The 57,349-nt window shown below is 37.4% G+C and carries 60 protein-coding genes and 2 pseudogenes (1 of these 62 only partly in view); 12 read left to right on the forward strand and 50 right to left on the reverse strand.

Features of this window, described 5'->3' with window-relative positions; genetic code table 11:
• Positions 1 to 102 precede the first annotated feature (102 nt).
• Positions 103 to 792: a 50S ribosomal protein L1 gene (rplA, locus tag HMPREF0819_RS04545; RefSeq protein ID WP_004232886.1), complete on the reverse strand. Its 690-nt coding sequence runs from the start codon at positions 790 to 792 to the stop codon at positions 103 to 105.
• Positions 793 to 947: 155 nt separating this feature from the next.
• Positions 948 to 1,373 (reverse strand): 50S ribosomal protein L11, encoded by a 426-nt coding sequence (rplK, locus tag HMPREF0819_RS04550; protein ID WP_004232887.1) that lies wholly within the window; start codon positions 1,371 to 1,373, stop codon positions 948 to 950.
• A 278-nt stretch (positions 1,374 to 1,651) separates the two neighbouring features.
• Between rplK and HMPREF0819_RS04555 the strand changes: the two genes are divergently transcribed.
• Positions 1,652 to 2,005, forward strand: coding sequence for a DUF3397 domain-containing protein (locus tag HMPREF0819_RS04555; protein WP_044023335.1), 354 nt, complete (start codon positions 1,652 to 1,654; stop codon positions 2,003 to 2,005).
• 33 nt (positions 2,006 to 2,038) lie between these two features.
• On the opposite strand, the gene HMPREF0819_RS04560 is transcribed toward HMPREF0819_RS04555, so the two are convergent.
• A complete protein-coding gene (locus HMPREF0819_RS04560) occupies positions 2,039 to 4,441 on the reverse strand; it encodes a DNA translocase FtsK (protein WP_004232891.1) in 2,403 nt (800 codons plus the stop codon).
• A 102-nt stretch (positions 4,442 to 4,543) separates the two neighbouring features.
• Between HMPREF0819_RS04560 and HMPREF0819_RS04565 the strand changes: the two genes are divergently transcribed.
• Positions 4,544 to 5,347, forward strand: coding sequence for a peptidylprolyl isomerase (locus tag HMPREF0819_RS04565; protein ID WP_004232892.1), 804 nt, complete (start codon positions 4,544 to 4,546; stop codon positions 5,345 to 5,347).
• A gap of 126 nt (positions 5,348 to 5,473) precedes the next feature.
• A complete protein-coding gene (locus HMPREF0819_RS04570) occupies positions 5,474 to 6,127 on the forward strand; it encodes a metal-dependent transcriptional regulator (RefSeq protein WP_004232893.1) in 654 nt (217 codons plus the stop codon).
• 37 nt (positions 6,128 to 6,164) lie between these two features.
• Here the strand turns inward: HMPREF0819_RS04570 and HMPREF0819_RS04575 are convergent, their stop codons facing one another.
• From HMPREF0819_RS04575 to HMPREF0819_RS04635, 13 genes are all read right to left on the reverse strand, one after another.
• The gene (locus tag HMPREF0819_RS04575) at positions 6,165 to 6,857 is read right to left on the reverse strand and encodes a 5'-methylthioadenosine/adenosylhomocysteine nucleosidase (protein ID WP_004232895.1); all 693 of its coding nucleotides are present in this window, start codon (positions 6,855 to 6,857) and stop codon (positions 6,165 to 6,167) included.
• Between the two features lie 63 nt (positions 6,858 to 6,920).
• Entirely contained in the window at positions 6,921 to 7,247 is a 327-nt protein-coding gene (gene macP / locus HMPREF0819_RS04580) for a cell wall synthase accessory phosphoprotein MacP (protein ID WP_044023336.1), read from the reverse strand.
• 1 nt (position 7,248) lies between these two features.
• Complete coding sequence (locus HMPREF0819_RS04585) at positions 7,249 to 7,797, reverse strand: NUDIX domain-containing protein (protein ID WP_004232899.1); 549 nt, start codon at positions 7,795 to 7,797, stop codon at positions 7,249 to 7,251.
• Between the two features lie 150 nt (positions 7,798 to 7,947).
• The gene (gene glmU, locus HMPREF0819_RS04590) at positions 7,948 to 9,333 is read right to left on the reverse strand and encodes a bifunctional UDP-N-acetylglucosamine diphosphorylase/glucosamine-1-phosphate N-acetyltransferase GlmU (RefSeq protein WP_004232900.1); all 1,386 of its coding nucleotides are present in this window, start codon (positions 9,331 to 9,333) and stop codon (positions 7,948 to 7,950) included.
• Positions 9,334 to 9,462: 129 nt separating this feature from the next.
• A complete protein-coding gene (locus tag HMPREF0819_RS04595; protein ID WP_004232901.1) occupies positions 9,463 to 10,425 on the reverse strand; it encodes a Gfo/Idh/MocA family protein in 963 nt (320 codons plus the stop codon).
• Positions 10,426 to 10,507: 82 nt separating this feature from the next.
• On the reverse strand, positions 10,508 to 10,951 hold the full coding sequence (locus HMPREF0819_RS04600; protein WP_004232902.1) for an ASCH domain-containing protein: 444 nt from the start codon (positions 10,949 to 10,951) through the stop codon (positions 10,508 to 10,510).
• Between the two features lie 100 nt (positions 10,952 to 11,051).
• Entirely contained in the window at positions 11,052 to 11,750 is a 699-nt protein-coding gene (locus tag HMPREF0819_RS04605; protein WP_004232905.1) for a 3-oxoacyl-ACP reductase, read from the reverse strand.
• Entirely contained in the window at positions 11,743 to 11,979 is a 237-nt protein-coding gene (locus tag HMPREF0819_RS04610; RefSeq protein WP_004232906.1) for a DUF2829 domain-containing protein, read from the reverse strand. The genes HMPREF0819_RS04605 and HMPREF0819_RS04610 overlap by 8 nt, the downstream gene beginning before the upstream one ends.
• A gap of 65 nt (positions 11,980 to 12,044) precedes the next feature.
• Positions 12,045 to 13,277 carry an aminoacyltransferase gene (locus HMPREF0819_RS04615; RefSeq protein ID WP_004232908.1) on the reverse strand — a complete coding sequence of 411 codons (1,233 nt, stop codon included), beginning with the start codon at positions 13,275 to 13,277 and terminating at the stop codon, positions 12,045 to 12,047.
• Positions 13,278 to 13,479: 202 nt separating this feature from the next.
• A complete protein-coding gene (gene metG, locus HMPREF0819_RS04620; RefSeq protein WP_004232912.1) occupies positions 13,480 to 15,480 on the reverse strand; it encodes a methionine--tRNA ligase in 2,001 nt (666 codons plus the stop codon).
• A gap of 148 nt (positions 15,481 to 15,628) precedes the next feature.
• Complete coding sequence (locus HMPREF0819_RS04625; protein WP_004232914.1) at positions 15,629 to 17,290, reverse strand: hypothetical protein; 1,662 nt, start codon at positions 17,288 to 17,290, stop codon at positions 15,629 to 15,631.
• A 78-nt stretch (positions 17,291 to 17,368) separates the two neighbouring features.
• Positions 17,369 to 18,007 (reverse strand): SdpI family protein, encoded by a 639-nt coding sequence (locus HMPREF0819_RS04630; protein WP_004232917.1) that lies wholly within the window; start codon positions 18,005 to 18,007, stop codon positions 17,369 to 17,371.
• Positions 17,994 to 18,275, reverse strand: a complete 282-nt coding sequence (locus tag HMPREF0819_RS04635; protein ID WP_004232918.1) for an autorepressor SdpR family transcription factor — start codon at positions 18,273 to 18,275, stop codon at positions 17,994 to 17,996. Before HMPREF0819_RS04635 ends, HMPREF0819_RS04630 begins: the two co-directional genes overlap by 14 nt.
• Positions 18,276 to 18,455: 180 nt before the next feature.
• Here HMPREF0819_RS04635 and HMPREF0819_RS04640 point away from each other — a divergent pair, with 180 nt between their 5' ends.
• Entirely contained in the window at positions 18,456 to 19,283 is an 828-nt protein-coding gene (locus HMPREF0819_RS04640) for an exodeoxyribonuclease III (RefSeq protein WP_004232919.1), read from the forward strand.
• A gap of 40 nt (positions 19,284 to 19,323) precedes the next feature.
• Here HMPREF0819_RS04640 and HMPREF0819_RS04645 read toward each other — a convergent pair whose 3' ends face one another.
• The 3 genes from HMPREF0819_RS04645 to serC form a co-directional block, all read right to left on the reverse strand.
• Positions 19,324 to 19,680, reverse strand: coding sequence for an arsenate reductase family protein (locus HMPREF0819_RS04645; RefSeq protein ID WP_044023337.1), 357 nt, complete (start codon positions 19,678 to 19,680; stop codon positions 19,324 to 19,326).
• A gap of 87 nt (positions 19,681 to 19,767) precedes the next feature.
• Positions 19,768 to 20,946, reverse strand: coding sequence for a 3-phosphoglycerate dehydrogenase family protein (locus HMPREF0819_RS04650; RefSeq protein WP_004232921.1), 1,179 nt, complete (start codon positions 20,944 to 20,946; stop codon positions 19,768 to 19,770).
• Between the two features lie 95 nt (positions 20,947 to 21,041).
• The gene (serC, locus tag HMPREF0819_RS04655; protein ID WP_004232922.1) at positions 21,042 to 22,133 is read right to left on the reverse strand and encodes a 3-phosphoserine/phosphohydroxythreonine transaminase; all 1,092 of its coding nucleotides are present in this window, start codon (positions 22,131 to 22,133) and stop codon (positions 21,042 to 21,044) included.
• A gap of 135 nt (positions 22,134 to 22,268) precedes the next feature.
• Between serC and HMPREF0819_RS04660 the strand changes: the two genes are divergently transcribed.
• Positions 22,269 to 22,898, forward strand: coding sequence for a copper homeostasis protein CutC (locus tag HMPREF0819_RS04660; protein ID WP_004232924.1), 630 nt, complete (start codon positions 22,269 to 22,271; stop codon positions 22,896 to 22,898).
• A 113-nt stretch (positions 22,899 to 23,011) separates the two neighbouring features.
• Here the strand turns inward: HMPREF0819_RS04660 and HMPREF0819_RS04665 are convergent, their stop codons facing one another.
• The 18 genes and pseudogenes from HMPREF0819_RS04665 to HMPREF0819_RS09355 form a co-directional block, all read right to left on the reverse strand.
• Complete coding sequence (locus tag HMPREF0819_RS04665; RefSeq protein WP_004232925.1) at positions 23,012 to 23,353, reverse strand: P-II family nitrogen regulator; 342 nt, start codon at positions 23,351 to 23,353, stop codon at positions 23,012 to 23,014.
• Positions 23,354 to 23,384: 31 nt separating this feature from the next.
• Complete coding sequence (locus tag HMPREF0819_RS04670) at positions 23,385 to 24,620, reverse strand: ammonium transporter (protein ID WP_044023338.1); 1,236 nt, start codon at positions 24,618 to 24,620, stop codon at positions 23,385 to 23,387.
• A gap of 321 nt (positions 24,621 to 24,941) precedes the next feature.
• On the reverse strand, positions 24,942 to 25,805 hold the full coding sequence (gene rsmI / locus HMPREF0819_RS04675) for a 16S rRNA (cytidine(1402)-2'-O)-methyltransferase (protein ID WP_044023422.1): 864 nt from the start codon (positions 25,803 to 25,805) through the stop codon (positions 24,942 to 24,944).
• Positions 25,806 to 25,817: 12 nt separating this feature from the next.
• Positions 25,818 to 26,138: a DNA replication initiation control protein YabA gene (gene yabA / locus HMPREF0819_RS04680; RefSeq protein ID WP_004232930.1), complete on the reverse strand. Its 321-nt coding sequence runs from the start codon at positions 26,136 to 26,138 to the stop codon at positions 25,818 to 25,820.
• Positions 26,131 to 26,931, reverse strand: a complete 801-nt coding sequence (locus tag HMPREF0819_RS04685; protein ID WP_004232931.1) for a PSP1 domain-containing protein — start codon at positions 26,929 to 26,931, stop codon at positions 26,131 to 26,133. Before HMPREF0819_RS04685 ends, yabA begins: the two co-directional genes overlap by 8 nt.
• Complete coding sequence (locus HMPREF0819_RS04690) at positions 26,928 to 27,803, reverse strand: DNA polymerase III subunit delta' (RefSeq protein ID WP_044023339.1); 876 nt, start codon at positions 27,801 to 27,803, stop codon at positions 26,928 to 26,930. The genes HMPREF0819_RS04685 and HMPREF0819_RS04690 overlap by 4 nt, the downstream gene beginning before the upstream one ends.
• Before the next feature lie 13 nt (positions 27,804 to 27,816).
• The gene (gene tmk / locus HMPREF0819_RS04695) at positions 27,817 to 28,449 is read right to left on the reverse strand and encodes a dTMP kinase (protein WP_004232936.1); all 633 of its coding nucleotides are present in this window, start codon (positions 28,447 to 28,449) and stop codon (positions 27,817 to 27,819) included.
• A gap of 89 nt (positions 28,450 to 28,538) precedes the next feature.
• Complete coding sequence (locus tag HMPREF0819_RS04700; protein WP_044023340.1) at positions 28,539 to 29,198, reverse strand: CBS domain-containing protein; 660 nt, start codon at positions 29,196 to 29,198, stop codon at positions 28,539 to 28,541.
• A 107-nt stretch (positions 29,199 to 29,305) separates the two neighbouring features.
• Entirely contained in the window at positions 29,306 to 30,016 is a 711-nt protein-coding gene (locus HMPREF0819_RS04705; protein WP_004232940.1) for an ABC transporter ATP-binding protein, read from the reverse strand.
• On the reverse strand, positions 30,016 to 30,780 hold the full coding sequence (locus HMPREF0819_RS04710) for an ABC transporter ATP-binding protein (RefSeq protein WP_004232941.1): 765 nt from the start codon (positions 30,778 to 30,780) through the stop codon (positions 30,016 to 30,018). Before HMPREF0819_RS04710 ends, HMPREF0819_RS04705 begins: the two co-directional genes overlap by 1 nt.
• Complete coding sequence (locus HMPREF0819_RS04715; protein ID WP_004232943.1) at positions 30,780 to 31,733, reverse strand: branched-chain amino acid ABC transporter permease; 954 nt, start codon at positions 31,731 to 31,733, stop codon at positions 30,780 to 30,782. The genes HMPREF0819_RS04710 and HMPREF0819_RS04715 overlap by 1 nt, the downstream gene beginning before the upstream one ends.
• Before the next feature lie 3 nt (positions 31,734 to 31,736).
• Positions 31,737 to 32,621, reverse strand: coding sequence for a branched-chain amino acid ABC transporter permease (locus HMPREF0819_RS04720; protein ID WP_004232944.1), 885 nt, complete (start codon positions 32,619 to 32,621; stop codon positions 31,737 to 31,739).
• A gap of 56 nt (positions 32,622 to 32,677) precedes the next feature.
• Positions 32,678 to 33,856, reverse strand: coding sequence for an ABC transporter substrate-binding protein (locus HMPREF0819_RS04725; RefSeq protein ID WP_004232945.1), 1,179 nt, complete (start codon positions 33,854 to 33,856; stop codon positions 32,678 to 32,680).
• Positions 33,857 to 33,952: 96 nt separating this feature from the next.
• The gene (locus tag HMPREF0819_RS04730) at positions 33,953 to 34,204 is read right to left on the reverse strand and encodes a DUF2129 domain-containing protein (protein ID WP_004232946.1); all 252 of its coding nucleotides are present in this window, start codon (positions 34,202 to 34,204) and stop codon (positions 33,953 to 33,955) included.
• Positions 34,197 to 34,634 (reverse strand): YlbF/YmcA family competence regulator, encoded by a 438-nt coding sequence (locus HMPREF0819_RS04735; RefSeq protein ID WP_004232950.1) that lies wholly within the window; start codon positions 34,632 to 34,634, stop codon positions 34,197 to 34,199. The genes HMPREF0819_RS04730 and HMPREF0819_RS04735 overlap by 8 nt, the downstream gene beginning before the upstream one ends.
• 104 nt (positions 34,635 to 34,738) lie before the next feature.
• Positions 34,739 to 35,332, reverse strand: a pseudogene (locus HMPREF0819_RS04740) (ATP-dependent Clp protease proteolytic subunit); the annotation flags it as partial.
• 73 nt (positions 35,333 to 35,405) lie between these two features.
• Entirely contained in the window at positions 35,406 to 36,110 is a 705-nt protein-coding gene (locus tag HMPREF0819_RS04745) for a DMT family transporter (RefSeq protein ID WP_237393044.1), read from the reverse strand.
• Between the two features lie 58 nt (positions 36,111 to 36,168).
• Positions 36,169 to 36,306: a hypothetical protein gene (locus HMPREF0819_RS09355; protein WP_004232953.1), complete on the reverse strand. Its 138-nt coding sequence runs from the start codon at positions 36,304 to 36,306 to the stop codon at positions 36,169 to 36,171.
• Positions 36,307 to 36,436: 130 nt separating this feature from the next.
• Here HMPREF0819_RS09355 and HMPREF0819_RS04750 point away from each other — a divergent pair, with 130 nt between their 5' ends.
• Positions 36,437 to 37,273 (forward strand): LysR family transcriptional regulator, encoded by an 837-nt coding sequence (locus HMPREF0819_RS04750; protein WP_004232954.1) that lies wholly within the window; start codon positions 36,437 to 36,439, stop codon positions 37,271 to 37,273.
• Between the two features lie 69 nt (positions 37,274 to 37,342).
• Here the strand turns inward: HMPREF0819_RS04750 and upp are convergent, their stop codons facing one another.
• From upp to HMPREF0819_RS04770, 4 genes are all read right to left on the reverse strand, one after another.
• Entirely contained in the window at positions 37,343 to 37,972 is a 630-nt protein-coding gene (gene upp, locus HMPREF0819_RS04755; RefSeq protein WP_004232955.1) for a uracil phosphoribosyltransferase, read from the reverse strand.
• A 158-nt stretch (positions 37,973 to 38,130) separates the two neighbouring features.
• Positions 38,131 to 39,297: a MalY/PatB family protein gene (locus tag HMPREF0819_RS04760; protein WP_044023342.1), complete on the reverse strand. Its 1,167-nt coding sequence runs from the start codon at positions 39,295 to 39,297 to the stop codon at positions 38,131 to 38,133.
• 1 nt (position 39,298) lies between these two features.
• A complete protein-coding gene (locus HMPREF0819_RS04765; RefSeq protein ID WP_004232957.1) occupies positions 39,299 to 40,393 on the reverse strand; it encodes a cystathionine gamma-synthase in 1,095 nt (364 codons plus the stop codon).
• A gap of 311 nt (positions 40,394 to 40,704) precedes the next feature.
• Positions 40,705 to 42,339 carry a putative polysaccharide biosynthesis protein gene (locus HMPREF0819_RS04770; protein WP_004232958.1) on the reverse strand — a complete coding sequence of 545 codons (1,635 nt, stop codon included), beginning with the start codon at positions 42,337 to 42,339 and terminating at the stop codon, positions 40,705 to 40,707.
• A 95-nt stretch (positions 42,340 to 42,434) separates the two neighbouring features.
• On the opposite strand from HMPREF0819_RS04770, the gene HMPREF0819_RS04775 reads away from it, so the two are divergent.
• The 5 genes from HMPREF0819_RS04775 to HMPREF0819_RS04795 all read left to right on the forward strand — a co-directional run bounded on the left by HMPREF0819_RS04775 (position 42,435) and on the right by HMPREF0819_RS04795 (position 47,847).
• A complete protein-coding gene (locus HMPREF0819_RS04775; RefSeq protein ID WP_004232960.1) occupies positions 42,435 to 43,886 on the forward strand; it encodes a UDP-N-acetylmuramoyl-L-alanyl-D-glutamate--L-lysine ligase in 1,452 nt (483 codons plus the stop codon).
• Between the two features lie 174 nt (positions 43,887 to 44,060).
• Positions 44,061 to 44,843 (forward strand): ABC transporter ATP-binding protein, encoded by a 783-nt coding sequence (locus tag HMPREF0819_RS04780; protein ID WP_004232961.1) that lies wholly within the window; start codon positions 44,061 to 44,063, stop codon positions 44,841 to 44,843.
• A gap of 24 nt (positions 44,844 to 44,867) precedes the next feature.
• Complete coding sequence (locus tag HMPREF0819_RS04785) at positions 44,868 to 45,800, forward strand: ABC transporter substrate-binding protein (protein WP_004232962.1); 933 nt, start codon at positions 44,868 to 44,870, stop codon at positions 45,798 to 45,800.
• A 29-nt stretch (positions 45,801 to 45,829) separates the two neighbouring features.
• Positions 45,830 to 46,849 (forward strand): FecCD family ABC transporter permease, encoded by a 1,020-nt coding sequence (locus HMPREF0819_RS04790; RefSeq protein WP_004232964.1) that lies wholly within the window; start codon positions 45,830 to 45,832, stop codon positions 46,847 to 46,849.
• Positions 46,846 to 47,847 (forward strand): FecCD family ABC transporter permease, encoded by a 1,002-nt coding sequence (locus HMPREF0819_RS04795; protein WP_044023343.1) that lies wholly within the window; start codon positions 46,846 to 46,848, stop codon positions 47,845 to 47,847. Before HMPREF0819_RS04790 ends, HMPREF0819_RS04795 begins: the two co-directional genes overlap by 4 nt.
• 177 nt (positions 47,848 to 48,024) lie before the next feature.
• On the opposite strand, the gene HMPREF0819_RS04800 is transcribed toward HMPREF0819_RS04795, so the two are convergent.
• Positions 48,025 to 48,681: a DUF1803 domain-containing protein gene (locus tag HMPREF0819_RS04800; protein ID WP_004232967.1), complete on the reverse strand. Its 657-nt coding sequence runs from the start codon at positions 48,679 to 48,681 to the stop codon at positions 48,025 to 48,027.
• Positions 48,674 to 49,189, reverse strand: coding sequence for a YiiX/YebB-like N1pC/P60 family cysteine hydrolase (locus HMPREF0819_RS04805; protein WP_004232968.1), 516 nt, complete (start codon positions 49,187 to 49,189; stop codon positions 48,674 to 48,676). The genes HMPREF0819_RS04800 and HMPREF0819_RS04805 overlap by 8 nt, the downstream gene beginning before the upstream one ends.
• Positions 49,190 to 49,289: 100 nt before the next feature.
• Here HMPREF0819_RS04805 and yaaA point away from each other — a divergent pair, with 100 nt between their 5' ends.
• Positions 49,290 to 50,021 carry a peroxide stress protein YaaA gene (gene yaaA / locus HMPREF0819_RS04810; RefSeq protein WP_004232970.1) on the forward strand — a complete coding sequence of 244 codons (732 nt, stop codon included), beginning with the start codon at positions 49,290 to 49,292 and terminating at the stop codon, positions 50,019 to 50,021.
• 37 nt (positions 50,022 to 50,058) lie between these two features.
• Here yaaA and HMPREF0819_RS04815 read toward each other — a convergent pair whose 3' ends face one another.
• From HMPREF0819_RS04815 to HMPREF0819_RS04845, 7 genes and pseudogenes are all read right to left on the reverse strand, one after another.
• Positions 50,059 to 51,012: a DUF6287 domain-containing protein gene (locus tag HMPREF0819_RS04815; RefSeq protein WP_004232972.1), complete on the reverse strand. Its 954-nt coding sequence runs from the start codon at positions 51,010 to 51,012 to the stop codon at positions 50,059 to 50,061.
• 18 nt (positions 51,013 to 51,030) lie between these two features.
• A complete protein-coding gene (locus HMPREF0819_RS04820) occupies positions 51,031 to 52,209 on the reverse strand; it encodes a DUF6287 domain-containing protein (RefSeq protein ID WP_004232973.1) in 1,179 nt (392 codons plus the stop codon).
• 89 nt (positions 52,210 to 52,298) lie between these two features.
• Complete coding sequence (locus HMPREF0819_RS04825) at positions 52,299 to 53,231, reverse strand: manganese-dependent inorganic pyrophosphatase (protein ID WP_004232975.1); 933 nt, start codon at positions 53,229 to 53,231, stop codon at positions 52,299 to 52,301.
• Positions 53,232 to 53,383: 152 nt separating this feature from the next.
• Positions 53,384 to 54,001 (reverse strand): hypothetical protein, encoded by a 618-nt coding sequence (locus tag HMPREF0819_RS04830; protein ID WP_004232976.1) that lies wholly within the window; start codon positions 53,999 to 54,001, stop codon positions 53,384 to 53,386.
• Between the two features lie 60 nt (positions 54,002 to 54,061).
• Complete coding sequence (pflA, locus tag HMPREF0819_RS04835) at positions 54,062 to 54,850, reverse strand: pyruvate formate-lyase-activating protein (protein WP_004232977.1); 789 nt, start codon at positions 54,848 to 54,850, stop codon at positions 54,062 to 54,064.
• Positions 54,851 to 54,924: 74 nt separating this feature from the next.
• Entirely contained in the window at positions 54,925 to 56,256 is a 1,332-nt protein-coding gene (locus HMPREF0819_RS04840; RefSeq protein ID WP_004232978.1) for a hemolysin family protein, read from the reverse strand.
• Between the two features lie 171 nt (positions 56,257 to 56,427).
• Positions 56,428 to 57,349 (reverse strand): annotated as a pseudogene (locus HMPREF0819_RS04845) (glycoside-pentoside-hexuronide (GPH):cation symporter); it runs 995 nt beyond the window's last position.

The following is a 57,349-nucleotide window of genomic DNA, read 5'->3' on the forward strand; positions in this document are numbered from 1 at the left end:
GACTTTAAAACTGATAAATAATTTCCCTTTTTTTCCTATAATATTAATCACACAGCCCACAAAAAAATCCGCTTCAAAGAAACGGATTCTTTAATGTATCAATTAGAATGAGCTTGGATCTACTTTGATACCTACACCTTGTGTAGTAGTGATTGACAAGTTAGTCATGTAAGTACCTTTAGCAGTAGCTGGTTTAGATTTAACCATAACTTCGTGGATAGCTTTGAAGTTTTCAACCAATTTGTCTGCGTCGAATGATACTTTACCGATGATAGCTTGTACGTTACCTGCTTTATCAGCACGGTAAGTAATTTTACCACCTTTAGATTCTTCAACTGCTTTAGCAACGTCCATAGTTACTGTACCAGTTTTAGGGTTTGGCATAAGGTTACGAGGTCCAAGGACACGTCCAAGACGTCCAACGATAGCCATCATGTCCGGTGTAGCGATAACTACGTCAAAGTCAAGCCAACCGTCATTGATTTTAGCAACAAGATCGTCTTCACCAACGAAGTCTGCACCAGCAGCTTTAGCTTCTTCAGCTTTAGCACCACGTGCGAATACAAGAACACGTTGTGTTTTACCAGTACCGTTTGGCAATACCATTGCACCACGGATTTGTTGGTCTGCTTTACGAACGTCAATGTTAAGTTTGTATGCAACTTCTACAGATGCATCAAATTTTGCGAAGTTTGTTTCTTTTGCAAGAGCTACAGCTTCTTCTACGCTGTAAGCTTTAGTGCTGTCGATTTTTTCAAGTGCAGCACGCATTTGTTTGCTTTTTTTAGCCATTTAAAATTCTCCTTGTAATGTGGTCATATCGATTTGATTTAAAATCTCCCACGTCACTCATCAAATTACGATGAAGTCTTGCGGGTCTAGCGTGAATTAATCTCAATGGTACAGTGTGTTTACCTCAATTAATCCACTAATTGGGTTGCTATTGATTAGTCAACAACAGTGAATCCCATAGAACGAGCAGTACCTTCAATCATACGCATTGCAGATTCAACATTTGCAGCGTTTAAGTCTGGCATTTTAGTTTCAGCAATTTCTTGTACTTGTGCACGAGTAACTGTTGCAACTTTAGTTGTGTTAGGTGTACCTGAACCTTTTTCAACACCTGCAGCTTTTTTCAAAAGAATTGAAGCTGGTGGAGTTTTAGTTACAAAATCAAATGATTTATCTTCGTATACTGAGATAACAACTGGGATGATCATACCAGCTTGATCAGCTGTACGAGCGTTGAATTCTTTAGTGAATCCCATGATGTTGATACCTGCTTGACCAAGAGCTGGTCCAACTGGTGGAGCTGGTGTAGCTTTACCAGCAGGAATTTGAAGTTTAACAACTTTTTCGACTTTTTTAGCCATTTATAAAATCCTCCTGTTGTGGTTTTGGCGGTAATTAAGATTTTTACCTCCCACAGATATGCTCAATAGCATACCCACTCATTATACATTAATTCTAGGAAAAAGCAAGGAATTTGCATCAAATATTTCCTAAAAAATGCTTTATTTTCAAGTTTTATTTCACTTTTTAAAAGCAAGCACTTTCAACATTTTTGATTTCATAATTTTTAAAAAGTATTTTATTAAGAATAAGCTTCTAATTATTTACTTCTTCAAACTTTCAGTATAAAATATAAGACATGATGATGTACAAATTATTTTCCTTTTCTTTTATTTTTTTGACACCGATTTTTGCGTATATTCTAGTTAATTTTTTCAATTTAAAACGCTTTGGTATTCTCTTTACCGACCTTTCTTTTCCACTTTTTGCGCTTGAGATTGCTTTGGTCGTTAATAAATTTTTAGATAGCAGTGTCTTTTTTTACTACTTAATCTGTCTATCTCTTTTGGCACTTAGTTTAACCGCATTTTTCTTAAAGAAAAACCACTCATTTTCTTACCGACGCTTTGGTAAATTTTTCTGGCGTTCTGGTTTTATCGTTACATTTATTTTTTATATTGTTGTAGTCATATTGATTTTTACGATGGCATAGAAAAAACGTTAGTCTTCTGACTAACGTTTTTTATTATGCTTCTGGATTTGGATTGGTCATTAGGACTTTACGTGGTTTTGTTCCTTCGGCTGGTCCGATAACTCCTGCTGCTTCTAGTTCATCCATCAAGCGGGTTGCGCGATTAAAGCCGACTGACAAACGACGTTGGAGCATTGAGGCACTTGCCTTTTGAGTTTCAAGAACCAAAGCTTTAGCATCTTCAAAGAGCGGGTCACCTTCTTGCGAAGCACCGCCTCCACCTGATTTCAAATCAGATTCAGAAACTTCACCTGGATCAAAACTATCATCGTAATCTGCGTCAGCTTGATTTTTGATAAAGCCAACAATACGTTCAACATCATCATCTGATATAAATGAACCTTGCAAACGAACAGGGTGATTTTCATCAATTGGTTTAAAGAGCATATCACCACGTCCAAGAAGTTTTTCAGCACCATTTTCATCTAAAATCGTACGACTATCAGTTCCTGATGATACGGCAAAGGCTACACGTGATGGCACGTTTGCCTTAATCAAACCGCTGATGACATCTACAGATGGACGTTGTGTCGCAAGAATCATGTGAATACCTGCTGCACGCGCTTTTTGTCCCAAACGAATAATCGCATCTTCCACTTCTTTGCTGGCAACCATCATCAAGTCAGCAAGTTCATCGACGATAACCACAATCAGTGGCAACGGGATTTGTTTTTGCTCTGACTGTGCATTAAATTCTTCAACCTTGGCATTATATCCTGCGATATTTCGCACACCAAAATGACTGAAGAGTTCGTAACGATTTTCCATTTCATCAACCACTTTTTGAAGAGCACGCGCTGCTTTTCGTGGATTTGTCACTACTGGAATCAAAAGATGTGGAATGTCGTTATAAACTGACAACTCAACCATCTTAGGGTCAATCATCATGAATTTGACTTGGTCTGGACGAGCTTTCATCAAAATACTTGCGATAATTCCGTTAACAGCAACGGATTTACCTGAACCAGTTGAACCTGCTACAAGCAAGTGAGGCATGCGAGCTAGGTCAAAGGTACGGGCAGTTCCGTTAACAGCCTTACCAAGCGGAACTTCAAGAAGTTTATTTGGGTCAGTATCTGCTTGTTCCCAAAGTTCACGGAAAGTGACTGTGGCAATCTCTGAGTTAGGTACCTCGATACCTACCAAAGATTTACCTGGAATCGGTGCTTCAATACGGACATCTTTTGCAGCAAGCGCAAGAGCTAAATCGTCTGCCAAGTTTGAAATACGGTTAACACGCACACCAACTGCGGGTTTAACTTCATATTTTGTGACTGATGGACCAATTTCAGCACGTTCAACTTTAACATCAATACCAAAACTGTTGAAAGTATCTTCTAAAACCTTGATATTCTTACGAACCAGATTTTTTTCTTTTGATTGATTTTTAGGTTTATCTGGTGCAAAAAGGTCGATTGTCGGCAACTTGTAAAGAAGATTTGCTTTGGCTGAGAAATCAACATCTAACAGCTCATTGTCATCTTCTTCATCAAGCATTGCTTGCTCAGCTGGCGTAATCTCAGATTTTTCATCATCAAGTGCTGGTACATTAAGGTCATCAAGTGACTGATTATAAGCAAGAATCTCAGGTTCACTTGCTTCTGGTTCTGCTGGAAGATTTTCAAATAATGAAGCTTCGTTGTCGTCAGGCCCATCAAGAATTTCACCAGTTTCCTCATCAACTGTCAATTGAGCCAAACGCTCTTCTTCCTCTTTTTGAGCTTGTTCTTGACGTTTTTGTTCAGCAAGCGCACGTTTTTCCTCACGTTTGACAAAGCGTTTTTGCTTTCTAATTTCATTTTTCGCAGCCCATTCTTGAGATTTTTCTTTAAAGAAATCAACCAAGTCATAGACTTCCCACGGACTCATCAAAAATAATCCTAAAACAATGAACAATCCACCAATCAAAAATGTCCCAATATTTGAGAAAAGAAAGGCTACCGGTTTATAAAGAAGAGCTCCAAGCATCCCTCCGCCAGCAAATGTTGCCACTTTAAACCTGATTAAGTCATTGTAAATCAAGCCAGCTGTGGTCGAGAAAATCTCCTTATCACGGAATTTTGCCAGTGAGAAAAGATAGGCATGCCATTCAAGCAAAAGCCCAATCATCGTCACAACAAAACCACCGATAAGTCCAGTTTGCTTGTGAAGCCACTTGAATCCGATAGAATATATAAGAACCGCAAACATCAACACGTAAGCCAAACTACCCACTACAAATCGGACAATATTATAGACAGTTATCCCAAAAATTCCCAATCGAGCAATTGCAAAGAAAAAAATAACTGCAGTAATAATCGCCATGATGAAGCGTTCCATTGCTTTTTGTCTTTTTATTTCTGCTTTTGTCGGGCGTCTCGTACGACGTCCTTTTTTTCTACTTTTTGTTTTTGCCATACGAACATTATACCATTTTTTAGACTTTTAAGTCATCAGCTTCGATTTGTGATAAAATGTAGTCATTAACAGTTTTTAAACGTTTTTTTTATAGGAGGAATCATGAAAAAAATTTGGAAATTTGCTCTAGCAGCAGTATGTCTAGCAAGTTTATCAGGATGCGAAAGCATGACACGCGCTATTCGAGGAAACGAGTATGTGGATGCCAAAATTCAACAACGTGCAAGTGAATCTTCTTCAAAACAATACGCTAAAGATCTCCAAAAAGCACTAAAATCCGATAGCTCTGCCTTTCCTCAATTATCATCAGAAATAGCTAAAGATGAAGCTGAAGTGATTATGCACACTTCTAAAGGCGACATCACACTCAAGCTTTTTCCAAAATACGCTCCACTAGCAGTGGAAAATTTCTTAACTCATGCTAAAAAAGGGTATTATGACAATCTTCTTTTCCACCGTGCTATCTCAGATTTCATGATTCAATCAGGTGACCCTAATGGAGACGGTACTGGGGGTGAATCCATCTGGAATGGTAAAAATGCAAAAATCGATTCTGGTAATGGCTTTGCAAACGAAATCTCACCATATCTTTATAACATCCGCGGAGCACTCTCTATGGCAAATGCTGGCGCTGATACCAACGGTAGTCAATTTTTCATTAATCAAAACACTACTGACCAGTCTTCAAAACTCTTAAACGATAGCTATCCAAAAGCTATTATTGATGCTTATGCCAAAGGTGGAAATCCAAGTTTAGATGGCAATTATACTGTATTTGGTCAAGTTATTAATGGCATGGATGCCGTTGATAACATTGCTAGCGTTGAAACTGACAACAACGACAAACCATCTACTGATATTACTATCACAAGTATTGAAATCGTTAAAGATTTTCAATTCAAATAAATTCTGTAAAGCAAGTTAGAGGTTCCTGACTTGCTTTTTTTTTCAAAAAATCCCTATCTAGCAAGCAATTGGCACCATATTCAAATGATTTTTTTGCTATAATAGAAAGACAGAAAGTGAGAGACTATGACACCTAATAAAGAAGATTATCTAAAATGTATTCACGAACTTGGAGAAACTAGAACCAAAATCACCAATAAGCGAATTGCTGCCTCAATGGTGGTTTCAGCACCAGCCGTTACTGAAATGGTTAAAAAAATGATTGCTGAAGAGCTCATCATCAAAGATAAAGAAGTAGGCTACTACCTCACTCGCAAAGGGTTATCACTCGTCTCAAAGCTCTACCGTAAACACCGCCTTATCGAGGTCTTCTTGGACAGCTATCTCAACTACAGCCCAGATGAAATTCACCAAGAAGCTGAGGTCCTTGAACATACCGTTTCAACAACCTTCATCGACCGTCTAGAAGAAAAATTAGGTTTTCCTGAATTTTGTCCGCACGGTGGTACCATTCCTAAAAAAGGTGAACTCTTAATCGAGGTCCATAATGAAACCCTTAGCCAAATCCAAGAATTGGGAAGTTATCACATCATTCGTACCCATGACGAAGCACGTCTACTTAATTACTTGGCAGAACACGGGCTAAAAATCAATGACATCGTTGAACTTGTTAAAGTTGACGATTTTGCTAAAACGCATACTCTCGCGTATGGTACGAATCAACTTGTCATCCCTGAAAGAATCGCTGAGCAGATTTACGTTCAAAAAATCAATAACTAATAAAAAAAGCCAAAGGTAGTTAACCTTTGGTTATTTTTTATGCTAATTTTTCAAGGAAAGCCATCAAGATTTTAGCTGATTTTTTACCAGCTTCGATGATGAATTCATCAAATGTAATATTGGCATCATGAGCTGCTGTGTCAGACATGGCACGAACAACGATAAATGGTTTGTGCAAATTATGAGCTGCTTGCGCGATAGCTGCACCTTCCATCTCAACTGCTTGAACAGCTGGGAAAGCTGACTTAATAGCATCAATCTTATCTTGACCAGCAATAAATGAATCACCCGTAGCAATCAAACCGATTTTACTTGTCATATTTGCTTCGCTCAATACTTGTTCAAAAGTCTTAACAAAAGTATCGTCTGATTCAAAGTAAAGTGGTTGTCCAGCCATTTGACCGTATTCATAGCCAAATGCTGTGACGTCAACATCGTGGTAAACCAATTTGTCAGCAACAACGACATCACCAACGCTCAAGCCTTCTGCCACAGCACCTGCTGAACCTGTGTTGATAAGGGCATCAACACCAAAATGGTCAGAAAGAATAGCTACAGACATAGCTGACATAACTTTTCCAATTCCTGATTGAACAAGGACAACTTGGTGTTTTCCTAGCTGACCTTCATAGTATATATTTCCCAAAACATCATGTTCAACTTTGTTTTCCAAGTGGCTAACAAGAAGTTCTAATTCTTGCTCCATTGCTGCGATAATTCCAATTTTCATAATAACAACCACAGGAAACTAATACAAAAAAAGTATCAGTAAACCTGTTTCTCCTTCTAATTTTTATAGGTTAAAGACTGCGAAAAATAGAGCCATCAACAATAAAATCACAATAAACATTATTAGATTTAGTTTTCGTTGAAATTTGCTACGTTTCGCATTCTCAATTCGACGACTTTTATAAACGTGCTGGTTATCGTTTTTACGTTCTTTCAACTTATCTAAGGAACCCCTTGATTCTTCTTTCTCATAAGGCACATAAGTATCTAGTGTATCAAAGCGATCTGTAGAGATAATTTTCGTCTCTTCATTATCCTCGTAATCATCGTAAAAAATTTCACCACGATTAGCACGCTCAATGATTTCGTCTGTTAAAAGTGGTTTTCCCATTTTATCCTCCAAAATGCAGAGCATAATACTGAAGAGCTATGATTGTTTTAGCGTCTTCGATTGCTCCAGATTTGACCAAATCCATACATTCTTGGTAGGTTAATTCAAGAATTTCTAAAACTTCATCATCATCTTGTGGACGTGGATTTGGTACTTTTTGCAATTGAGTTGCTTGATAAAGCTTAATCTTCTCATTACAAAAACCAATGGCTGTATAAAACTCATGAATTTGTTTTAAATCGCCAGAATATCCTGTTTCCTCTTCTAATTCACGTGCAGCGGCTTCTTGTTCAGAACCGTTTTCACCGATTTCAAGTTTACCAGCAGGAATTTCATAAGAAACTTTTTCGATTGCTTTGCGGTATTGTTTGACCAAAACGATTTTATCGTCATCTGTTACAGCCAAGACAGCAACAGCTCCTCGGTGAAGAACCAATTCACGCTTAGCTTGTCCAAGATTATTTGGCAATTCAATATCATCAACAACAACTTTAAAAACATGCCCATCAAAAATCTCAGTTCGTTTGAGCGTTTTTTCTTCAAAATCCATACTCAGTAATCTCCCTAAAAATTGTTCACTATAGATTTTACTACAAAATAATGAGAAATGCCATTCCAATGAGATTAAGCCTTTGAAATAGCCTTGAAACACACTAAATTTTTCTAAAAAATCTGGAACTTTCGTCCCAGACTTTCTTGATTATTTTTTCTTGTTGTTTGGATGGTGTGGTTTGTTTAAAGCATAGCCAGCTTTATTAACTTGACGTCCACGTCCAATAGCAAGCGCATCTTTTTCAACATCTTGATAAATTGTTGAACCAGCTGCTGTGAGGGCATTATCACCCAATGTCACTGGAGAAATAATTGTTGAGTTACTTCCAACAAAGACATTGTTTCCGATAGTTGTGTTAAATTTATGTTGGCCATCGTAGTTAGCAATGATTGTACCAGCTCCGAAGTTAACATCATGTCCAGTTGTTGTGTTTCCAATGTAAGTCAAGTGACCTGCTTTTGTACCTTTACCAACAGTTGATGATTTCACTTCAACGAAGTTACCAACGTGAACCATTTCTTCAAGTGTTGAATCAGGACGTACGTGAGCAAATGGACCGATGGTAACTCCATCTTTAACCACTGATTTTTCAATCATAGAGTTTGTGATAGCCACATTTTCACCGATTGTTGAATCAACAAGGTATGTTCCATTTGTCAAAACAGAACCTGCGCCAACTTTTGTATTTCCTTTAAGGGTAACGTTGGCTTCAATCATAACGTCAGGTGCGATTTCAACATCAACATCGATGTAAGTTGCTGCTGGATTTTGGAAAGTAACACCATTAACCATATGTTTTTTGTTGATACGACGACGCATAATGTCCTCTGCTGTCGCAAGAGCTACACGGTCATTAACCCCAAGACTTTCATCAAAATCATGAAGAACATATGCTCCAACTTTTTCGCCACTATTACGGAAAATTGAAATCACATCAGTCAAGTAGTACTCACCTTGAGCATTATTTGTGTTGATGTTTTTAAGAGCTTCAAACAAGCGTTTGTTATCAAAAACGTATGTTCCTGTATTGATTTCTTTGACTTGACGTTCATATTCAGAAGCATCTTTTTGTTCAACAATCTTAAGTACTTCACCATTTTCATTACGGATGATACGTCCATAACCGAATGGATTTTCAGCAGTCGCTGTTAAAATAGTTGCAACATTTTTGTGGCTAACGTGAAATTCAATCAATTCTTTCAAGCTTTCGCCAGTGATAAGTGGTGTATCACCTGCGATAACAAGTGTTTGACCATCAAGACCAGCCAATTCGTCTTCTGCCATCATGACAGCGTGACCAGTACCAAGTTGTTCTGTTTGCATGACAAATTCTGATTTGCCAGCTAAAACTTCACGAACCATTTCTGCTTTATGTCCAATAACAGTAACGTTTTTTTCTGGATTCAAAGCTGATACCGCACGGAAAACATGTTCCAACATTGTAATTCCTGAAACTTTATGAAGAACCTTAGGAAGATCAGATTTCATACGAGTTCCCTTACCAGCTGCTAAAATAATTGCATAATTTGACATGATTTCATTCCTTAAAAAAATAGAGTAGATTTGTAAGTTAACTAAAAATTTTCAATCAACTTACACAAGCTACTCCATTATATCACATTTACCGCCTCAAGGCTTAATTTTATAGCATCTGTACCTTAACTACATGCTCTTAACAGCTTCGTCCAAAACTTCCATGACTAGACGGCTGTGGTCAAGTGCTAATTTTGTTGCTGCCATATCTTTGTGTTCGATAATGGCTTGAAAGGCTACAAACTCATCATGCATACGATGATTTAGGGAATTTTCGTTAATCATTGTCATACTTTGACCGTTTAGGGCTAGAGACAATTCTGGCATACTATTAGTTGGTCCAAGTACAGCAATAGAGCCTTTATTTCCTTGGATAGTAGACTTGATGTCAGCACTACAATCTTTAGCACCAATACAAGCAGCCTTGAAATGTCCATAATCCATAATCAAAATTCCTGAAGTGTCCACATCGCGTTCAACATTTGCCAAGTACTGAACTTTTTCAGGTTTACCAAACAAACCAACCACCAAGTGAATGTTATAAATATTGAGGTCACGTAGTGCTCCGCCTCCTTTTGCTGGGTCAAATGCTGGCGCAATTTCACCACGTTTAAAGGCATCGTAACGAGATGAATATTGTGAGTAATTGCACTCGACAATCTTGATTTCACCAAGTTTTGAAAGATTAGCTTTGATAGAAGCAAAATTGCCAAGGTATTGGTTGGTAATGGCTTCAAGTAAAATTCGATTTTCTTGCTCAGCTATTTTAGCCAAATCTTCGAATTCAGCCAAAGTAAGTGTAAATGGCTTTTCACAAATGACGTGTTTGCCAGCTAGCAAAGCTTTTTTAGCGTAATCATAATGCAAGTGATTTGGAAGGGCAACATAAACCGTATCCACATCTGGATTTGCCAAAATGCTATCGTAGTCGCTGCTAGCTTGACTAATCGCATAAAGCTCAGCTAGCTTTTCAGCCTTTTCAATGCTGCGCGGTGTTGATAAAATCGCTGATAATTCGATTCCATTAATTTCTTTTAAAACTGGTAAAACCTCTTCAACGATTTTTCCTGTTCCTAAAATAGCTAATTTCATGGATTTCCTCCTAATTAATGTCTAAGCACAGTTTAGCACATGTTCGTTTTTTAAACTGATACTATAACAAGTAATTGTCATACTAAAGTGTGGGATAGACCACTTCAAATTCTTCAAGAACAATTTGACTATCACCGTTAAATGTCAGACCGTATTCATTGTAATAAGGTTTGAAAAAGTTCTCGTGGACATCACGCCAATAAGCTAATGTCTTATCACCTTCGCCTTCTTTGAAAGCGTGCTCTGCTGACACCTGATTAAATGGCACAACAGAAACTTTCTTGATTTGAATGATACAAACTGCTTGGTCTTGACTGTCGAGAACCACATCATAAGACCCGACCTCAGGTAGCGGGTCATTATCAACAGCGTATAAATCATAAGCCGACGCTGTCGCTGTTTTTGTTCCTTCAAGGACTAGCTGTGCCAACAAATCAGCTTCTACTCCAAATTGCCAAGCATCAATATCATCTCCGATTGAAGGATTTATTTTTTTGTATTTATTCCAAAGTTCTTGTGCGTTCATAATAATCTCCTGTTCTTTTCTGTCTTACTTCAATTACGAGTTCGACAGAGAGTAGCCTATGGTTTTCTCCTCTTCATTTCAGAAGTCTCCTTATCTCTATTTATTTCAAACTCCAGCCGCCGTCGATTTTGATGATTTCGCCTTGCATGGAGCTTGCTTTGCCTGATGCTAAAAATTCTGTCAAGTCAGCAATTTCTTCAGGCTTGCTCCAACGTCCAATTGGTGTTTCTTGGGCTACCCAGTCAGCTAATCCTCCAGGTTCAAAATCACTAGCGGTCATGGCTGTCTTAACCGCACCTGGTGCGATACCAAAAATTTGAATCTTGTCTTTAGCATAGTCAAGTGCCAGCTGGCGTGTGAAGCCTGCAAGAGCGTGTTTACTAGCGGTGTAAGCTGCTCCGCCCCCACCTGCAATAAATGAAGCAATCGAGCACATGTTAATGATAATACCTGATTGCCTTTCAACCATTTTAGCTAAATAATAGCGGGTGATTTTGACTGTCGCAAAAAAATTGGTCTGAAACACGCGCTCGAGTTCATCATCCGACACCTCAAGCAATGGCTTATAGGCGTCGATAATTCCAGCGGTGTTACACAAGATGTCCACGTCCTGAACAAAGTCGTAGAGCGCAGCTAAATCCGTCGTCAAATCTAACTGTAGGAAATGAAAGTTTTCATTTTGAATCTCAGGCGCTTGTGATTTATCAACGCCGTATACCGCACAGCCATTTTCTAAAAAAAGTCGTGCTTGCGCAAGTCCGATACCTGAACTCACACCTGTGATAAGTACTTTAGTCATGAACTTCAACCCAGTCAGTAGCTAGGACGTCACACGGAGTTGGTGACCACATTGAAAAACCTTCGCCCTCACCTGATACATTGATGAGGAAGTATGGTGTCACTGGAAGTGCCACACCATTTTGCTCGATGCTGTCAAAAAGCTGAACATAATTTTCTGCTCCGCCCCAGCCAGTACGCACATATTTTTTCTTAGCCTTCAAACCAGGCAAAATTTCTTCAAAAGTCATTTTTTCTCTCCTTGATAATTAATACCACTAGTATACCAAAAAACGAGTCCTAAGGCTCGTTTGAGTTATCGTCTTAAGATTTTCTTAGCGATTGCAATGATTTTATGCAGCATTGGTCGTGGATAGTAGCGGAAAGTTCCCATTTTGCGGACAATGTAACCATTGAAGTTTTGTTTGAAACGAAGAACACCATCGCTGCCATCGAAAATTCCTTGAATACCAAGGAAAGTATAGAAAGTAATGCCACGTTTCAGTGCTTCCGTCATCACATGTTCTTGAAGGGCGACAGGCGCATAAAATTTATTAAATTCGGTGTATGAACCACTGAAAAGATAAACAGCTTCTTGTGGTGTATAAACGAAAAGACTTCCTGCCAAAACCACATCCTCTGAACCATGTTTTTGAATCAAGTCTTTAGCTTCCTTAAGGCGAACATCAAAAGTTGCAATTTGCTTATCAAACTGTGCTTTTTGTTTATTAACCTTGGCTGAGTTGACCCCTTCAGCAATCTTTTGATTCAAAACTGCCAAGTCAGCTGCAATTTTATCATGACCAGCCTGCACATTTTTGAGATAATCTTGAAAATTAATTGTCGCAATCATGAACTCACACTTATCACCAAAACTATCATAAAAAGCTTCATAATAATCTAACGGTTTATCTGTGTATTCACGGCGTTCAGATGTTGATGCTGTGATTTCTTTAAAGATATGAAGTTCATCACGGGTTAATTTGCGCACTTTAATTCCAAATGAATTTGTCTTGTTAACAAGTGGGCGACCTTTTTTACTAAATGATTTACGAAGTGTTTCAGGTGTTAATCCTGACAAATCCTTCACGTAATGCCAGTCAGGCTCACCGCCTGGATAGCCTGTCTGAAGACCGTCATAACTGTATCCCAAATCAGTCAAACAGCTAATCAATTCAGGTTTTTCATCATCGTTTGGATTACCATGACTGTCAAAACTTTGGTAGGTGTCATATGGCTTAACTATCAGTTCAAAGGCACCATTTTCCTTAGCATAAGTTTTTAATTCCTTATAAAATTCAGAAAGGTAAGCTGTACTTGTCGAAGCTGGTCCAGAATTGATTTCCATGTGAAGTCCACCAGTCATCGGCATACTATAAAGCACGCCAGCCACCTGAATAGCTCCATCTGCTTCCAATCCTAAAAATGTAATGTCAAAGCCACGTTTTTCGAGTAAATCTGCCATTTCAACAGTTTGCATAAAAGAACGTTCTTTAAATGTCGTATTTAATGTTTCATAATCTTCTCTTGATAAGATTTTCAATGTCATTTTACACGTTTCTCGATTCTAACAAATTCTGTTTCTTGCGCTATTAAAAATATCAAATGAATCTTAGTTGAAAATTAATAAATCATTTTCAGAATTTCCACTATCTTTTCAATTTTCTTTACATTTGAGAGCAATATAAATACCCAGCTTTTGCGCTAAAAATGCACTAAAGCTGAGTATTCTGTTTATTAATTTTTGATGATTAACCGATTTGGCTACCGTTTGGTACACTTGGGTCAACTGTAAGAACAGTCAAGTTACCATCATGTTCAGCTGATAAAATCATACCTTGGCTAAGAAGTCCCATCATTTTACGTGGTTTCAAGTTAGCTACGATTTGTAATTTTTTACCAACAAGTTCTTGTTCGTTTGGATAGAATTTCGCAATCCCTGAAAGGATTTGACGGTCTTCACCATCACCAGCATCAAGACGGAATTTAAGAAGTTTTTCTGAACCTTCAACTTTAGAAACTTCTTTAACTTCAGCGACACGGATTTCTACTTTGTCAAAGTCGTCAAATTTAATAGCTTTCTTTTCGTTTTTAAGTTCAACTTCTGCTGGATTCCATTCTTTTTCTTCAGCAACTACTGCACCTGCACCCATGTTCGCTTTGATGTAGTCAATTTCAGCTTCCATATCAAGACGTGGGAAGATTGGTGTTCCTTTAGCAACAACTTTCACACCTTCTGGGAATCCTGACAAAGCAAGATTTTCAAGGTCAAAGTTAGCTCCAAGACCAAGTTGTTCCATGATAGCATTTGATGTTGTCATCATGAATGGTTGGATAAGGTGAGCAACCACACGAAGACTAGCTGCCAAGTGAGCCATTACTGCTGCTAATTCATCACGTTTAGCTTCATCTTTAGCAAGTACCCAAGGAGCTGTTTCATCAATGTATTTGTTTGTACGTGAGATGATACTCCATACAGCATCAAGTGCGCGTGGATAATCAACTGCATTCATTTGTTTGTGATATTCAGTGATTTTTTCAGCGACAAGTGCTGCCAAGTCAGCATCAAATTCAGTCACGTTTTCAACATAAGCTGGCACTTCGCCACCGAAGTATTTGTTAATCATGGCAACAGTACGGTTAAGAAGGTTACCAAGGTCATTTGCTAATTCATAGTTAATACGTCCAACGTAATCTTCTGGTGTAAATGTTCCGTCTGAACCTACTGGAAGTGAACGCATGAGGTAGTAACGAAGTGGGTCAAGACCGAAACGTTCGACAAGCATTTCTGGATAAACCACATTACCTTTAGATTTAGACATTTTACCGTCTTTCATGACAAACCAACCGTGGGCAATCAAGCGTTCAGGCAATTTCATGTCAAGCATCATAAGCATAATTGGCCAGTAAATTGAGTGGAAACGAAGGATATCTTTACCAACCATGTGGAAGACAGTTCCGTTCCAGAATTTATCAAAGTTTGCGTGGTCTTCTTGACCATATCCAAGTGCAGTTGCATAGTTAAGAAGGGCATCAATCCATACGTAAACAACGTGTTTGGGATTTGAAGGGACTTTAACACCCCATGTAAATGATGTACGGCTGACAGCCAAATCTTCAAGACCTGGTTCGATGAAGTTTTTAATGATTTCGTTCATACGACCATCAGGTTGGATGAAGTCTGGGTGTGCATGGAAGAATTCAACCAAGCGGTCAGCGTATTTTCCAAGGCGTAGGAAGTAAGATTCTTCAGAAACCCATTCAACTTCGTGTCCAGAAGGAGCGATACCACCGATGACTTTTCCGTTTTCATCACGGAAGACTTCTTCTAATTGGCTTTCTGTAAAGAATTCTTCATCTGAGACTGAGTACCAACCAGAATATTCACCCAGATAGATATCATCTTGTGCCAACAATTTTTCAAAAACTTCAGCAACAACTTTTTCATGATAATCATCAGTTGTACGGATAAATTTATCATATGAGATGTCAAGCATTTTCCAAAGTTTTTTAACATCAGCAGCCATGCCGTCAACGTATGCTTGTGGTGTGATGCCAGCTTCTTCAGCTTTTTGTTGAATTTTTTGACCGTGTTCATCAAGACCAGTCAAATAAAAAACATCATAGTTCATCATACGTTTGTAACGTGCTAAAACGTCACAAGCAATTGTTGTGTAAGCAGAACCGATGTGAAGCTTACCAGATGGGTAGTAAATCGGTGTTGTAATATAAAATGGTTGTTTACTAGTCATTTTCTTTCCTTTCAAATAGGAGCAAATGAAACTCCTTTATTGATAACACCTAATTATAACACAAATTTATGGCTGATTATAGGCTAAATGCTGGGGCATACGAAAAAATTGTATTAAAAAGACTGAGAATATCATCTCAGTCTTTTAGTTATTTTTCAGTTGTGATTTCAAATTTTGTTAGGTAGTTATCTTTTTGCAATTCACCTTTGAATTGATCACCGACTGTAAGGAATGGAAGACTGTCTGTTGTGTCAGTCGTTGCCTTAACTTTGTAAATTTCTCCAGATGAAGAAATGTAATAAACTGTTGAACCTGAAATCATCTGACTAGCTAATTTATCAACAACTCCAGTAATCACCTTAACTTTCTCAGCAGATTTGCCAGAATTCTTTGTGACATCAGATAAAGCTGATGTGTCAGAATCTGTGAATTTTGCAATCAAAGTCTCGATATCATTGTCAACGGTAACTTGTTGATAATCTTCAGCATCAACAATTGCATAGGATTTGACCAAACCAGCAGCATCTTTAAGAGAAACTAGATAGTAAGCTTTGCCGTCTAATTTTACAAGTGTCGGAGCTGTCGCTTCATAATGTTTTTCTTGAACTTCACCTTCTGCTGATTCTTGCGCAGCAGTTTCAGTCGCTGATGCCAATTTATAATTTGTCACTTCACGCGTTCTCATGTTAACTAAGATAAATCCAAGGTTTGATGAGTCCGCAGTTGCTGATGTAATACCTGTATAAAGGTAAATATCTGAACCAATTGAAATGTAATTGTAGATATCAGTTGTCTTTTTAACGCCAGTTTGACTGAAAACTGTGTTCCAGAAACCTTTTTGATAAGTGTAATAATCATCAACACGACTAATAACATTATTAGCTGAGAAGACACGGTCAACCCAATCGGGAATATCCTTGAGGTCATAACGTTTCGTTTCACCTGTCACCGCATTAAGTAAGATAGCACCTGTCGGGTCGCTAGAACTTAACATGAATTTAGGTTTGTAAGTCGTTGCAACATAATAAGGATTGCCTTGGTCATCAACTTCAAATGATGGATCTCCAAAAATTGCAGTTGGATATTTTAGGCGTAGATAACGGAGCGTATCATTGAAGAAGTACTCAGAATCAGAGTATTTCATTCCTTTATCAAGTTTGACAAGTTCAGCTTTACCAGTCGTTTGGTTAACTTTGACATAGTAACCAATACCTTCTTTGTGGTTAGAGAACCATTTCCAGAAAGATTTGTATTCAAGAGGTGAGATGCGGTAAGGCTGCTCACCAATTGTCACTTGACGATAATCATCTGAAATGCCAAATTGAGAAACTTTATCAATAGTTCCAAGATAAGTATCACCAATTTTCTTAGCTGATGAGCGGTCAAGCAAAGCTAAGTGTGAAATATCTGTTTCTGGGAAATCTGATGTGAAATCAGCATCTTTTACTTTAATAACGTTAGCGTAACTTTTTGCTCTGAACAATCGAGAGTTAAAGAAAGACGAAACGCTTAATAATAGAATAATCCCCACAATAACAGCACCGATAAGTGACAAGGTTTTACCGTATTTTGGTGTTGGGGTAGAGACGACTTTGCGCACACGTGTCCCAGGCATTTGAACAGTAACCTGCTGAAGTTTTCCTATCAAAGACAACAAAAGTACAGCTCCAAAAGCTAGAGCTAAGCCTTCTAAGACAAATGCCCAAAAAACAGTACTAAGCGGGTTAAGTGGTGGCAAAAACATCCAATAACTAGCTAACATGACAATAGACCAGAGAGCTAGCAAACAATATGAAATTGTCTTTTTCATAAAATAAATCTCCTTTATTTTGTCCTATCATTATAACACAATTAAACAAAATTTTATCAAAAAATAGCCTCTGAAGAATCAGAGACTATTTTTTTGACTAAGAATAAATGAGTACACTATGGGACCAACAATCATAACCGCAATTACTACTCCCACCACGTAAGGCAAAGCCACTTGAATAAAACTTTCAAGTAAGATAATCAAGCCACCAATCACCCACAATTTTCCTGCCATACGGTGAGTTTTATACCAATTTTTATCATCGGAAAGCGTCCAAGGAATACGAATACCAACTGTAGCATTTCGTTGTATCTTAGGAAAATAATTGCCAATCACGATAAAAACAATCGCTAGAAAAGTTGTGACAAGTGTTGGACCGCACTTAATAAAGCCAAGTGCGTTAGCATAGATTGATCCTTGAATAATCAAACTCAAAATTGGAATCAACCAAGAATAAAATCTTCTCATTTTTGCTGGAATATTGACTTTTACAGATTCTTTTTCAAAAAATGCCAGACAAATAATTTGAAAAAGAAGAAACAATGCTGGAAAAGCAAAAAGCGTAAAAAACTTGCTGCTATAACCATCTGCTTGACCATCAATTCCAAAATGAGTCGGGATTTTTTCAGGAAGTTGATTCCAGAAAATTGCTCCAATCACCACCGGCAATGCAATCACAAGTGATGTCATCAAAAATTCTTTATTAATTTTTTTCATTTTTCGAAGACTCCTTTAAATCAACTAACCAAGCCATAACATCCTCTAAAACCGAGGTAGACAATTCATAATAAATAAAATTCTTTTCTCGTTTTTCAACAACCAATCCAGCTTTTTTCAAAATGCTAAGATGATGCGAAATCGTTGCCCAAGCTACATCAAATTGCTCTGAAATCTCACCAGCCGTCAATGATTTTTTCTTTAATAAATTCAGAATTTCTCTTCGGATTGGATGCGACAAAGCTTTAAATGTTTCAGCAAATGCCATAATGTTCCTCCAAAGTTTAGGTATTTAGATTTTTTTCTAAATAGATTCTACCACTTTTTCCAAAAATGATATAACCAAAAGCATTAGAATCGCAAGCATTCTCTTTTTTTGCTAAAATAGAAACTAACGATTAAACTTTTAGAAAGAAGAGACTTCTAAAAAGAAGTCTGGTAAGCTATTATGAAACTCATTTCATGGAATATTGATTCGCTCAACGCAGCACTCACAAGTGATTCTGCACGCGCCGTTCTCTCACGCGCTGTTATCGATACACTTGTGGCTGAAGATGCTGATATCATTGCCATTCAAGAAACAAAATTATCAGCCAAAGGACCTACCAAAAAGCATTTGCAAATCCTTGAAGACTACTTCCCAGATTACCAAGTATCTTGGCGCTCATCAGTCGAACCAGCCAGAAAAGGATACGCTGGGACAATGTTCCTTTACAAAAATCATCTGACACCAACCATTTCTTTCCCAGAAATCGGTGCCCCTGACACGATGGATTACGAAGGGCGTATCATCACTCTTGAATTTGATAATTTCTACGTCACGCAAGTCTACACTCCAAATGCTGGAGACGGTCTAAAACGCTTAACTGAACGACAAATTTGGGATGAAAAATACGCTGATTACTTAGCAGAACTCGACCAAACAAAACCTGTCTTAGCAACTGGTGATTACAACGTTGCTCACAACGAGATTGACCTTGCCAATCCAAATTCAAACCGTCGCTCTGCTGGATTCACCGACGAAGAACGTGCAGGATTTACAAACTTACTAGCAAAAGGCTTCACAGATACTTTCCGTTACCTTCACGGTGACATTCCAAATGTCTATAGTTGGTGGGCACAACGCAGCAAAACAAGTAAAATTAACAACACTGGCTGGCGTATCGACTACTGGCTCGCATCAAACCGCATCGCAGATAAAATCACAAAATCAGAAATGATTGACTCAGGCACACGCCAAGACCACACACCAATCGTTTTAGAAATTGATTTATAAACACATAAAACCACCTAAGTTTAACACTTAGGTGGTTTGTTTATTCTCCCAACAACTCTTCGTATGATTTACGGTGACCGAGTTGAAGAACTTTTCCATCTTTGACCAAAACTGGTCGTTTAATTAGCATTCCATCTGAGGCAAGGATAGTCGCTGCCTCATCAGCTGTCAAAGAATCAACTTTATCTTTCAGGCCAAGTGCTCGGTATGCTTGACCGCTTGTGTTAAAAAAGTTTTTAATTGTAAAATCAGAATTCTCCATCCATGCCTTAATTTCTTCAGCCTTTGGTGTGTCAACTGTCAAATCAATCGCTTCAAATTCCACTTTCATTTCTTGTAGCTCAGCCTTAGCACGACGGCAAGTCGTACATTTTGGATATTCATAAAACGTCAGCATCATATACTCCTTCATAACAACTTAAAATTATCTTATTATACCAAATATCAGAAAAAAGAGCTGAGATTTAATCTCAACTCTTTCTTTTTATTTCTTTGCAATCAAGCGAACACGAACGATATTATCACTATTTTCAAAGTTTTCAACTAAGTGATTAACCTTAGTTTTATCATTTTCATCAAGGTCAAGAAGCGTATAAGCATATTCACCTTTTGAACGGTTTATGATGTTATCGATATTAATTCCCAACTCTGAAACAGCTGTTGAAATTTTTGCCACAATATTTGGCACGTTTTTATTAATCAATGTGATACGATATGGCGCAGTCAATGCTTGATGAACATTAGGGAAATTGACAGAATTCGTAATTTCTCCTGTTTCCATAAAGCGACGAATAGTTTTACCTGCCATAATAGCACAATTCAATTCAGCCTCAGCTGTTGAACCACCAACGTGTGGGAAAACTGTGATTTTTTCTTTATTAAGCAGTTCTTCAGTACCGAAATCTGTGATGTAACGTTTCACAACACCAGCTTCAATCGCTTCAAAAAGTGCTGCATTGTCAACCAATTCACCACGCGCAAAGTTGATAACAACAGTGCCTTTTTGCATCAAGGCAAAAGCTTCGCTGTTAAATGTGTGACGTGTTTCATCTGTCAAAGGCACATGAACAGTAATATAATCACAATTAGCAAAAATTTCTTTAACATCATCCACACGCTTAACATGGTGAGAAATGTTCCAAGCAGTCTCGATAGACACATATGGGTCATATCCTAGGACGTTCATACCAAGACGTTGTGCATAGTTGGCAATGCGACCACCGATAGCACCAAGTCCGATAACTCCAAGTGTTTTTCCAGAAATTTCACTACCAGCAAATTGCTTTTTACCAGCCTCAACTTGTTTTGGAACATCATCACCAGAAAGTGTATTTACCCATGCATTTGCAGCAATGTAATCACGTGCTGACATCAAAATTGAAGCAAGAACTGCTTCTTTAACCGCATTAGCATTAGCACCTGGTGTGTTAAAAACGACAATTCCAGCTGCTGTCGCATCAGCAATCGGAATATTATTTGTCCCAGCACCAGCACGCGCAATCGCTTTTAGATTTTCTGGAAAATCGATCCCATGAAGATTTTGACTACGCAAAATGAAAGCATCTGGATTTTCAGCCAAATCACCATCAATCTGGAACTGATTTCCAAGTTCTTTAAGCCCTACTTGATTAATATTATTAAATGTTTTAACACTGTATACCATAATTTACCCCTATACCAAAAGTCTGGGATAAAATCTCAGACTTCAATGGCTTATATCACTTCAAAAGAAACAATAGATATCTTCGTCTGAAAAACTTATTTGTTTTCAGCTTCAAATTTTTTCATAAATTCGATTAAATCAAGAACACCTTGACGTGGGAATGCGTTATAAAGACTTGCACGCATACCACCTACAGAACGGTGACCTTTAATATTTTTGAAACCAAGCGGTGTCGCTTCAGCCACAAATTTAGCATCTAATTCCTTACTTGGCGTTACAAATGGAATATTGGCTACTGAACGTTCAGCTGGATTTTTAACAGGATTTGTATAGAAATCTGATTGATCAATAAAATCATACAAAAATCCTGATTTTTCACGATTGGCTGCTTCCATCTTATCTACACCACCAAAGGCTTTCACCCATTCGAAAACAAGTTTAGCAATGTAAATACTATAAGCTGGTGGAGTGTTATAAAGTGAACCCGCTTCAGCTTGGATACGATAGTCAAGCATTGCTGAAAGTGTTGGTTCATCATTCAAGAAATCTTCACGAACAATGACGACAGTCACTCCAGCTGGACCAATATTTTTTTGCGCACCAGCATAAATCAATGCAAAATCTTCAACATTATAGCGGACAGCTAGAATATTTGAAGACATATCAGCAACGATAGGCACACCATTTGTGTCAGGAAGGTCATAAATAGAAGTTCCTTCAATAGTGTTATTAGTTGTGATATGAACATAAGCAGCTTCTGGGTCAATATCTTTTGGATCAAATGTAGGAATATGATCGTATACAGTGTCTTCAGACGAGGCTAGGAGCACGGGTTCAAAAGGAACGGATTTGGACAATTTAACAGCTTCTGCATACGCTTTTTTACCCCATGATCCACCAACTAGATAATATGCCTTACGTCCCTTAGCTAGGTTTAAAGGAAGCATAGTAAACTGAGTAGATGCTCCTCCTTGAAGAAACATTACCTTATAATTATCGGGAATATTCATCAATTCACGCAATAATTTTTCAGCATCCTTAATAATATCATCAAACTCTTTGGAACGGTGGGACATTTCTAAAACACTCATGCCACTACCTTGGTAGTCAAGCATTTCACGTTGTGCTTGTTCAAGCACTGGTTTTGGTAACACTGCAGGTCCTGCAGAGAAATTGTAAATTGTCATAAAAATACCTCCGTATAATAGTATAAATTATATCACAATTTTCTGAATTTTGTAAAGATTTTTGAGAATTTTTATAAATAATTTTTATAAAAAAATCATGTTATAATAGTAACTACTAATTAATAAGGAGAAAAAATGATTATCAAAGAATTCTGCGCTGAAAATACAACACTTCTCAGCCAACTTGACTCATCTGTTAAACGTGTTGAGCTTTGCGATAATTTGGCAGTTGGAGGAACAACACCTTCTTATGGTGTCATCAAAGAAGCTGCGCGCTATTTGCACGAAAAAGACATTTCACTAGCAACAATGATTCGACCTCGTGGCGGGAACTTCGTCTACAACGACAGTGAACTTCGCATCATGGAAGATGACATTATCCGTGCAGTAGAGCTCGAAAGCGATAGCTTGGTTCTTGGATTATTGACTGAAGATAATCACATTGATGAAGATGGTATCGAGCAACTTCTACCAGCGACTCAAGGTCTTCCACTAGTCTTTCACATGGCTTTTGACCAAATTCCAGAGGCAGACCAAAAAGCTGCTATTGACCAACTCGTTGAACTTGGCTTCACACGCATTTTGACACACGGTTCTTCAGAAGCAAACGATATTTTTGAAAATATCGACTACTTAAAAGAACTTGTTGAATATGCTAACAACCGTATTGAAATCATGATTGGTGGCGGTGTTACTGCTGATAATTACCAAGAATTGATTGAAAAAACTGGTGCCAAAGCTGCACACGGAACAAAGATTTGTTAATCGTTCATAACACCTTGTTATCAAGGTGTTTTTTTACACCCAAAAATCCGAATTCTTTCGAACTCAGATTTCCATCACATCACATTTTACGACTAAACTTTTTATTTTATGAGTTAAACGGCATCGCCTCCTCTTTCACCCGTACGAATACGGATGACTTCTTCGACAGGGAAAATAAAAATCTTGCCATCTCCAACTTCTCCTGTACGCACTGATTTGCTAATAACATCAACGATTTCATCAATTGCAGCATCATGTGTTACGATTTCAACTTTTACTTTGGCAAGCAAGGCTGGCACAATTTTTTGACCACGAACATACTCCGCAAAACCACGTTGATTACCATATCCTAAAACTTGGCTAACCGTCATTCCTTTTGCAAATCCAGCTTTTGCTAGAGCGTCTTTCAAATCTTCCAAACGATCTGGTCGAATAATTGCTTCAATTTTTTTCATAATATATCCTCTCTCGAAAAACTATTTTCTATTATGAATCTAAACCCATAAAAGTTGGGTAGGCTGTTTCTTCATGTTCACTATCATCAAGACCAATAGCTTCCGCACGACCTTCAACACGAATAGCAGTAAAGATTGAGATTACCTTGACGATGATAAATGTTGCTACCGCTGACCAAATAATTGTAAAAATAATCGCAGCAATTGTCACCAAGAAAAGATGAGCATCTCCATAAATCAAACCAATATTGTGTTTATCAAGGGCAAGTTCTGGAGTTGTGAAAAGTCCTGTTACCAATCCACCAAAAATACCACCAACACCATGACAACCAAAAGCATCTAAAGCATCATCATAGCCAAACTTACTCTTAAGAACTGAAATAGCAAAATAACAAATCGGACTAACCAAAAGACCAATTAAAAGTGAACTCCAAGTTGAAACAAAACCTGCACCAGGTGTGATAGCAACAAGCCCTGCAACCAAACCAGTTGAAGCACCAACAAGTGAGAATTTACCAGTCAAAAGTTTTTCAACCACTAACCATGAAAACATTGCTGCCGCTGCAGAAATATGAGTTGTTACAAAAGCATGCACGGCCAAACCATCAGCAGCTAAAGCAGAACCCGCGTTAAATCCAAACCATCCAAACCAAAGAAGACCTGCACCTAAGAAAACAAAGGGAACATTGTGAGGACGATATTCTAAACGGTAATAATCACGACGTTTACCAAGAAGCAAAGCTAAAACTAAACCAGACACTCCTGACGTAATGTGAACCACATCACCACCAGCAAAGTCGATTGTACCCCATTTTGCAAGAAGCCCTTCATCCCAAACCATATGAGCAAATGGGAAATAAACTAAGAACAGCCACAAAACAACAAAAATGACTAACGGGGTAAATCTCATACGTCCTGCTGCCGCTCCTGTTAAAATGGCAACAGTGATAATTGGAAACATCATCTGAAAAGCTACAAATAAAGCATCCGGAATCACTAAACCACGTGTACTTGCAGTTTCACTCACACCATTAAAGAAAAGATGCGAAAAATTACCAATAATATCTCCATCGCCACCAAATGATAGAGAATAACCACATACCATCCACAAGACTGAAGCAAGAGCCATCGGAATCGCACACATCATCATCGTATTGATAACATTTTTGCGTCTTCCAAGACCACCGTAGAAGAATGCTAGACCTGGTGTCATCAAGAAAACCAGACCAGAACAGATAATCATAAAAGCAATACTTCCTGCATCCATATCAAAAACTCCTTTATTTTCTAAGGTTTTAAAATCTAAAACCAATTTTATGTTAGATAATATAACACTATTTTTTACCCAAGTAAAGAGTTTTTGTGCAATTTTTCTGAATTTTTTAATTTTATAACAAAAGATGTCAGCAATTTAAAAGTCTCATAAATGCCACTGTTTCACGGCTTTATCAACACTTTTCGATTTTGTAAAAAGACATGGATTGTCAGTTTTTTGTAAAATTCACCTCTAACTTTTAATGTTATACTTTCTAACATTAAAAGTTAGAGGTACACAAAAAAAGCTGGTAAATACCAGCTTTTTATCAATTTAGATACCGTGATACGCATTATAAACTTCTTGACGGTTGAGGCCATAAGTTTTTGCAATTTTTTTGATGGCTTGGTTTGGTTTTTCACCAGCTTCAACAAGATTTGCTACAAGTTCTGCTGGATTCAAGTCCTCTGCTGCTTCAGAAAGCTCAGTTTCATCTTGACCAGATACAATCAACAGACATTCACCTTTTAGTGGATTTTCAGCAATGTAATCTAAGATTTCTGAGATTTGTCCGCGTTGGTACTCTTCATAAAGCTTAGTCAATTCACGAACCAAAACAACTTTTCTATCTCCGTAAACTGAGAGCATACTTTCTAAAGTATCTGCCACACGATATGGTGATTCATAGAAAATTTGTGTCTCAGGATAAGCTTTCTTGCTTTCGAAAAATTCTTTTTGTTGTCCTGATTTGCGTGGTAAAAAGCCATAGAAAATGTGAGGTTGCGGTACTAACCCACTTGCAATCAAAGCTGTAATACCAGCCGAAGCACCTGGAAGTGCAACAACCGTAATGTCCTCAGCAATCGCTGCTTTTACCAAGTCATGCCCTGGGTCAGAAATCGATGGCATGCCTGCATCAGATACTTGAGCTAAATTTTTCCCATCTTTCAAAAGTTCGATTAGCTCAGGAATTTTTTCGTAAGCATTGTGCTCGTGAAAGCTGATTTGCTTAACAGAAATCTCAAAATGCTTCAACAAAAGTCCAGTGTTTCGTGTATCTTCAGCACAGATAAAATCTGCATTTTTTAGAGTATCAACTGCACGAAATGTCATATCTTGCAAATTTCCAATCGGAGTTGGCACAAGATAGAGAGTTCCGTAATCAGTTTGACCTTTAAAACTTTTTTGTACTTGTATCATTAAAGTTGACTACTCCCTATCTAGAACTTCCATACAGAACATACATTCTTCATCATTTTCACGACGTTGTCCGTAATAGTCATTACAGATATGGAAACCATCGTGATAAATGCTTTCAATATATTTTTTACCTTGTTTAGAAGATTTAACAGGAGTTTCTTGTTCGAGTTGAGTAAGACGTGTGCGTAATTTATCATTCTCAAGTCGAAGGGCTGTGTTTTCTTCTAACAAAGACTGTACTTGTTTTTTCATGGCTTCAATTTCAGCCAAGGTAATCATTAAATTTTGTGAAAAGCCATCAAAGGCATCAAATAATTCTTTTTTATCCACGTACTTTGACCTCCTCTACAGCATAAGTTAAAAGAGTGTGTCGTTCAGGTAATCGAACTTTGACAGTATCAGAAAAGACATCAATCCCAGCGACCACTCCTAATCCGTCGACTGTTTCAATTTCTGTTCCCAAATCAGGGAATTTCTCCTTAGAGGTTTTGTAAAATTCATCTTCAAAACTCAAGCAACACATCAATCTACCGCAGATTCCAGCAGTCTTTCCAGTGCTAAGTGACATACCTTGATTTTTAACCATTTTGATTGATACTGGTGGAAATTCCCCCAAGAAGCTAGCACAGCAAAGCGCACGCCCACACGGACCTACGCCACCATAAACTTTAGCTTCTTCACGGCTATTGATTTGGCGCAGTTCGATACGCATTTTGAAGTGCGATGCCAAATCACGCAAAAGCTGACGAAAATCCACACGACCTTCTGCACAGAAAGTAATCAAGACATAACTTCTCTCCAAAGGAAAGACAATATCAATCACTTTCATTTTTAGATTATTTACTTCGATTAGCTCGTTGACTTTATCAAACGAATTCTTCGCTAACTCAAGATTTTCTTGATAAGCCTGCAAATCTTTTTCATTTGCCAAGCGTAAAACCTTATCCATCTCAGCAGGTAATTTTACCTCATCTATCTCTTCATTTGTAGTTACTGCTTGAGCTAAGCGACTTCCTTTTTTATTTTTTATGACGAGGCAGTCACCCACTTGGTAGTTTTGATTTGGCAAAACATAGGTAACCTTACCTGTTCCTTCGTATTTTATACTCAATACTTCTGTCATGAAATCACCATATATTCTAGCACATTTTGAAAGCTCACATTGCTCTTCCACATTTGCTGTGCTTTATAACTTTTCTCTAAATAACTCAGACTTTCTTTTTGATTAAATTGCTTTGCTAAAAACAAAGGCAACAGTTGGAAAACAAGTTCTTGTTCAGACTTTTCAAATGCAGCTTGCACGAGGGGCCCTGTTTCCAAGTAAGCCAAGGCTTTGTCTTTAAACAAAATCCCAATAAAACGTTCGCAAGCCTGTAACAAATCCAAAATCTTCTTGTCAGCCATCAACTCTTCTAAGTGAGCAGGTGTTTTAGCTAATTCTGCAAGAATTTTAGCCTGTGTTTTTAAAATGCCAGCTTGTTCAGCTTGTTGAACCAAGAGTTTTTTATTCTTTGGAAAACGAAAAACCTGTGTTCGACTCTTGATAGTTGGAAGAACCTTGCTTTCATCACTAGTTAACAAAATCATGTAAGACGAACTCTGCGGCTCTTCGATAAATTTCAAGAGACTATTTGCCGCGTTAACATGCATTTTCTCACAATCTTGAATGATGAAAACTTGTGATTTCCCTTCGAAACCTGAGCGAGAAAAATCACGCATCATCTCACGAATCGTGTCTGTCTTGATGACTTGACCAGTTGGTCTGACAATCTTAACATCTGAAAAATCATTCGCGTCAATCAACTGACATTCACGGCATTTCCCACAGGGTCTGCCTTCTTGCAAATTCTCGCAAAAGCGACTTTTAGCAAGATAGAGTGCAAAATCAAAACTGGCAAAATCCCCTGAAAAAAGATAGGCGTGATTCATCCTATCTGATTTTAAAATCTGATTAAACTCTTTAAAAAGTTGGGGTTGCAAGCACTCTAAATCCATTTTAATTCCTTTACTAGTTTTTAGCCAAACGTTCAAGAATGACTTGTGTTGCATCAGCTACAACTTGCTCTAATTCACGCGAAGCATCAATCGTTACAATACGATTTTCTGTTTGAGCCAAATCCAAGTATCCTTGTCTAACACGCTTGTGCATATCTAATTTTTCCAAATCAAGACGATTAACTTCTCGGTCAGCATTTTTTGCGATTCGATCCAAACCGACTTCTGATTCAACATCGAAGTAGAGAGTTAAATCTGGTTCTCTACCATCTGTTGAAAAATCATTTAATTTTGCAATACTGTCTTTATCAAGACCACGTCCTGCACCTTGATAAGCTACTGAACTATCAATAAAACGATCAATCAAGACCACCTTACCAGCCTCTAAAGCTGGCAACACTTTTTCCACATAGTGTTGACGTCTTGCTGCCATATAAAGTAGCAACTCTGTCTTACTGTCCATCGCAACGTGCTTAACATCCAAAATAACATCACGAATGCGTTCTGCAATTTCAACACCACCTGGTTCACGTGTGGTCACAATATCATAGCCCTTTTCTTGCAAAACTGGAAGAACTTTTTCTAAGACTGTAGTTTTTCCAGCACCATCTGGACCTTCAAATGAAATGATTATACCGTTTTTCATGAAAATTCCTTAATACTTTTTCTCTACTCCTATTTTATCAAAAATCACACAAAAAAGCACTGCTAATCTTAGCAATGCTTTGAAATCATTTAGTCAATTTCTTTTGCAGAGGTCAATTCAATGGCGTCAACTTGAATTCCTTGTGATACAAGTTTATCACGCAAATCAGCAACATTAGCCTTACCATCAATCTGAATTTCAATGACAACTTTTCCAGACTTACGTGTCGCGACAACCGTACGCTTGATATTAAGATTATCAGCAGAAATCGTATCAACAATCTTAGCTAAAGTTCCAACAGTATCATCAGCAGTAATAATGACACGAACACCCTCTTGCCCATAACCAGACACTTCAAGAAATGCTTTGAAAACATCTTTTTCCGTAATAACACCATGAACTCGACCATGCTCAACCACTGGTAAAATACCAACTCGATGTTTCATCATAGCATAAACGGCATCTTCAAGGCTGGCATATGGCGAAACTGTAATCACATCTCGACTCATAATATCACGAATTTTTGTTTTATTTAACAAATAATTCATTTCATAAATTGACAAAGAAGTCGCTTTTGATGGACTAGCTTCTGCCATTGTTCTTTCAGTAACAATACCGACTAATCGATCATTTTCAATAACTGGTAAGCGGCGTAATCCTTGTTCTCTCATCATATCAGCTGCATAGGCAACTGTTGTATCGGGTGATACATAGACAACTTTTCTTGTCATAAAATCCTTAACTGCCATAATCATTCTCCAGTTTTTTCTTTTTCAATTATTATAACATTAATTAAAAACGTTTACACAAAACAACAAAAGGTGGAATTTACCACCCTTTATGATGAAGCTAACTTTTATCCACCAAGATAAGCTTTACGCACTTCTTCTGATTCTAGTAGCTCTTTACCTGTTCCTGAAAGGACAACTTTTCCTGTTTCTAAAACATAGCCACGATCAGCAATTGCCAAAGCTTTATTGGCATTTTGCTCAATCAAAAGAACTGTTGTTCCTTGTTTTTGAATATCTTGAATGATATCAAAAATTTCTTGAATAAAGATTGGAGCAAGTCCCATTGATGGTTCATCAAGAAGAAGTAATTTGGGTTGGCTCATCAGCGCACGACCCATGGCAAGCATTTGTTGTTCACCACCTGAAAGTGTTGCTGCATCTTGCATCTTACGTTCTTCAAGACGTGGAAAACGATCAAAAACTTTCTTCAAATTCTGTTGATTTTCTTCACGGTCATTTCGTAAGAACGCACCAAGTTCTAGGTTTTCAAGGACAGTCAATCCTGGGAAAACGTGACGACCCTCAGGGACCTGAGACAAACCACCTGCGACGATTTTACGAGCTGGTTCTTTTTGAATTTCTTGCCCTAAAAACTCAATTTTACCAGCACTTGGGCGCACCAAACCAGAAATTGTTCGAAGAATTGAGGTTTTACCAGCACCATTTGCACCGATAAGAGTCACCACTTCTCCTTCATTAACTTCAAATGAAACATCTTTTACAGCCTGGATAACGCCGTAATGAACTGATAAATTATCAACTTTTAACATTGCCATTATCCTTCACCTCCAAGATATGCTTCAATAACACGTTGATTAGTTTTAATTTCATCTGGTGTACCATGAGCGATTAAACATCCGTATTCAAGAACATAAATACGCTCAGTTACCTCCATAACAAGACTCATGTCGTGCTCGATAAGCATGATTGTAATGTTAAAATCTTCCTTAATTTTTCGGATGAGCTGTGTTAACTCAGCAGTTTCTTGTGGGTTCATCCCAGCAGCTGGTTCATCCAAGAAAAGAATCTTAGGCTGAGTTGCTAACGCACGCACGATTTCCAAACGACGTTGTTGCCCGTAAGGAAGATTTTTAGCAAGTGTTTCAGCATCTCCTTCCAAATCAAAAATAGCTAACAATTCCATAGCTTTTTGGCGAAGCGCATCTTCGCTTTGATAGAATTTTGGCAAACGAAGAAAACTTGATAGAAGATATGGTTTGTTTTGATTTGCCATACCAACAAGTACATTTTCCAAGACAGTCATATCCTTAAAGAGGCGAATGTTTTGGAAAGTACGTGACAAACCAAGTGAGGCAATTTTGTAAGGCTTCTTACCGTTAAGAAGTGTACCATCTAGAGTTACTGAACCTTCACTTGGTTCATAAACACCTGTTAAAAGGTTGAAAAGAGTTGTTTTACCTGCACCGTTTGGTCCAATTAATCCAACCAACTCACCTTCGTTAAGATGCATGGTAACATCACCAACAGCCGTCAACCCACCAAAGTTTTTAGTTAGATTTTTTACATCTAAAAGTGCCATCAGTGCTTACCTCCTTTGCCTTTATTGAAAAATTGAGACAATGTAAATTCTTTTGTCCCCAAAAGTCCACCTGGACGGAAAATCATCACCAAAATCAAAGCAAGTGAATAGATAATCATACGGAGATTTGAAACATTTTGTAAAAACATGTTCAAAATTCCTAAAACAATAGCTGCTAGAATTGTTCCTGTAATTGAACCAAGACCACCTAAAACAGCGATGATCAAGTAATCAATTGACTTCATGATAGTAAAGTCTTTTGGTACAACCGTTCCGATGTAGCCAACATAAAGTGAACCAGCGATAGCTGAGATAATTGCCCCCATCACAAAAATCATAACTTTCATTTTAGTGACATTGACACCCATAGCTTCTGCTGCAATCTCATCTTCACGCACCGCAATGACTTGACGACCTGTAGATGAACGTAAAAAGTTTAAAATCAAAACAGTAATTACTGCCACGAAAATGAAGATGACATGCCATGATGTATATGGCAAAATCCCTGTTAAACCAGCAGCACCATTTGTCAACTCACCACCATTAACAATCATGATACGGATAATTTCAGCCATACCAAGAGTTGCAATGGCAAGATAGTCACCTTTTAAGCGAAGCGTTGGAATACCAAAGACAAGTGCCACCAAAATAGCAATCACAACACCAACTAACATTGAAAAATAGAAACCACAGTAAGTTGGATTTTGTTGTGTGATAATGGCTGTTGAATAAGCACCGATTGCCATGAAACCAGCTTGTCCAAGTGTGAATTGACCTGAAAAACCAAGCACCAAGTTAGTTCCAAGCCCCATCAAAATGCTTATACCAATCCCCATTAAAATTTGGAGATAGTAAAGATTTAAAATATTCGTTTTAGCTAACAGTTCTAGAATTCCAAATAAAACTACAATCAGTGCAAGCCAAGAAAGGTTAAGTTTTAGATTCTTTTTCATTTTCTACACCTTCTCTTTCACATTTTTACCAAGGATACCAGCCGGTCTTACCAATAAAATGATAATTAAAACACCGTAAACAATGGCATCTCGATAACTTGAGAGGTTAAGCGAGATTGATAAAGTTTCCAAAATACCGATAACAAATCCACCAAGTGCAGCACCTGGAATGATACCAATACCACCAAGAACGGCCGCAACAAAAGCTTTAATACCAGGCGTCATCCCCATAAGTGGCTCAATTGAATTGTAGTAAAGTCCAATCAAAACACCAGCGGCACCGGCAAGAGCTGAACCAAGGGCAAAAGTAAAACTGATAGTTGAATTAACATTAATCCCCATCAATTCAGCCGCATCACTATCAACAGACACAGCACGCATGGCTTTACCCATTTTTGTCTTTTTAACAGTCAATTGCAAAGCAACCATCAAGACAAGTGAAACAGCTAAAATCAACAGCTGAATATTTGTCACTGTCACAGGTCCAAGCTTATAACTGACAATATCAACAGCCTGTGGGAATGAGCGCGTATTGGCACCAACCAAGAAAACCATACCGTATTCAAGGAAGAATGAAACACCAATCGCTGTAATCAAGGCTGCAATTCGTGTTGAGTGACGCAACGGACGATAAGCCAAAAATTCAATAACCATTCCAATAAATGCTGTCACAATCATTGTCACAATTAACGCAATCCAAAAATTCATGTGAAGAACGCTAATCGAATAATATCCGATAAATGCACCAAGCATATAAATATCGCCATGTGCAAAGTTAATTAACTTAATAATCCCATAAACCATGGTATATCCAAGAGCAAGTAAGGCATAAATACTTCCAAGGATAATACCATTAACCAGTTGTTGGGGAAGTTGTTCTAAAAACATAAAGCACCAAACTTTCTAGTCACGTGATATAAAAACTAATCAAAAATTAACTAATTCTATTTCTCAATTTCAACAGCATCCGCAGAGGCTTCAACACCATCTTTCATCGCAACCATCAAAGCTGTTTTGATTGGATTGTGTTTTTCATCGATAGTCATCGTACCAGTCACACCTTCGAAATCTTTTAATTTCGCTAGATTATTAGCAATATCAATTGATGTTTTGGCACCTTCAGATGCTTTTGCGACCATATAAACAGAATCATAAGCAAGCGCAGCGAACATATTTGGCTCTGAACCATATTTTGCTTTGTAAGCTTTGATGAAGTCAGTCGCTTTATCTGACAATGCTGTTTTAGTTGAATAACCAGACACATAGTAAACACCGTTAGTATTTGCTTTACCTGCCAAATCACCAAAACTTTCATCGTTAAAGCCATCAGGACCTAAGATTGGAACACTGATTCCCATATCACGCGCTTGTTTTGTGATAATACCAGTTTCTGTATAATACCCCGGCATAACAATAGCGTCATAATCCATATTTTTGAATTTTGTCAAAGCAGATTGGAAATCCTTGTCGCCTGATGCAAAAGTTGCTGTCGAAACAATCTCACCTTGATATTTTTTCTTAAATTCTTCGGCAATTCCTTTGGCGTAGTCACTTGAATTATCATAGTAAAGAACAACTTTTTTGGCATTCAAGTTGCTAAAAGTAAACTGAGCTAGAACTTGTCCTTGGAAACTATCTTGGAAAGTTGTACGGAAGACATACTTCTTAACACCATCGACTTTATCAAGAGTCAAATCATCTTGTGTTCCACTCGGCGTCAACAAAGGCACACCAGTCTTTTGAGCATTTAAACTTGCAGCTGCAACCGCACCTGATGTGGCAGGACCAACCATAGCATTTACTTGACTTTGAATAGCCAAATTTGTAGCTGCTGTCGATGCTTCTGCATTTTCTGACTTATTATCTTTTGTAACGAGCTCGATTTTTTTACCATCTACACCACCAGCTTTATTAATCTCTTGTACAGCAAGTTTAACCCCGTTATTTTCAGCATTACCATAGGCAGCAACTGTACCAGTTAATTCAAGGTTGACACCAAGTTTAATCATGTCACCAATTTTTGTACCAGTAGCATTCGCTGTCACATCTGGGGACTTACCACAAGCCATTAAGGCAATTGAGGCTAAAAAGGTTATCGCTGCTAGCGCAATCTTTTTATGCATAAACTCTCTCCTTATATTCTAATTTAAAATAAATTCAAATAATACTGAATTATCTGAAAATTTATAATATTATTTGGTTTTCAAATTCATATTATATCAAAAATGTTCCAAATTGCCTACAAAATCTTGATTAATATTATCAAATTCTGATAAAGTAACTGCTTTCACAAATTTTAAAGCTGACATTTCTTCGACAACAGCTTCTACCTCTTCTTTATTGACGTACAAAACTTGATAATGTAATTTGCGAGAATGGTAAAGAACATCTCCATATTTGCTGAGCTTTCTAGCATCACGATTATAATATAGATAAACGATAATTCCCTGACGTTCTTGTTTTTTAAACATCCCTCTTTTCCTTTCCTCTACAATGATGGTGTGATTTGTGCGGTGCTAACGGCAAACCAGTATCTACAAAAATAGTTGGTGATATGGCAGATGACACTTTTTGCGATAATTCTGCTAAAATTTCTTGAACTTCTACTTCGCTCTGTCTTAAGCGACTAACTTTTTCATTCATATCAAGAATTCTTTTTTCTTTTATCAGCTGACGACGAAGCTCTCGAACTTCTGGTCTAAAAGCAAGATAATCTTTATTTTCCTCGTAAGATTGCTTCAATTCTTGAAAGTGAGCAATCTTTTCTTGCAAAGCTGAATCAGCTAAAAATTCTTGTTTAATTTCTAAATATGATTTTACAGAATCTAAAGTAAAAAAAGTTTGGGCAACATCATCTATTGCCTCATCAATTTCCAATAATTGTTCATCTATTGCCAACATACTTTGATTATATCATATTTGGTCATAAATGTATCCTGTCCCGCTTAGGGTAAACATCAAAAAAAGCCCGCAAAATGCGAGCTTTCGACATTAATAAAATGTTATTAGTTCAATTCGTTGTTGACCATGATTTCATCGATGAAGCCATATTCAAGAGTTTCTTGAGCGCTCATCCAGTTATCACGTTCAGCATCTGCGTGAACTTTTTCCAATGTTTGACCTGAATTATCAGCCAAAATTTGTTCCAAGTTTTGACGTGTTTTCAAAAGGTGTTCAGCAGCAATTGCCATATCAGTTTGTTGAGTACCGCCACCAGTACCACCCATTGGTTGGTGAATCATGTATTCAGCATTTGGCAACATGAAACGTTTACCTTTTGTACCTGATGATGCAATGATTGTACCCATTGATGCAGCTATACCCATAACGATTGTTTGAACGTCAGATTTGATGAAGTTCATTGTATCGACGATAGCAAGACCAGCTGAAACTGATCCTCCAGGTGTATTAACATAAAGGTAGATATCTTTTGTATTATCTTGTGCATCAAGGAACAATAGTTGAGCAATAATAGAATTTGCCATATTGTCTTCAACTGGTCCAGTCAGCATAATGATACGATCTTTCAAAAGACGTGAGTAAATATCATATGAGCGTTCACCGCGGCTTGTTTGTTCAATAACTACAGGAATCATATCTTTTCTCCTTTGTTTTAAATCTTAACCTGAGACTATTATAATCAAATGGTCAAAAAAGGTCAAATGAAAAATTTTAATATTTGACTTTTTCCTGTAGCAAAACGACTTGGCTGGTCTTTTTCGGTTGATAGATTGACAAAAGAACACCGACAAAAATCAAAACTGTCCCTAAAAAAGCTAAACCGCTCAGCCATTCTCCAAAGAAAATAAAAGCAAAAATAGCTGTAAAAATCGGTTCTAATGAAAACATCACACTGGTAAACTCAGTACTGACATAAGATTGAACGATTGTCTGCATCACCCATCCATAAGCTGAACAAATCAAAGCTAGTCCCAAAACTGAAAACCAAACCAAACTAGAATGTGGAAGAACAGGTGTCTCAAAGCTAAATGTTCCTATTAAAGCGTACAAGCTAGCAAAACCTAATTGCCAAATTCCTAAACTCATCGCATCAACCTTCTCAACAAAATGCTTAGAAAGGATAATATATACGGCATATAAAGTTGCAGATATTAAACACATCACAGCTCCAATATTGAATTGTGACAAATCAGCTCCTGTTAATAGGTAAAGCCCCGATAAAACAATTAGAATAGCTCCAACTGTTTTTAAATCAGGCATTTTTCGTGTCAAAATAGCACGTAAAGTAGGAACAATCACTACTGTCGTAGAAGCTAAAAAACCAACTGTTGAAGCTGAGGTATCAATGACACCTACAATAAGAAAATAAAAAACAGCAAATAATATTATCCCTGCAAATGCACTGTAAGCCAGCACTTTCCAAGAAAATGTTTTTTTAAATAACGATAAAAAATGAATACTAAAGCCAAAAAAGCTAAGCCACAGCGCAGAGCAATAATTCAATGGCGGGAATTTCAGAAGCACCAAGAGCCTTAAACAGATAAGACATTCCCCACGCAAGAGGAACACTCACTGAAAAAAGTTTAGCATGTTTTTGAACTATGATTCTCACCTCTCACTTCCTAATATCTTGTTTTATTATAAGGTCATATTAGTCATAAGTAAAATTAAAGTATATAATAGAAGAATAAGTTTTACTTATCGAAAGGTGTTATTATGATTTCAAAATATGCTATTTCTGCTTGGTTATTGAATTGGGGTCATTCACCAAAGCAGCTCAGCAATTAAATTACTCACAAAGTGCTATCAGTCAGACAATCAAAAATCTTGAAAAAGAAATTGGGACTTGTCTGTTAACACGAGGTCACGAAGACATCCATTTGACCAAAGATGGACAAGCCCTTTACCCTTACTTTCAGCAAATTGTCCAAAGTGAAAAACAGCTGACTAAAAAAATCGAGGAACTCCAAGGGCTCAATAAAGCTGAAATCCGCATTGGGCATTTTACCTCAGCTAGCCAAAATTTCATTTTGCCCTTCATTAAAGATTTTAAAGCCAAACACCCAACTGTGAATTTCGTTCTTAAGCAAGGAGACTATACCAGCATTCACCAATGGCTTGATACTGGACAAGTTGATTTAGGATTTACGCACATCGATTATGTTGGAAATTTACAATCACAAGTTCTTTACCAAGATTGTCTTTATGCAGTCTTACCAAGTAAGCATCCTTTAGCCAAGCAAGATGAAGTTTCCCTTGCTGACTTAGCCAAAACTGAATTAATTCTACTTGATGAAGGAGAAAATAGTTTAACGCGCGCCGCATTTGAAACGGCTAATATCACTCCTACATTCGCCTACGAAATTTACGACGACTACACTATTTTAGAAATGATTCGACAAGATTTAGGAGTCAGTCTTCTTTATGAAAATTTTCTGGATGGTTTGACACTTCAGGATTTGACTATTCGTCACATTGCCGAAAAGCCATTTAGAACTATTGTTCTAGCTTGGAAAAGCTGGCAGACTCTTCCTCTGGCAGCTCAAGAATTTGCTAAAACTATTTCTAGCAAAATATAAGACTAACATCACAAAAAAGGTTTGAGTTCAATGAACTCAAACCTTTTGATTAAGCATAACAACTTAATCTTATTTTGTACCGAACAAACGGTCACCAGCGTCACCAAGACCTGGTATAATGTATCCATTTTCGTTAAGTTTTTCGTCAAGAGCTGCAGTGTAGATGTCGATATCTGGGTGAGCTTCTTGAAGTGCTTTAACACCTTCTGGAGCAGCAACAAGACAGATGAATTTGATGTTAGCTGCACCACGTTTTTTAAGAGAGTCAACCGCTAGAATTGCAGAACCACCTGTAGCAAGCATTGGGTCTACAACAAAGATTTGACGTTGGTCAATATCTTCTGGCAATTTCACAAGGTATTCAACTGGTTGTAAAGTTTCTTCGTCACGATACATACCGATGTGACCAACTTTCGCAGCTGGAATAAGACTTAAAAAACCATCAACCATACCGATACCAGCACGTAAAATAGGGACAATTGCAAGTTTTTTACCAGTCAATTGTTTTTGAGTTGTTTTTGTAATAGGTGTTTCAATTTCAACATCTTCTAGAGGAAGGTCGCGAGAAACTTCATAACCCATAAGCATTGCGATTTCATTAACCAATTCGCGGAAATCTTTAGTTGAAGTTGTTGTACGACGCAAAATTGACAATTTGTGTTGGATAAGCGGATGTGAGATAACTTGGAATTTTCCCATGATTGTACTCCTTTTTATACTGAATTTGTTTAACCTTATCAATTATAGCAGAAAATAGCAAAATATGCTCGTTTTTTATGACGAATGTCACATTTTTGTCACAAAAAACAACTTTTCCGCCTCAAACAATGAAAAAAGCAGGCAAATGCCTACTTCTCTCATTGTTTGCTAAAAACACTAGCAATACGTCTACTTGCTTCGACAATCGTTTCAAAAGGTGTTGCTGCATTTAAGCGTGCAAAATATTTTCCTTCATTTCCAAAATGCGCCCCATCATTTAAAACAACTTTTGCTTCTTTTTGTAACTTTTCATCCAATTGCGGCTGTTCAATGCCGTAAGCTGAAAAATCAAGCCAAACAAGGTAAGTCCCTTCAGGCTTCATTACCTTTATCTTGGTATTTTCTTCAAGATAATCTGATAGATAGTTGATATTTTTTTCAACCACTTTTTTCAACTCTTCTAGCCAAGCCTTGCCATGAGTAAAGGCAACTTCCGTAGTAATCATGCCAATCGTCGGCACCTCATGCTGGTTATTAGCAAGCTGCACTCGTTGAAATTTTTTCCTAAGTTTTGGATTTTGAATAATGGCAAAGCTATTTTTCGTACCAGCAATGTTAAATGTTTTAGTCGCTGAAGATAAAATGATTGCAAAATCTTTGAATCGATGGTCAACAGTATTGAATGAATGATGTTTATTGCCAAAAAGAGCCAAATCTTGGTGAATCTCATCAGAGACCAAAATCACACCATGTTTTTGGCAAAGTTCGCCAATTTTTTTCAATTCTGCTTCTGACCACACACGACCTCCAGGATTATGCGGGCTGCAAAAAATGTAAAGCTTAACGTGATTATCGACAATATCTTTTTCAAGTTGTTCAAAATCAATTTCAAAATGACCATTTTGGATGCTCAAAGAATTTTCTACCAACTTCCGGCCGTTAAGGCGGACTGTTCGAGCAAATGGATAATAAACTGGTGAGTTGATAAGAACAGCATCACCTTTTTGTGTAAAAGCTTGAATAGCAACTGAAATTGCAGGAACAACACCGTCGATAAATGAAATATCTTCTTTTTTCACTTCGTAGCCATGCTCACTCTTCTCCCAATCAATCACGGCTTGATATAAAGAGTCTTTAAAGTAATTGTAGCCAAAAATGTGTTCTTGACCGTAAGCAACGATGGCATCTTTAATTTCTGGAACTGGTAGAAAATCCATATCTGCTACCCACAGTTGCAATAAATCAGGATTATCTTCCGAGCTCTGCCATTTATAAGTAAATTGTTTCAATCGATTTGGTCTAGTTGTAAAATCGTATTGTCCCATACTAGTCCTCCAAAGCATTTTTTAAATCTTCAATTAAGTCGTCCACATCTTCGATACCAATCGAAAGACGTAGCAAGTCATTTGTCAAACCGTAAGAAAGACGAACATCTTCTGGAATATCAGCATGGGTCTGAGTTCTTGGATAGGTGATTAAACTTTCGACACCACCCAAACTTTCAGCAAAAGTAATGATTTCAAGGCTATTGATAATGTGAGGAATTTTTTCTTCGTCAACTACTTTAAAAGAAATCATACCACCTTTTCCTGTATAAAGAACTTCTTTAACAGCTGGTGATTTTTTCAAAAAAGCAACAATCTCTTGAGCATTCTCAGTTGCTTTTTCCATCCGAAGCTTTAAAGTCTTGAGTCCACGCATCAGCATGTAAGAATCAAACGGCGATAGAGTTGGTCCCGTAGTGTTGAGGTTATAAAAGAGCTTATCATAAATAGCTTTATCACTTGTAATCACGACACCTGCTAAAACATCATTGTGACCAGCTAAATATTTTGTCGCTGAGTGAACAACAATATCAGCCCCAAGCGTAATTGGATTTTGGTAAATTGGACTATAAAAAGTATTATCAACAATCAGCTTTGCTCCATTTTTGTGAGCTACTTTGGCAACCTTTGCAATGTCAAATTCAATCATCAATGGATTTGTTGGGGTTTCAAGATAAACAAGGTCTGTTTCCTCTGAAATAGCAGTTAAAAGATCTGTTTCATTATTGACATATGTAAAGTTGAAACGTCCTTCTTTTTCTTTATCGTTAAACCATCTAAAAGAGCCACCATACAAATCACGCGCAGCCACCACCTTTGCTCCTACAGGAAAAATTTCCAACGCTAAAACAATGGCGCTCATTCCAGATGATGTCGCTAGGGCATAATCAGCATTTTCAATAGCCGCTAATGTTTTTTCAAGTGTCGCACGTGTTGGATTTTTTGTTCTTGTGTAATCAAAACCAGTTGATTGTCCAAACTCTGGGTGTTGATAAGTCGTCGAGAAATGAATTGGCGCAGCTAAAGCACCAGTTGCCTCATCAGATTTAATCCCAGCATGCGCTAAAATCGTAGCCAATCTACAGTCACTCTTCATAACAAACTCCTCTCTTCTCACATAACTTAGTTAACGTTCAAAAATTTCTATAGCATTTATTCTAACATTTATTTGTGAGAAAAAAGCTCTTTTTGGCTATTCTATTTCTTGATAGTTAGCTATAAGAAAAAGCTATAGCAAAAACAGTCCACTGGACTGTAATCATTTCCCTATTTTCAGGCTCATGAAAAAACAGTCCAATGGACCTTAATCGCTTCCCTGTTTTCAGGCTCATGAAAAAACAGTCCAATGGACCTTAATCGCTTCCCTATTTTCAGGCTCATGAAAAAACAGTCCACTGGACTGTTTTTTTATTCCATATGTAATTTTTGACGGAGTACTTTTGCTTTGCTGCCGATTAATTTATCTAGTAAATGAGTGGCGAGCGCAAGGAATCCATACACGAGAGCGCCTGAGGCTCCCATCAAGACGAGGTATACGACACTACCAAAGCGTGTTGTGGGACTAATAACAAAATGAAGTCCAAATGTCCCTAATGCCACAACAACTCCCATAATAGCTGTTAAAATGGTTACCAAAAGGACACCACGTAACAAAGCTTTACGATTAAAATGTGTCACAGCATGAATCTGATTGAACATCAAGATTATCGGAATCAACAAACCAATAGCTGTTGATAGTAAAGGTCCATATGCTTTAAAAAGATAGATAAATGGTACTTGTAAAACTACTTTAACAACCAAGCCGTAAGCAAAATAGTTAATAGCTTTGCGATTTTCAAACAAGGCTTGAAGCATCGGCGCAAGTAAACTATAAAGTGCTAAGAAAATAACCTGAACCAAAGCACCGACAAACAACCAAAGTGCTGCATCATTTGGTGCACCGTAGAAGAGCGTGTAAAGTGGCTGAGCTAAAATAATGGCTCCCATCATTGCAGGGAAAAGTACCATGCACAACATTTGTAAGCTATTGATTACTAAATGCGCTGCGGCTTTTTTATCTTTGTTGACAAAGTTTTCTGTTAAAAGCGGAATACCTGCTCCCCCAATCGCTGTCGCAAGAGAAATCAAAATCATTGTGACTTTATTTGGGTTACTTGATAAGTAAGCATAAAGAATTTGCAGCTCTTTGAGGCTATGCGATGTGAACAATTTCATTGAATTGATGAAAGACCATTGGTCAACTAATTGGAAAAGTTGAATCGCTGCTCCAGTGATAATAAACGGAATAGCTTCTTTCACGGTTTCAATGATAATAGCTTTGGCATCAATATCGATATCGTCATTTTCTTTAGAGAGAATGGCTTGCAATTTTCCTTCTTTCCAAAGGAAGAAAATGAGCACTGCAATACTTGCAATCATACCGATAAAGGCAGCAAATGTCGATTGAACAACTGCTGAAACATAATCGCCTGAACCGATTTTCATAATCATGAAGGCTGTAAGTAACATCCAAATCACACGGATAACTTGCTCAGCAATCTGGCTCATGGCGTAAGGTTTTAGATTATTAAATCCTTGGAAAAAGCCACGAAGAACACTCATAGATGGGAAAAGGAGAACCGCCCATGCTAGACTCTGCATGACACGAATCAAATCTTCTCCACCGCCACTCCATGTGGCTTGAATTGGCGCACCGACGTACATAATCGCCGCAAAAATAAAACCAAGCACCAAGGTTAATTTTAAAATCTTTCGTAAGAGATAATAACTAGTCTCTTCTTGCCCAAGCGTGTTATATTTGGAAACTTGCTTTGCAATAGCAACTGGAATACCTGCTGTTGAAATCAGTAGAAAAACAGCGTAGATATTGTAGCCCATTCCAAAAAGAGCATTGGCTTGCTCGGCATGCGTTCCCATCCAAGCATACCACGGAATAATGTAGAAGGCCCCTAAAAGGCGACTGATGAAGTTTGAAGCTGTCAACCAAGCAGCTCCGCGCACCATCTGCTGTTGCTGTGTCATATTTGTTTTGTTTTTAGACATAGTTTTCTTCCTAATTTAAAAATAAGCGTTACATTTTATTATAAACTTTTGCTTATGACTTGTAAAACAAAGACATAAAGTCTAAAATAGAGTGTATGATTACACTTGAAAAAACCCTCGATATCCTGAAAAAAGATCATAATTTCCGCGAAATTATCTTCCACAATCACTACAGCCTTGATTGGGAAGAAAATCCTAGTTTTTCAAAAATTAGCTTTGATAGTCGCGATGTAGATAGTTCGACACTTTTCTTTGCAAAAGGGGCAACTTTTAAAAAAGAATATCTAGAACAAGCTGTCCAACTTGGTTTACCTTTCTACGTCAGCCAAGTTGACTATGAACTTGATATTCCTGCTATCATCGTAACTGATATCAAAAAAGCGATGAGCTTGATTGCCATGGAATTTTATGGTCATCCAGAAGAAAAATTAAAAATCATTGCTTTCACTGGTACAAAAGGGAAAACAACTGCTGCTTACTTTACTTATAATATCTTGAAGCAAAGCCACAAACCAGCAATGTTTTCAACAATGAATACAACACTTGATGGTAAAACATTCTTCAAATCAAAATTGACAACACCGGAGAGTCTTGACCTCTTCAAAATGATGGCAACTGCTGTTGATAATGGCATGACTCATCTTATCATGGAAGTTTCAAGTCAAGCTTATCTAGTTGATCGTGTCTACGGATTGACATTTGATGTTGGTGCCTTTCTTAATATCAGCCCAGACCACATTGGACCGATCGAACACCCAACTTTTGAAGATTACTTCTACCACAAACGTCTATTAATGACAAATAGCAAAGCTGTTGTGGTTAACGCTGGCATGGATTATTTCAAAGTCGTTACTCAACAAGTCGCTGACAAACCACACGATTTTTATGGCAGTGGTTCTGAAAATACAATTGAAAATGGCAGAGCTTTTGATTTTGACGTGACAGGCAAACTTGCTGGTCATTATGATATCCAACTCATCGGCTCATTCAACCAAGAGAATGCGTTAGCTGCTGGACTTGCTTGTCTTCGTTTAGGAACAAGCCTTAAAGACATCAAAAAAGGAATCTCAGAAACTAGCGTGCCAGGTCGTATGGAAGTTGTCACTCAAGCAAATGGAGCCAAAGTCTTTGTCGACTACGCTCACAACGGAGATAGTCTTGAAAAACTACTTTCTGTTGTTGAAGAACATCAAAAAGGGCAACTTTACTTAATTTTGGGTGCTACTGGAAATAAAGGTGAAAGTCGTCGTGCAGATTTTGCGCGTATTATCAATGCTCATCAAAATCTCAATGTCATCTTAACAGCTGACGACCCGAACTACGAAGACCCACAAGCTATTGCTGAAGAAATCGCAAGTCAAATAACGCGCTCATTAGACATTCAAGTTGACCGCGAAAAAGCAATTGCCAAAGCAATGCTACTCACGAAAAATGAAAATGATGCAGTAATTATTGCGGGTAAAGGTGCAGACGCTTACCAAATCGTTAACGGTGAACGCACAGCCTATGCAGGCGACCTAAATATTGCTAAAAAATACCTTAATTAGAATGGTTATTGTTGATATTTAGAATGGTTCTAATTAATTAGAATTCTATTATATTTTTGTAAAAATATTTCCAAAAAAGGCTTACAAAGGCCTTTTTTCTATGCTAAAATAAAAAGGCAATTCTTCATTTGAAAGAATTGCTTTTTACTATTTTCCGATGAAAGGAAGCATTTTATGTCAGAAATCAAAGCTGAAAACATTTCAGTAGCTTATGATGACAAAGTGATTATTGAGAACTTATCCACTAAAATCGCTCATCAAAAAATTACGACAATCATTGGCGCTAACGGTTGTGGAAAATCAACACTTCTAAAATCTTTAACACGCATCCAAGCTGTCAATGAAGGAAAAATCTTAATTGACGGTCAAGCCATCACTACTTTGCCAACTAAGGAAGTGGCTAAAAAGATTGCTTTACTGCCACAGGTCTTAGAAGCTACTGAAGGCATTTCAGTTTATGAACTTGTTTCGTATGGTCGCTTCCCGCATCAACATTATCTAGGAAGTCTAAACGAAGAAGACAAAGAGAAAATTGACTGGGCTATGCAAATGACTAAAGTCTACGAATTTGCCGATAAAAAAGTTGATTCTCTTTCTGGTGGTCAACGTCAACGTGTCTGGATTGCTATGGCTTTAGCACAAGATACAGATACTATCTTTTTAGATGAGCCCACAACTTATCTCGATATGAACCACCAACTGGAAATCTTAGAATTACTTAAAAAGCTCAACCAAGATACCAAAAAAACAATTATTATGGTCTTACATGATTTGAACTTGTCAGCTCGATTTTCAGATGAATTGATTGCCATGAAAAATGGTCAAATTAAATACCACGACAATGTTCAAGGCATCATGACAGCAGATATTTTGCGTGACATTTTTAGCATTGATGCCAAAATCGTTCAAGACCCTATCCATAACTGTCCAATTTTGCTGACTTATCAGCTCGTATAGATTTATTAGCAGGAGACGCTTAACATGAAAAAATTTTTCATCACTCTAACAACTTTCCTTGCAACACTTGTGTTAGTTGCTTGTCAAAATACATCATCAACATCAAATAAGACTAAACTCTCTAGCATGCCAAAAATCACTGGCTTTTCTTATGAAGGCGACATTCCAAAAAATCCTAAAAAAGTCGTTAACTTTGCTTACTCATACACAGGTTACCTTCTAGAACTTGGTGTTGATGTTTCAAGTTATTCTCTTGATTTGGAAAAAAATAGCCCAGCTTTTGGCAATAAACTAGCAGATGCTGTTCAATTGACTTCTGATGACACAGAAGCCATCGCAGCGCAAGAACCAGATCTTATCATCACTTTTTCAACAGATGAACACCTCAAAGAGTTAAGAGACATTGCACCTGTTTTAGTTATTGAATTTGGTAAGAGTGATTACCTTGAAATGATGACAAACCTTGGTAAAGTCTTCGGAAAAGAAGATAAAGCTCAAAAATGGCTTGATAACTGGAAAGAAAAAACTGCCAAGGCTAAAGAAGAACTTGGTCAATACATCAATCCGTCAACTACCTTTACCGTTATGGACTTTTACGACAAAGATATTTATCTTTATGGCGATAACTGGGGACGTTCTGGTGAGTTGATTTATGATTCACTTGGCTTTTCTGCACCTCAAAAAGTGCAAGATGATGTCTTTACGGCTGGTTGGTTCGGCGTTTCACAAGAAGTCCTTGGAGATTACGCAGGTGATTACCTTGTCGTAAACGTTAGCGATGATACTAAAAATGCTGCCGCTTCATTAAAAGAAAGTGATGTTTGGAAAAATATCCCAGCAGTCAAAAACAATCATGTCCTTGAAGTCGATGAAAATCTCTTCTACTTCTCAGACCCAATGTCACTTGATAAACAGCTAGATGCTTTTGTCGATACCATCAAAAAAGCTAATAGCTAATTTTTGAACACTTCTGAAAAGGAAATACAATGAAACAATCGTACCTTCTTCAGAAAAATAAGCCAGCTCAAGCTTGGCTTGTTTTTTTCGGTATTAGTATTATATTCTTTCTTGGCTGGTATTTTGGGCTTCGCTTTGGTGCTGTTTCTTATTCAAATCAAGAATTACTAAGTGTTGTTAAAGCACCATTGACTGACTCTAATTTACAGGACGTGATTTTCGACCTACGTTTGCCAAGAACAGTTGCTGCTATTTTAGTTGGAGCTGCCATGGCTCAAGCTGGTAGTATTATTCAAGGTGTCACACGCAATCCTATCGCCGACCCTGGGCTTCTTGGAATCAATGCTGGTGCAGGACTTGCTTTAATTGTTGGCTACGCTATTTTTGGCAGTATGCACTACAGCTTAACCCTTCTTGTCTGTTTAATTGGTGCTGTTATTGCGGCATGCTTGATTTTTGGCATAGCTTATCATCCTAAAAAAGGCTATCAACAGATTCGTATTATTCTGGCGGGTGCCATGATTTCGACTCTCTTTTCATCTTTAGGTCAAGCTGTCACTTTGTATTTTGATTTGTCGAAAGCAGTTATCGGCTGGCAAGCTGGTGGTTTAGCACAAGTCAATTGGAAAATGCTTGGCATTATTTCACCGGTTATTATTATTGGTTTGATTTTAGCACAATTGTTAGCTCATCAGTTGACTATTTTAAGTCTTGATGAAACTGTGGCAAAATCTCTAGGACAGAAAACTTTTCTGATAACGATTAGTTTACTGGGCATCGTGGTTGCCTTGTCAGCAGCAGCTGTGGCGCTAGTTGGTAGCCTAGCTTTTGTGGGCTTGATTATTCCGCATTGCATTAAAATGTGTGTTGGAAAGGACTATCGTGTCCTTCTTCCTTTAACAGCATTTGCTGGTAGCACCTTTATGCTTTGGGTCGACTTGATTTCTCGTATTATTAATCCACCAGCTGAGACTCCGCTAAGTGCAATTATTAGCATCGTTGGTCTCCCATGTTTCTTGTGGTTAATGCGAAAGGGGGAAAATTTATGAGGCAAAAATTTCATTTTACAAAACGTTTCTTTCCTCTCTTACTTCTACTATTAGTCATCTTTCTAGCATCACTAGCCATCGGATACGCCAATTCATCAATCAGCGAAGTGCTCAAAGTCTTTCTTGGAAAATCAAATGCGACCATGTCTTTAATCGTCCTAAAAATCAGGCTTCCTCGCATCTTAGCTTGCATGATTGGCGGAGCTGCCTTAGCAGTATCAGGCATTTTACTACAAACTCTCACAAAAAATCCGTTAGCGGACTCAGGGATTTTAGGGATAAATACTGGTGCTGGATTTGTCATTGCCATAATGATTGGACTACTAGATATTTCAAATCCAAAAATTCTAGCATTTATGCCATTTTTAGCCATGATAGGTAGTATCATCACAATCTGTACAGTTTACGCTATCTCTCATCAAAAGAATCAGCCTATCTCTCCTTCACGATTAATCATCGCTGGTGTCGGCGTTTCAAGCCTACTCTCTGGCATGATGATTTCCATTATTGATAATCTTGATATCGGAAAAACAGATTATATCGTCTCATGGCTGAGCGGAAAGGTGACTGGTGGTAACTGGCAGACTCTCATGACGCTTACACCTCTATTTCTTCTATCCTTAGGACTAACTTATTGGCGCAGCTATATTTTAAACATGATGATGTTCAGTGAGGAGACGACAATTGCGCTTGGTATTAATATCAAAAAAGAACGACTCGTGCTTCTTATTTTGTCGACAGCTCTAGCATCACTGAGTGTCATTCTAGTTGGAAATATTACTTTCATCGGTCTGCTGTCAGGTCATATCACAAAACAGCTATTTGGCAACGACCACCGCATAACCTTACCAGCTAGCATGATTGTGGGCATGATTTTAATACTCGTTGCCGATACCATTGGACGAAGTCTTTTAGTTGGTACTGGTATTCCGACAGGCATTATCATCTCAGTTATCGGTGCCCCATATTTTCTTTATCTCATGATTAAAGCAAATTAAAAAGCTGAGACAAAAGTACTCAGCATCTTGTTTATATAGTTATTATTTACAAGGCGCAGTAGTTGAGTGGGTTCTAATGCGCTGATAAATCAACTTTTATAACCCTACTCAACTTTGCGGGGGTGAGACAACGAAATCGAATTTCTTCGAAATTACCGATTTCTGTCTCACTCCCTTTTATGCTTTGCTTGCAAAAACTAGTGATTCTTTACCAAAATCCATCTTCAATTCATATCTACCATTATCATTCTTCTTAATGTAGCCTAATAATGCCAAGGCTTCTACAAAAATATCAGGTCGTTTTTGAGCGACTTCGTCTTTGTCAACAAATTTCAATAGAAAAGTTGTCATGTATTTCAAAGCGTAAGCCTGATTAACATCTCCTAGCAAATCGTACAATGGTTGTTGCAGTTCAGACATTGGCAAGTTTTCAGCGAGTTTGAAAAAATAATTTGCAAGTGTTAATTCATCACGAGCAATACTTGTCTTTTCAGCGAGTACCAAATCATTAGTCTCATTTTCCAAACGTGTCTCGAAAGTGATTACCATCAAGTCAGTGTAAACCGGACTCTCATCATCCACAAAAATCTGACTATCTAGGTCAATATTTTCTAGAGATTCAAGCAAGTCTAATCCAATCGTATAGCGCTTATTGTCACGGATAATGTACCCTGCTTGGACATATTCTTCAATCAAACGGTCAATCTTTGAGGCTTCTTGAAACTGTGCTTTGATTTGACGCAAAGTCACATCATCAGTTTGATAAAGAAAATTAACCAAATCCTTGAAAAAATCTTGTCGTGTTAATTTATCTGGATTAAAAATTTTAATCATGTAATTCTCCTAAATATTGTAAAAACGCTGAATTGGCTAGTTGGCTGGGATTGGTGCCTGGTTGGTTCAAAGGCACAGCAAGACCAAGTTTGTCATAGTAGTCTTGCCAAAACTCTGAAATCTCCTGCTCATCATCACCAAATTTCATAGGAACAGTTTCAAAAATCGGTAAGATTTCTGCAATATACTCTGAACAATAATAACAATCATTGTCAGGATAAAAGCTGTCATTATAAGGTCTACCGAGAAGATTCTTTGCAGCTGCCAGAACTTGGTCTGGATTTATTTTTGGATAACGGTAAACCGAAATAAGCTGCTCATGTATATCCAAAAATTCTCTCAAACTTTGTCTAGCAACGCCTTGATTTCTCGTTGCATGATAAATCATCTGCTCAAAAAAGATACCAACATGACTATAATGACCCGTCGAATCCTTTATGGCTTGTGACATTTCTGAGGCATCATACATAAAAAGTAAGTCTCCAGCCTGCAATTCGCGTAGTTTCATATCTTAATTGTAACAAAAAACATAAGCGACTGCTAGAAGAAGACAATCTTAAAATGCTAATCAATTGTAGCTAAGATTTATCGTATGCTATAATGCCAGTATGAAACTATTAATCCCTAACGCCAAAGAATTAAATACCAATCAAGATGCCTTTTCTTATCAGGAACTTTCTCAAAAGCCCCAAGCAATACTTGATATTTTGACGGATTTTTCTGTTAAAGATTTGACAAACTTTTATAAAATCAATTCTAGCAAAGCTGACCAAGAGTGGCTGCGCTGGCACCGCTTGTCAGACAAAGAAGCAAAAAGCTACCCTGCTTGGCTCTTATATGATGGGCTGATGTATCGCTATATGAATCGTCAGCAAGTCAGCCAAGCTGAACAAGACTACCTCGATGAGCACCTTCGTATCGCAACAGCATTTTATGGACTTGTCAAACCAACTGACCTGATTGCGCCGCACCGCCTTGATTTTCAAGGAAACTTAAAAATCGGAAAAACTTCTTTGAAGCAATTCTGGCGAGAAGACTATGATAAAGTCGTTCAAGATGATGACCTTATCATTTCACTACTTTCCTCAGAATTCGAGCAAGTCTTTTCACCAGATATCCGTAAACGCATGATAAAAATCATCTTTATGGAAAATCGAGCTGGTAAACTTAAAATCCATTCAACCATTTCTAAAAAAGGACGTGGTCGTTTGGTCTCACTCATGGCTGAAAAACAAATTGAAACACTTGAGGACATAAAGACATTAACTTTCGATGGATTCTCATTTTCATTAGAGCATTCAGATGACAAGACAATCACCTTTATCCGAGATGGAGAATAAAAAAGCAAACAAGAAAACTTGTTTGCTTTTTGTTTTGCTATTTTCTATAATAATATGCTTCTGCAGGAAAATCGACAAATTGCTGACCTGCTACTAATCTTGGTTTAGAAATGTCTGAATAATCTCCTAATGGATTTTCTACACCAATCGGAAATAATCCAATAGCAATTCCTCCCGGTGTTCCATCTATAGAACCCGCAGCCAAAAATACTAGTCCTTGATTATTTCTTGACACTGAAAATATCTTAGCATCATCACCAAGCATACCGTCAGAACTTATATTCAAAATCTGTCCTCTACCATTAACCCATGTTCCTGCTAATGATTCGTAATTTCCATAGAGGATTTGTTCGGTATTAATATCATCCGAAGATTGAGTTTTATTTGGTGATAATTCCTGCCAGTCTAAAGAACTGAAATCAAACACTTTTTTTCCTTTTACATCAAAGTAATCCGTTAATTCCACATCTTTACCAATCGGTACAGTAGCACTTTTTATAGTATCAATACCACTATTATCTCTTCTTAATTGATACTGGGTATCTTCCATTTCTGTTCCTGTTGACGTCCACTTAGCAGTAATAATCGTTCCATCTGTGTAAATATTTGCAGCTTCTCGATAACCACCACTTGATGCAACATAACTTTGTGCCAAATAGTCAGCTACTCCGTTATTATCATAATAAAGAGCCGCAAATTCAACTGTTCCCGTAGACTCCCAGTACCGTCCAGAAAATAGTTCATCCTGACCATTCCCATCGATATCATAATAAGCGTAATGCGTCGCTGGAGTATCACTTGTATCATTTCTAAGTTTTTCTAAAACGATATCATAAATACTATTATCACTAGCTTCTTTTTTATCAGATGTCAAAGTAGATGAAGATGAGCCAGTATACCAATTTCCTGATACTTTCTGATTACTATTTTTCTTAGAACATGCACCTAAAACTAATAAAGTAATAACAATTAATAGAATTCTCTTTTTCATTTACAATTTCCTTCCATGTTATTGACGATAATAATAGTAATCATTAGATAAATGATAAACACCATTCTGTGTTGGTACAATTCGGGGTTTAGAAATATCAGACTTATCTCCCGATGGGTTTTCAAACCCAACTTTAAATAACGCCAATAAACCACCAGTGAAACCATTCCCCATTTTTATGTAAGGAATGCCATCATTTTCATATCTAAAAGCACCTTGCAAACTTTCTTCATCTGTGGCTCCACCTCCTGAGCTGACAACAGAGCCATCAGCTTGAATAACAAGAGTATCACCTTTTCCGTTACGCCATGTTCCGGCAAGCGATTCGTAGTTTTCATCCTTTATCTCTTCCAAATTAATATCATTGGCTGATTCTAGTTCAGCATCATAAGCTAATTGTGTTTTAAGAGCACCAGACCAAGCATAACATTTCTGACCATCAATATTAACTTCCCACCAAGTTGAGTTATTATCAACTGATTCTCCACTAACATAATCTAATACTTGAAGAATATCACCCTTTTGTTTTTTAGTAACAACATCAGCTGATAAGCTTGGTTTTAAACGTAAGTTCAATACATCTACACTAACAACGTAGTTAGCTTTTTCAGGTTTAGCATGAAAATAAACTTGTAATGCTGATTTTACCTCTTCATCTGTTGTTAATACTTTATTACCATCATCATTAGTATAACCATAAAGCACTACCTTGTTTTCATCTTTTACAGAATTAACATTGCCATTAACACGTTGAAGTTCTTGAACAGGAATATCTATCGTGATTTTAACACTTGGAACAAGTTCTACTCGACTAGGTTCTTCTCCATTTACAGTCATATTACCTGATGTAACATAAGTTTGTACAGTATTAGAATCCTCATAATCTTCGATTGTGTACTGTCCTTTTAAAGGATTTCCAGCATTAAATGCCATCAATTCTGCGCCAGATCTACATAAAGTTGCAGTACCATCATTATTTAAGCTTATCCCACATGTCATCAAGGTTGAAGTATTTGATGCAACATAATAATAACGATAATTTAAAAACCAATCAGAATAATCTTTTTTCTCTTTTGTTACATTCTTAGACTTGATAACTTCTCTTGAGCCATGGCTTGTTTTTACTTTACTACCAATTGATTGCTGATGACATCCAACTAAAATAAAACAACAAAATAAAAAGATAATTTTTTTCATATCAATATCTTTAATTTTTTATCTCCTCAATATACAAAGCATACAAAAAGGCGACTTGCATCGCCCTTTTGTTATCCTATCACTTTTGATTAAGCGTTGAAGCTTTCTGTCAATTGTGGAACAACTTGTTTTTTACGTGAAACAGCACCTGCAAGGAATGCGTGGTTGTTTTCCAGTTTGAAGTTGAATGCTGCTTCAACTTTATCCATGTTAGCACCAAGTGCCAAGATTTCAGAGTTTGAGTTAAGGATATCAGTAATCATAAGAACGAAATCAGAGTATCCGTTAGCTTGGATAGCAGCTGTCATTGCAGCTTCGATTTCTGCTTGACGTTCAAGAACTTCGTTGATATCAACAGTGTTAACTTGTGCAACACGAACTTGGTTTCCGTTAAGTTCGAATGATTTTGCATCGATGTCAATCAATTCTTCAGCAGATTTTGTTGCCAAGTTTGTACCAGCTTTAAGCAATACCAAACCGTATTCTTCAAGGTTAACACCTGCGATTTCTGCCAATTCAGCAGCTACAGCTGGGTCAGTTGCGTGAGTTGTTGGTGATTTAAGAAGAAGAGTATCTGAAATCAAACCAGACAATAGCAAACCAGCCATTTCTTTAGGAAGAGCTACACCATTTTCTTTGTAAAGACGGTAAACGATTGATGAAGCTGAACCAACTGGTTCTAAACGCATGTAAAGTGGGTTAGCAGTTTCAAAGTTAGAAACACGGTGGTGGTCAATAACTTCGATAACTTCAACGTCACGAATATCAGAGATTGATTGTTGGAATTCGTTGTGGTCTGTCAAAATAACTTGGTCAGCACCTTCTGCTTTTGCTGATTCAACAACACGCGGTGCTTCAACACCAAAATAGTTCAATGCAAAAGTTGTTTCTTCATTTGGAGTTCCAAGAGCAACAGCTTCAGCATCCATACCAAGTTCACGTTTCAAGTGTGCGTATGCAATTGATGAACCAAGTGCATCAGAGTCTGGATTTTGGTGACCAAAAACTAAAATTTTAGACATGTTTTTTACCTCATAATAATTATTTACCTCTTATTTTAGCAAAATTTAAGATAGATAGCAAAGCTGGCAGCTGGTTTTAAGGTAATATCAAACAAAAAAGCATCATCACCAGCCAATCGACTTACTCGCCAGTGAAAATGCTTTTGATATTTTTAATCTTGTTCAGAATGGTTGTCATCAGAGATTGTTTTTTCTACCTCTGAGTCATTTGTAGAAACTTCTTTATGCGTAGCTCTTTCATGTTCTAATGCCAGACGCAAGAGACGCTCTTCTTCCTCACGATTTTCCTGATTGCGGATAGCTTCTTGCTGCTTACGATAAGCCATAAATTTTCGACTGTTATCCACAATGTGCAAACGTTTAATACCTTTTACAAGTAAACGCCAAACAAAAGTAATCAGTGATTCTAACAAGAGCAAAAGCTCAATAGCAACTACACCAAGCAAACTCCACGCCATAAATAGCGTCACAAGCAACTGCGAAAATATCTTCTTAAGATTGCCTAAATCATTATTATGGATGGATAGTGTTTCCAAGAAAAGGTTAAGAATGCCTTGTAAAAGCCCTGATTTAACAGATTTATCGCTTGATAAATCTAATTCGCCTTGGCTTGGCATCACTAAAACAATATCACCATCTTGAATATAATCAACCTTATCACCCAGTGTAATGTCAAAATCAAACAATTCACGCGCTAATTTCTTAATTTTTCCATCCTGTGTTAAGTACACAAATTTATCATCAAATTTTAAAATTTTGTAACTGTTCATAGTGTCCACCTTGTGATAGAGCTTATCAAAGATTCAAGTCAATGTCAATAGTCATAAGGACTACTGATGAATACGTTTCATGTACTCTGTGTACGACTCTGTGTGCATAAGCTCTTTAGCATTTTGGACACGTTCTTTCGTCGGTGGTTTCACCCCTTCGAGACTGTAGGGAATTCCCAATTCATGCCATTTGAATTCACCCAAAGTGTGGTAAGGAAGAATTTCAAACTTATCAACATTTTCAAGTGTCTCTACAAATTTTCCAAGGTCAATCAAATCCTCATCAAAATCAGTTAAACCAGGAACCAAAACATGACGAATCCAAACTGGAATTTTCTTATCAGACAAATAGCGAGCAAAAGCTAGAATATTTGTGTTTGGTTGACGTGTAACAACAATGTGTTGTTTTGGATTGATTTCTTTCAAATCCAAAAGCACCAAATCTGTAACAGCTAATAACTTGTCAACAATCTCGTGATATTCTGGTGTATCACGGAAAGTAAACCCACAAGTATCTAGCGTGCAGTGAATGCCTAACTCCTTAGCTTTGGTAAAGAGAGCAGTCACAAAATCAATTTGTAACATGGCTTCACCACCTGAGACAGTGATACCACCATTTTCACCCCAGAAATGTTTGTAGCGAAGTGCTTCTGCTAAAACATCATCAACTGTTCTTACTCGTGATTTATTGCTTTCTAATGCCCAAGTATCAGGGTTGTGGCAGTATTGGCAACGCATTTTGCAGCCTTGCATAAAAATGACAAAGCGAACGCCTGGACCATCAACAGAACCAAAACTTTCTGTTGAATGAACCATTCCAGTCACTTTTCCGTAATCAATTTCAGCCATTTTCTATCATCCTTTGTAACCGTTTTTCTAATTTTCATTATACCATTTTCCAATGAAAAAAGACTAAGTCAAACTTAGTCTTCTTCATTATTCTGTTCTATATCAGAAAAAACGACTTTTAGTTTTGTCACACGACCATCTTTGACTTTGTCATTTGTCAAAGCGATGTGCTTATCTTTTGACTCAACTTCAAACGTTTCACGACTATCTTGGCTCGGAATATTTCCGACACCTGTCAAATAAAATCCAGCGATTGTATCAACGTCGTCACTATCCAAATCAAGGTCAAAGTAATCATTGAAATCATTCAAAGTCATCGTACCTAAAACGATGTAAGTGTGTTCACCAATCTCTCGAACAAATTGTTCTGCTCTATCTGTTTCATCATCAATCTCACCGACAATTTCTTCAAGAAGGTCTTCAAGGGTTACAATCCCTGCAACACCTCCGTATTCGTCTAGCAAAATTGCCATCTGATTTTGAGTATTTCGCAACTGGCGCAACAAATCATCCACAAAAATTGTTTCAGGAACAAACAAAGGTTCTTGTAAAATTTTGCGCAAGACAATATTGTCAAAGCCATCACGAAAACCAGCAGCAAGCAGACGTTTTGTGTGAAGAACACCGATGATTTTATCTTTGTCATCATCATAGACAGGAATACGTGAGAAATGATTTTTCAAAATATCTTGGATATTTTCTTGCGTATCATCGTTAATGTCAATCATGAAGGCATCTGTACGAGGCACCATGACCTCACGCGCCATTAATTCATCCAATGAGAAGACACCTTGTAGCATTTCAATTTCTTCTGCATCAAGCGTTTCTTCACTCTTTGACAACATGTATTCAATTTCATCACGCGTCATTTTTTCATCAGCATCATCAAATGTCATCGGCGTAATGCGTGATAAAAAATTCGTTGAAGCTGAAAGCAACCATACAAATGGACTAACAATTTTTCCAATAAAAATAATAATCGGAACAGAAATGACGGCAAGATTTTCTTTGAGGTTCATCGCGATACGTTTTGGATAAAGCTCACCAAGAACAATCGAAATGTAAGTCAAAAAGACAAGAGAAATAATGCTTCCCGCAGTCTGTGCCCAAGCAAAATTACCAAACCATGAAGCAATAACACTACCTAGTGAAGCTGACAAACTAGCCCCTTGCAACAGACTGATAAATGTAAGCCCAACTTGGATGGTTGATAAAAAGTTATTAGGTTTTTCTAAAATAGAAAGAAGTCGAATAAACTTCTTGTCCCCTTCTTCTGCTTTTTGTTCAACACGTGAACGATTTAAAGAAACAAGTGCCATCTCAGATGCTGAGAAAAAGGCATTAAGCAAAGTCAAAATTAACAATGATACAAATTGAAAAACTAAATTCTGACTCGGGTCTTCCATATAAATCTTACTCCTCTTTTATAAAAATTAGGCAAAAAACCTACATACAATTCTTAATACAGTGACTTCATTATAGCACATTTTCTAATTAAAGTACTAAACAAATACAATCATTTTATACTATTAAAAAAACCAGTTTAAAACTGAGCTTTGTTTTGAAACAATTTATTCTTAATGCAAAGTAAGCACATTGTCACCTGCTTTAACAGTTTCTCCAGCTTTTGCTTGCATGTTAAATGTTTCAAAAGCATGAGTGTTTGTAACGGTAATAATAACAGTATCATCAAGACCAGCTTTTTGAATAACTGGATCCCAGAATTCAATTAATTTATCACCTTTTTTAACACGTTCTCCTTCGACCACATATGATACAAAGCCTGTGCCTTTTAATTTGACAGTACCAAGACTCATGTGAATCGATAGAACAATACCATCTTCAGAAACCAAACCAACAGCGTGACGTGTCGTAAAGACTTGACGAACCATGGCATCAAACGGTGCGTAAACACAACCATCACTTGGCTTAATGGCAAATCCTTTACCAAGACCTTCGCTAGCAAAGACTGGATCAGCTACTTGTGACAAGTCAAGAAGTTCACCAGCAATCGGTGCAGAAATAGTCAAGCCACCATCTGTTTCAACTTCATCATCAACATATTCGTGACCCCAAGTACGTTCAAGTTCTTCGACGATTTCAGCGTGTTTTTCTTCGGTTAATTTAACACGGAAGAAAAAGACAACACTACTTAGAATAATCAAAGCAAATGGTAAAGCAAATACGTGAAGTTTGAATGACATGGCAGCTGCTTTTGTAATTGAATCAGCTGTCGCACCTGTTGTCATACCAGCAGCAACCGCTGCAGCACCAATAACAAGGTTTGAAATAGCACCACCAAATTTATCAAGCAAAGGATGAACTGACAATGTCAAAGCTTCGTCACGGTGACCAAGTTTCCATTGACCATATTCAACACAGTCTGTGATAATCATCAAAACAACTAGAAAGACAAGTGGTTGTGGAATAAAGAATAATTCAGCAGCGACCAAGACAAGAGTGAGTGAAGTTCCAGCTACTGATAACAAACCAATACCA

The organism is Streptococcus equinus ATCC 9812 (genome assembly GCF_000187265.1).
GTDB classification, from domain to species: Bacteria; Bacillota; Bacilli; order Lactobacillales; family Streptococcaceae; genus Streptococcus; species Streptococcus equinus.

Bases quoted from the DNA above. Each gene is read 5' to 3' on its own strand.
- rplA (WP_004232886.1), bottom strand. From the start codon at position 792: ATGGCTAAAAAAAGCAAACAAATGCGTGCTGCACTTGAAAAAATCGAC.
- rplK (WP_004232887.1), bottom strand. From the start codon at position 1,373: ATGGCTAAAAAAGTCGAAAAAGTTGTTAAACTTCAAATTCCTGCTGGT.
- HMPREF0819_RS04555 (WP_044023335.1), top strand. From the start codon at position 1,652: ATGATGATGTACAAATTATTTTCCTTTTCTTTTATTTTTTTGACACCG.
- HMPREF0819_RS04560 (WP_004232891.1), bottom strand. From the start codon at position 4,441: ATGGCAAAAACAAAAAGTAGAAAAAAAGGACGTCGTACGAGACGCCCG.
- HMPREF0819_RS04565 (WP_004232892.1), top strand. From the start codon at position 4,544: ATGAAAAAAATTTGGAAATTTGCTCTAGCAGCAGTATGTCTAGCAAGT.
- HMPREF0819_RS04570 (WP_004232893.1), top strand. From the start codon at position 5,474: ATGACACCTAATAAAGAAGATTATCTAAAATGTATTCACGAACTTGGA.
- HMPREF0819_RS04575 (WP_004232895.1), bottom strand. From the start codon at position 6,857: ATGAAAATTGGAATTATCGCAGCAATGGAGCAAGAATTAGAACTTCTT.
- macP (WP_044023336.1), bottom strand. From the start codon at position 7,247: ATGGGAAAACCACTTTTAACAGACGAAATCATTGAGCGTGCTAATCGT.
- HMPREF0819_RS04585 (WP_004232899.1), bottom strand. From the start codon at position 7,797: ATGGATTTTGAAGAAAAAACGCTCAAACGAACTGAGATTTTTGATGGG.
- glmU (WP_004232900.1), bottom strand. From the start codon at position 9,333: ATGTCAAATTATGCAATTATTTTAGCAGCTGGTAAGGGAACTCGTATG.
- HMPREF0819_RS04595 (WP_004232901.1), bottom strand. From the start codon at position 10,425: ATGAAATTAGCTATTTTAGGAACAGGAAAAATCGTTGAAGAGGTTTTA.
- HMPREF0819_RS04600 (WP_004232902.1), bottom strand. From the start codon at position 10,951: ATGAACGCACAAGAACTTTGGAATAAATACAAAAAAATAAATCCTTCA.
- HMPREF0819_RS04605 (WP_004232905.1), bottom strand. From the start codon at position 11,750: ATGACTAAAGTACTTATCACAGGTGTGAGTTCAGGTATCGGACTTGCG.
- HMPREF0819_RS04610 (WP_004232906.1), bottom strand. From the start codon at position 11,979: ATGACTTTTGAAGAAATTTTGCCTGGTTTGAAGGCTAAGAAAAAATAT.
- HMPREF0819_RS04615 (WP_004232908.1), bottom strand. From the start codon at position 13,277: ATGACATTGAAAATCTTATCAAGAGAAGATTATGAAACATTAAATACG.
- metG (WP_004232912.1), bottom strand. From the start codon at position 15,480: ATGACTAGTAAACAACCATTTTATATTACAACACCGATTTACTACCCA.
- HMPREF0819_RS04625 (WP_004232914.1), bottom strand. From the start codon at position 17,290: ATGAAAAAGACAATTTCATATTGTTTGCTAGCTCTCTGGTCTATTGTC.
- HMPREF0819_RS04630 (WP_004232917.1), bottom strand. From the start codon at position 18,007: ATGAAAAAAATTAATAAAGAATTTTTGATGACATCACTTGTGATTGCA.
- HMPREF0819_RS04635 (WP_004232918.1), bottom strand. From the start codon at position 18,275: ATGGCATTTGCTGAAACATTTAAAGCTTTGTCGCATCCAATCCGAAGA.
- HMPREF0819_RS04640 (WP_004232919.1), top strand. From the start codon at position 18,456: ATGAAACTCATTTCATGGAATATTGATTCGCTCAACGCAGCACTCACA.
- HMPREF0819_RS04645 (WP_044023337.1), bottom strand. From the start codon at position 19,680: ATGCTGACGTTTTATGAATATCCAAAATGTACGACTTGCCGTCGTGCT.
- HMPREF0819_RS04650 (WP_004232921.1), bottom strand. From the start codon at position 20,946: ATGGTATACAGTGTTAAAACATTTAATAATATTAATCAAGTAGGGCTT.
- serC (WP_004232922.1), bottom strand. From the start codon at position 22,133: ATGACAATTTACAATTTCTCTGCAGGACCTGCAGTGTTACCAAAACCA.
- HMPREF0819_RS04660 (WP_004232924.1), top strand. From the start codon at position 22,269: ATGATTATCAAAGAATTCTGCGCTGAAAATACAACACTTCTCAGCCAA.
- HMPREF0819_RS04665 (WP_004232925.1), bottom strand. From the start codon at position 23,353: ATGAAAAAAATTGAAGCAATTATTCGACCAGATCGTTTGGAAGATTTG.
- HMPREF0819_RS04670 (WP_044023338.1), bottom strand. From the start codon at position 24,620: ATGGATGCAGGAAGTATTGCTTTTATGATTATCTGTTCTGGTCTGGTT.
- HMPREF0819_RS04685 (WP_004232931.1), bottom strand. From the start codon at position 26,931: ATGACAGAAGTATTGAGTATAAAATACGAAGGAACAGGTAAGGTTACC.
- HMPREF0819_RS04690 (WP_044023339.1), bottom strand. From the start codon at position 27,803: ATGGATTTAGAGTGCTTGCAACCCCAACTTTTTAAAGAGTTTAATCAG.
- tmk (WP_004232936.1), bottom strand. From the start codon at position 28,449: ATGAAAAACGGTATAATCATTTCATTTGAAGGTCCAGATGGTGCTGGA.
- HMPREF0819_RS04700 (WP_044023340.1), bottom strand. From the start codon at position 29,198: ATGGCAGTTAAGGATTTTATGACAAGAAAAGTTGTCTATGTATCACCC.
- HMPREF0819_RS04705 (WP_004232940.1), bottom strand. From the start codon at position 30,016: ATGGCAATGTTAAAAGTTGATAATTTATCAGTTCATTACGGCGTTATC.
- HMPREF0819_RS04710 (WP_004232941.1), bottom strand. From the start codon at position 30,780: ATGGCACTTTTAGATGTAAAAAATCTAACTAAAAACTTTGGTGGGTTG.
- HMPREF0819_RS04715 (WP_004232943.1), bottom strand. From the start codon at position 31,733: ATGAAAAAGAATCTAAAACTTAACCTTTCTTGGCTTGCACTGATTGTA.
- HMPREF0819_RS04720 (WP_004232944.1), bottom strand. From the start codon at position 32,621: ATGTTTTTAGAACAACTTCCCCAACAACTGGTTAATGGTATTATCCTT.
- HMPREF0819_RS04725 (WP_004232945.1), bottom strand. From the start codon at position 33,856: ATGCATAAAAAGATTGCGCTAGCAGCGATAACCTTTTTAGCCTCAATT.
- HMPREF0819_RS04730 (WP_004232946.1), bottom strand. From the start codon at position 34,204: ATGTTTAAAAAACAAGAACGTCAGGGAATTATCGTTTATCTATATTAT.
- HMPREF0819_RS04735 (WP_004232950.1), bottom strand. From the start codon at position 34,634: ATGTTGGCAATAGATGAACAATTATTGGAAATTGATGAGGCAATAGAT.
- upp (WP_004232955.1), bottom strand. From the start codon at position 37,972: ATGGGAAAATTCCAAGTTATCTCACATCCGCTTATCCAACACAAATTG.
- HMPREF0819_RS04760 (WP_044023342.1), bottom strand. From the start codon at position 39,297: ATGGGACAATACGATTTTACAACTAGACCAAATCGATTGAAACAATTT.
- HMPREF0819_RS04765 (WP_004232957.1), bottom strand. From the start codon at position 40,393: ATGAAGAGTGACTGTAGATTGGCTACGATTTTAGCGCATGCTGGGATT.
- HMPREF0819_RS04770 (WP_004232958.1), bottom strand. From the start codon at position 42,339: ATGTCTAAAAACAAAACAAATATGACACAGCAACAGCAGATGGTGCGC.
- HMPREF0819_RS04775 (WP_004232960.1), top strand. From the start codon at position 42,435: ATGATTACACTTGAAAAAACCCTCGATATCCTGAAAAAAGATCATAAT.
- HMPREF0819_RS04780 (WP_004232961.1), top strand. From the start codon at position 44,061: ATGTCAGAAATCAAAGCTGAAAACATTTCAGTAGCTTATGATGACAAA.
- HMPREF0819_RS04785 (WP_004232962.1), top strand. From the start codon at position 44,868: ATGAAAAAATTTTTCATCACTCTAACAACTTTCCTTGCAACACTTGTG.
- HMPREF0819_RS04790 (WP_004232964.1), top strand. From the start codon at position 45,830: ATGAAACAATCGTACCTTCTTCAGAAAAATAAGCCAGCTCAAGCTTGG.
- HMPREF0819_RS04795 (WP_044023343.1), top strand. From the start codon at position 46,846: ATGAGGCAAAAATTTCATTTTACAAAACGTTTCTTTCCTCTCTTACTT.
- HMPREF0819_RS04800 (WP_004232967.1), bottom strand. From the start codon at position 48,681: ATGATTAAAATTTTTAATCCAGATAAATTAACACGACAAGATTTTTTC.
- HMPREF0819_RS04805 (WP_004232968.1), bottom strand. From the start codon at position 49,189: ATGAAACTACGCGAATTGCAGGCTGGAGACTTACTTTTTATGTATGAT.
- yaaA (WP_004232970.1), top strand. From the start codon at position 49,290: ATGAAACTATTAATCCCTAACGCCAAAGAATTAAATACCAATCAAGAT.
- HMPREF0819_RS04815 (WP_004232972.1), bottom strand. From the start codon at position 51,012: ATGAAAAAGAGAATTCTATTAATTGTTATTACTTTATTAGTTTTAGGT.
- HMPREF0819_RS04820 (WP_004232973.1), bottom strand. From the start codon at position 52,209: ATGAAAAAAATTATCTTTTTATTTTGTTGTTTTATTTTAGTTGGATGT.
- HMPREF0819_RS04825 (WP_004232975.1), bottom strand. From the start codon at position 53,231: ATGTCTAAAATTTTAGTTTTTGGTCACCAAAATCCAGACTCTGATGCA.
- HMPREF0819_RS04830 (WP_004232976.1), bottom strand. From the start codon at position 54,001: ATGAACAGTTACAAAATTTTAAAATTTGATGATAAATTTGTGTACTTA.
- pflA (WP_004232977.1), bottom strand. From the start codon at position 54,850: ATGGCTGAAATTGATTACGGAAAAGTGACTGGAATGGTTCATTCAACA.
- HMPREF0819_RS04840 (WP_004232978.1), bottom strand. From the start codon at position 56,256: ATGGAAGACCCGAGTCAGAATTTAGTTTTTCAATTTGTATCATTGTTA.